Origin of the sequence: Sphingomonas sp. Leaf10, assembly GCF_001421245.1 — a bacterium.
In the GTDB taxonomy this organism is placed as follows: domain Bacteria; phylum Pseudomonadota; class Alphaproteobacteria; order Sphingomonadales; family Sphingomonadaceae; genus Sphingomonas.
The window spans coordinates 473,053-530,229 of sequence record NZ_LMKE01000001.1; the positions used below are offsets into that span (position 1 = coordinate 473,053).

General features: G+C 64.4%; 55 protein-coding genes, 1 tRNA gene and 1 pseudogene (1 of these 57 only partly in view). 30 read left to right on the top strand and 27 right to left on the bottom strand.

Features of this window, described 5'->3' with window-relative positions; translation table 11 throughout:
* Positions 1 to 36: 36 nt before the first annotated feature.
* From ASE59_RS02265 to ASE59_RS02290, 6 genes are all read right to left on the bottom strand, one after another.
* The gene (locus tag ASE59_RS02265) at positions 37 to 1,149 is read right to left on the bottom strand and encodes a glycoside hydrolase family 105 protein (RefSeq protein ID WP_056451534.1); all 1,113 of its coding nucleotides are present in this window, start codon (positions 1,147 to 1,149) and stop codon (positions 37 to 39) included.
* 156 nt (positions 1,150 to 1,305) lie between these two features.
* Entirely contained in the window at positions 1,306 to 4,296 is a 2,991-nt protein-coding gene (locus tag ASE59_RS02270) for a glycoside hydrolase family 35 protein (RefSeq protein ID WP_235515610.1), read from the bottom strand.
* On the bottom strand, positions 4,293 to 4,607 hold the full coding sequence (locus ASE59_RS02275; protein ID WP_056451536.1) for an L-rhamnose mutarotase: 315 nt from the start codon (positions 4,605 to 4,607) through the stop codon (positions 4,293 to 4,295). Before ASE59_RS02275 ends, ASE59_RS02270 begins: the two co-directional genes overlap by 4 nt.
* Before the next feature lie 66 nt (positions 4,608 to 4,673).
* Positions 4,674 to 6,161, bottom strand: a complete 1,488-nt coding sequence (locus ASE59_RS02280) for a glycoside hydrolase family 28 protein (RefSeq protein WP_414899156.1) — start codon at positions 6,159 to 6,161, stop codon at positions 4,674 to 4,676.
* A complete protein-coding gene (locus ASE59_RS02285; protein WP_235515611.1) occupies positions 6,161 to 7,360 on the bottom strand; it encodes a rhamnogalacturonan acetylesterase in 1,200 nt (399 codons plus the stop codon). The genes ASE59_RS02280 and ASE59_RS02285 overlap by 1 nt, the downstream gene beginning before the upstream one ends.
* A complete protein-coding gene (locus ASE59_RS02290) occupies positions 7,357 to 9,237 on the bottom strand; it encodes a rhamnogalacturonan lyase (protein ID WP_235515612.1) in 1,881 nt (626 codons plus the stop codon). The genes ASE59_RS02285 and ASE59_RS02290 overlap by 4 nt, the downstream gene beginning before the upstream one ends.
* 171 nt (positions 9,238 to 9,408) lie before the next feature.
* On the opposite strand from ASE59_RS02290, the gene ASE59_RS02295 reads away from it, so the two are divergent.
* From ASE59_RS02295 to ASE59_RS20520, 7 genes are all read left to right on the top strand, one after another.
* Positions 9,409 to 12,606: a TonB-dependent receptor gene (locus tag ASE59_RS02295; protein WP_056451538.1), complete on the top strand. Its 3,198-nt coding sequence runs from the start codon at positions 9,409 to 9,411 to the stop codon at positions 12,604 to 12,606.
* Positions 12,603 to 13,292, top strand: coding sequence for a DUF6250 domain-containing protein (locus ASE59_RS02300; RefSeq protein WP_235515613.1), 690 nt, complete (start codon positions 12,603 to 12,605; stop codon positions 13,290 to 13,292). The genes ASE59_RS02295 and ASE59_RS02300 overlap by 4 nt, the downstream gene beginning before the upstream one ends.
* A 17-nt stretch (positions 13,293 to 13,309) precedes the next feature.
* The gene (locus ASE59_RS02305; RefSeq protein ID WP_056451541.1) at positions 13,310 to 15,991 is read left to right on the top strand and encodes a hypothetical protein; all 2,682 of its coding nucleotides are present in this window, start codon (positions 13,310 to 13,312) and stop codon (positions 15,989 to 15,991) included.
* Between the two features lie 166 nt (positions 15,992 to 16,157).
* The gene (locus tag ASE59_RS02310) at positions 16,158 to 18,080 is read left to right on the top strand and encodes a potassium transporter Kup (RefSeq protein ID WP_056452752.1); all 1,923 of its coding nucleotides are present in this window, start codon (positions 16,158 to 16,160) and stop codon (positions 18,078 to 18,080) included.
* A complete protein-coding gene (locus tag ASE59_RS02315) occupies positions 18,077 to 18,595 on the top strand; it encodes a 2'-5' RNA ligase family protein (protein ID WP_056451544.1) in 519 nt (172 codons plus the stop codon). Before ASE59_RS02310 ends, ASE59_RS02315 begins: the two co-directional genes overlap by 4 nt.
* A 50-nt stretch (positions 18,596 to 18,645) precedes the next feature.
* A tRNA-Met gene (locus tag ASE59_RS02320) sits at positions 18,646 to 18,722 on the top strand.
* A 277-nt stretch (positions 18,723 to 18,999) separates the two neighbouring features.
* Entirely contained in the window at positions 19,000 to 19,203 is a 204-nt protein-coding gene (locus tag ASE59_RS20520) for a hypothetical protein (protein WP_056451546.1), read from the top strand.
* Between the two features lie 45 nt (positions 19,204 to 19,248).
* On the opposite strand, the pseudogene ASE59_RS20525 reads toward ASE59_RS20520, so the two are convergent.
* From ASE59_RS20525 to ASE59_RS18935, 8 genes and pseudogenes are all read right to left on the bottom strand, one after another.
* A pseudogene (locus ASE59_RS20525) lies at positions 19,249 to 20,301 on the bottom strand (recombinase family protein); the annotation flags it as partial.
* Between the two features lie 94 nt (positions 20,302 to 20,395).
* Positions 20,396 to 20,674 (bottom strand): hypothetical protein, encoded by a 279-nt coding sequence (locus tag ASE59_RS02335; RefSeq protein WP_056451554.1) that lies wholly within the window; start codon positions 20,672 to 20,674, stop codon positions 20,396 to 20,398.
* Positions 20,671 to 21,288: a hypothetical protein gene (locus ASE59_RS02340; protein WP_156359824.1), complete on the bottom strand. Its 618-nt coding sequence runs from the start codon at positions 21,286 to 21,288 to the stop codon at positions 20,671 to 20,673. Before ASE59_RS02340 ends, ASE59_RS02335 begins: the two co-directional genes overlap by 4 nt.
* Complete coding sequence (locus ASE59_RS02345) at positions 21,285 to 21,518, bottom strand: hypothetical protein (protein ID WP_056451559.1); 234 nt, start codon at positions 21,516 to 21,518, stop codon at positions 21,285 to 21,287. Before ASE59_RS02345 ends, ASE59_RS02340 begins: the two co-directional genes overlap by 4 nt.
* On the bottom strand, positions 21,518 to 21,694 hold the full coding sequence (locus ASE59_RS19420) for a hypothetical protein (protein ID WP_156359825.1): 177 nt from the start codon (positions 21,692 to 21,694) through the stop codon (positions 21,518 to 21,520). The genes ASE59_RS02345 and ASE59_RS19420 overlap by 1 nt, the downstream gene beginning before the upstream one ends.
* On the bottom strand, positions 21,694 to 21,933 hold the full coding sequence (locus ASE59_RS02350) for a hypothetical protein (RefSeq protein ID WP_162235259.1): 240 nt from the start codon (positions 21,931 to 21,933) through the stop codon (positions 21,694 to 21,696). The genes ASE59_RS19420 and ASE59_RS02350 overlap by 1 nt, the downstream gene beginning before the upstream one ends.
* 223 nt (positions 21,934 to 22,156) lie before the next feature.
* On the bottom strand, positions 22,157 to 22,582 hold the full coding sequence (locus ASE59_RS02355) for a hypothetical protein (protein ID WP_162235260.1): 426 nt from the start codon (positions 22,580 to 22,582) through the stop codon (positions 22,157 to 22,159).
* 208 nt (positions 22,583 to 22,790) lie between these two features.
* Positions 22,791 to 23,066: a DNA-binding protein gene (locus tag ASE59_RS18935; protein ID WP_082458026.1), complete on the bottom strand. Its 276-nt coding sequence runs from the start codon at positions 23,064 to 23,066 to the stop codon at positions 22,791 to 22,793.
* 52 nt (positions 23,067 to 23,118) lie between these two features.
* On the opposite strand from ASE59_RS18935, the gene ASE59_RS21010 reads away from it, so the two are divergent.
* Positions 23,119 to 23,496, top strand: a complete 378-nt coding sequence (locus ASE59_RS21010; protein ID WP_162235261.1) for a helix-turn-helix domain-containing protein — start codon at positions 23,119 to 23,121, stop codon at positions 23,494 to 23,496.
* A 141-nt stretch (positions 23,497 to 23,637) separates the two neighbouring features.
* Here the strand turns inward: ASE59_RS21010 and ASE59_RS02365 are convergent, their stop codons facing one another.
* Both ASE59_RS02365 and ASE59_RS02370 read right to left on the bottom strand, forming a co-directional pair.
* The gene (locus tag ASE59_RS02365) at positions 23,638 to 23,946 is read right to left on the bottom strand and encodes a Rap1a/Tai family immunity protein (protein WP_056451565.1); all 309 of its coding nucleotides are present in this window, start codon (positions 23,944 to 23,946) and stop codon (positions 23,638 to 23,640) included.
* Between the two features lie 196 nt (positions 23,947 to 24,142).
* Positions 24,143 to 24,556, bottom strand: a complete 414-nt coding sequence (locus ASE59_RS02370; protein ID WP_056451566.1) for a hypothetical protein — start codon at positions 24,554 to 24,556, stop codon at positions 24,143 to 24,145.
* Positions 24,557 to 25,322: 766 nt separating this feature from the next.
* Between ASE59_RS02370 and ASE59_RS19425 the strand changes: the two genes are divergently transcribed.
* From ASE59_RS19425 to ASE59_RS02390, 4 genes are all read left to right on the top strand, one after another.
* Entirely contained in the window at positions 25,323 to 26,069 is a 747-nt protein-coding gene (locus ASE59_RS19425) for a hypothetical protein (protein WP_156359828.1), read from the top strand.
* A 118-nt stretch (positions 26,070 to 26,187) separates the two neighbouring features.
* On the top strand, positions 26,188 to 26,841 hold the full coding sequence (locus tag ASE59_RS02380) for a hypothetical protein (RefSeq protein WP_156359829.1): 654 nt from the start codon (positions 26,188 to 26,190) through the stop codon (positions 26,839 to 26,841).
* Positions 26,842 to 27,269: 428 nt separating this feature from the next.
* On the top strand, positions 27,270 to 28,217 hold the full coding sequence (locus ASE59_RS02385; RefSeq protein ID WP_156359830.1) for a retropepsin-like aspartic protease: 948 nt from the start codon (positions 27,270 to 27,272) through the stop codon (positions 28,215 to 28,217).
* 237 nt (positions 28,218 to 28,454) lie between these two features.
* Positions 28,455 to 28,853 (top strand): hypothetical protein, encoded by a 399-nt coding sequence (locus ASE59_RS02390; protein WP_156359831.1) that lies wholly within the window; start codon positions 28,455 to 28,457, stop codon positions 28,851 to 28,853.
* Positions 28,854 to 29,094: 241 nt separating this feature from the next.
* Here the strand turns inward: ASE59_RS02390 and ASE59_RS19430 are convergent, their stop codons facing one another.
* The 4 genes from ASE59_RS19430 to ASE59_RS20955 form a co-directional block, all read right to left on the bottom strand.
* A complete protein-coding gene (locus ASE59_RS19430) occupies positions 29,095 to 29,664 on the bottom strand; it encodes a hypothetical protein (RefSeq protein WP_156359832.1) in 570 nt (189 codons plus the stop codon).
* A gap of 171 nt (positions 29,665 to 29,835) precedes the next feature.
* The gene (locus ASE59_RS02395; protein WP_056451579.1) at positions 29,836 to 30,468 is read right to left on the bottom strand and encodes an SOS response-associated peptidase family protein; all 633 of its coding nucleotides are present in this window, start codon (positions 30,466 to 30,468) and stop codon (positions 29,836 to 29,838) included.
* 180 nt (positions 30,469 to 30,648) lie between these two features.
* Entirely contained in the window at positions 30,649 to 30,957 is a 309-nt protein-coding gene (locus tag ASE59_RS02400; protein WP_056451581.1) for an addiction module antidote protein, read from the bottom strand.
* 31 nt (positions 30,958 to 30,988) lie between these two features.
* Positions 30,989 to 31,474 (bottom strand): type II toxin-antitoxin system RelE/ParE family toxin, encoded by a 486-nt coding sequence (locus ASE59_RS20955; protein WP_321163211.1) that lies wholly within the window; start codon positions 31,472 to 31,474, stop codon positions 30,989 to 30,991.
* A gap of 98 nt (positions 31,475 to 31,572) precedes the next feature.
* Here ASE59_RS20955 and ASE59_RS02410 point away from each other — a divergent pair, with 98 nt between their 5' ends.
* From ASE59_RS02410 to ASE59_RS02440, 7 genes are all read left to right on the top strand, one after another.
* A complete protein-coding gene (locus ASE59_RS02410; RefSeq protein ID WP_156359833.1) occupies positions 31,573 to 32,175 on the top strand; it encodes a LexA family protein in 603 nt (200 codons plus the stop codon).
* Positions 32,120 to 32,914 (top strand): hypothetical protein, encoded by a 795-nt coding sequence (locus ASE59_RS02415; protein WP_235515614.1) that lies wholly within the window; start codon positions 32,120 to 32,122, stop codon positions 32,912 to 32,914. The genes ASE59_RS02410 and ASE59_RS02415 overlap by 56 nt, the downstream gene beginning before the upstream one ends.
* Before the next feature lie 124 nt (positions 32,915 to 33,038).
* On the top strand, positions 33,039 to 33,269 hold the full coding sequence (locus ASE59_RS02420; protein WP_056451592.1) for a hypothetical protein: 231 nt from the start codon (positions 33,039 to 33,041) through the stop codon (positions 33,267 to 33,269).
* 57 nt (positions 33,270 to 33,326) lie between these two features.
* Positions 33,327 to 35,453: an SGNH/GDSL hydrolase family protein gene (locus ASE59_RS02425; RefSeq protein ID WP_056451594.1), complete on the top strand. Its 2,127-nt coding sequence runs from the start codon at positions 33,327 to 33,329 to the stop codon at positions 35,451 to 35,453.
* Positions 35,454 to 35,771: 318 nt separating this feature from the next.
* A complete protein-coding gene (locus ASE59_RS02430) occupies positions 35,772 to 36,800 on the top strand; it encodes a hypothetical protein (protein ID WP_156359834.1) in 1,029 nt (342 codons plus the stop codon).
* 362 nt (positions 36,801 to 37,162) lie between these two features.
* Positions 37,163 to 37,960 carry a DNA adenine methylase gene (locus ASE59_RS02435; RefSeq protein WP_082458028.1) on the top strand — a complete coding sequence of 266 codons (798 nt, stop codon included), beginning with the start codon at positions 37,163 to 37,165 and terminating at the stop codon, positions 37,958 to 37,960.
* Positions 37,961 to 38,417: 457 nt separating this feature from the next.
* Complete coding sequence (locus ASE59_RS02440; protein ID WP_056451604.1) at positions 38,418 to 39,632, top strand: tyrosine-type recombinase/integrase; 1,215 nt, start codon at positions 38,418 to 38,420, stop codon at positions 39,630 to 39,632.
* A gap of 220 nt (positions 39,633 to 39,852) precedes the next feature.
* Here ASE59_RS02440 and ASE59_RS02445 read toward each other — a convergent pair whose 3' ends face one another.
* Positions 39,853 to 40,626 carry a hypothetical protein gene (locus ASE59_RS02445; protein WP_056451605.1) on the bottom strand — a complete coding sequence of 258 codons (774 nt, stop codon included), beginning with the start codon at positions 40,624 to 40,626 and terminating at the stop codon, positions 39,853 to 39,855.
* Positions 40,627 to 41,248: 622 nt separating this feature from the next.
* Between ASE59_RS02445 and trxB the strand changes: the two genes are divergently transcribed.
* Complete coding sequence (gene trxB, locus ASE59_RS02450) at positions 41,249 to 42,196, top strand: thioredoxin-disulfide reductase (RefSeq protein WP_056451607.1); 948 nt, start codon at positions 41,249 to 41,251, stop codon at positions 42,194 to 42,196.
* A 39-nt stretch (positions 42,197 to 42,235) separates the two neighbouring features.
* On the opposite strand, the gene ASE59_RS02455 is transcribed toward trxB, so the two are convergent.
* From ASE59_RS02455 to ASE59_RS02465, 3 genes are all read right to left on the bottom strand, one after another.
* Positions 42,236 to 43,192, bottom strand: coding sequence for an aldo/keto reductase (locus ASE59_RS02455; RefSeq protein WP_056451609.1), 957 nt, complete (start codon positions 43,190 to 43,192; stop codon positions 42,236 to 42,238).
* Entirely contained in the window at positions 43,192 to 43,371 is a 180-nt protein-coding gene (locus ASE59_RS02460; protein WP_156359835.1) for a hypothetical protein, read from the bottom strand. The genes ASE59_RS02455 and ASE59_RS02460 overlap by 1 nt, the downstream gene beginning before the upstream one ends.
* A 73-nt stretch (positions 43,372 to 43,444) precedes the next feature.
* A complete protein-coding gene (locus ASE59_RS02465; protein WP_082458029.1) occupies positions 43,445 to 43,786 on the bottom strand; it encodes a hypothetical protein in 342 nt (113 codons plus the stop codon).
* Positions 43,787 to 43,916: 130 nt separating this feature from the next.
* Between ASE59_RS02465 and ASE59_RS02470 the strand changes: the two genes are divergently transcribed.
* The 5 genes from ASE59_RS02470 to metH are packed head-to-tail and all read left to right on the top strand — an operon-like array spanning position 43,917 to position 49,972.
* A complete protein-coding gene (locus tag ASE59_RS02470; protein ID WP_056451611.1) occupies positions 43,917 to 44,870 on the top strand; it encodes an ArsR/SmtB family transcription factor in 954 nt (317 codons plus the stop codon).
* Entirely contained in the window at positions 44,867 to 45,808 is a 942-nt protein-coding gene (metF, locus tag ASE59_RS02475) for a methylenetetrahydrofolate reductase [NAD(P)H] (RefSeq protein ID WP_056451612.1), read from the top strand. The genes ASE59_RS02470 and metF overlap by 4 nt, the downstream gene beginning before the upstream one ends.
* A 23-nt stretch (positions 45,809 to 45,831) precedes the next feature.
* On the top strand, positions 45,832 to 46,881 hold the full coding sequence (locus ASE59_RS02480) for a homocysteine S-methyltransferase family protein (protein WP_056451614.1): 1,050 nt from the start codon (positions 45,832 to 45,834) through the stop codon (positions 46,879 to 46,881).
* An 11-nt stretch (positions 46,882 to 46,892) separates the two neighbouring features.
* Positions 46,893 to 47,276, top strand: a complete 384-nt coding sequence (locus ASE59_RS02485; protein ID WP_235515615.1) for a hypothetical protein — start codon at positions 46,893 to 46,895, stop codon at positions 47,274 to 47,276.
* Complete coding sequence (gene metH, locus ASE59_RS02490; RefSeq protein WP_056451620.1) at positions 47,273 to 49,972, top strand: methionine synthase; 2,700 nt, start codon at positions 47,273 to 47,275, stop codon at positions 49,970 to 49,972. Before ASE59_RS02485 ends, metH begins: the two co-directional genes overlap by 4 nt.
* Here metH and ASE59_RS02495 read toward each other — a convergent pair.
* The 3 genes from ASE59_RS02495 to ASE59_RS02505 are packed head-to-tail and all read right to left on the bottom strand — an operon-like array spanning position 49,959 to position 51,660.
* Positions 49,959 to 50,750: a hydrolase 1, exosortase A system-associated gene (locus ASE59_RS02495; protein WP_056451625.1), complete on the bottom strand. Its 792-nt coding sequence runs from the start codon at positions 50,748 to 50,750 to the stop codon at positions 49,959 to 49,961. The genes metH and ASE59_RS02495 overlap by 14 nt on opposite strands.
* On the bottom strand, positions 50,735 to 51,391 hold the full coding sequence (locus ASE59_RS02500) for a hypothetical protein (RefSeq protein WP_056451627.1): 657 nt from the start codon (positions 51,389 to 51,391) through the stop codon (positions 50,735 to 50,737). Before ASE59_RS02500 ends, ASE59_RS02495 begins: the two co-directional genes overlap by 16 nt.
* Positions 51,388 to 51,660 (bottom strand): acyl carrier protein, encoded by a 273-nt coding sequence (locus tag ASE59_RS02505; protein WP_056451629.1) that lies wholly within the window; start codon positions 51,658 to 51,660, stop codon positions 51,388 to 51,390. The genes ASE59_RS02500 and ASE59_RS02505 overlap by 4 nt, the downstream gene beginning before the upstream one ends.
* A gap of 282 nt (positions 51,661 to 51,942) precedes the next feature.
* Here ASE59_RS02505 and ASE59_RS02510 point away from each other — a divergent pair, with 282 nt between their 5' ends.
* From ASE59_RS02510 to ASE59_RS02530, 5 genes are all read left to right on the top strand, one after another.
* Positions 51,943 to 53,436: an acyl-CoA ligase (AMP-forming), exosortase A system-associated gene (locus ASE59_RS02510; RefSeq protein ID WP_056451630.1), complete on the top strand. Its 1,494-nt coding sequence runs from the start codon at positions 51,943 to 51,945 to the stop codon at positions 53,434 to 53,436.
* Positions 53,433 to 54,665: a pyridoxal-dependent decarboxylase, exosortase A system-associated gene (locus tag ASE59_RS02515; protein ID WP_056451632.1), complete on the top strand. Its 1,233-nt coding sequence runs from the start codon at positions 53,433 to 53,435 to the stop codon at positions 54,663 to 54,665. The genes ASE59_RS02510 and ASE59_RS02515 overlap by 4 nt, the downstream gene beginning before the upstream one ends.
* 132 nt (positions 54,666 to 54,797) lie before the next feature.
* Complete coding sequence (locus ASE59_RS02520; RefSeq protein WP_056451633.1) at positions 54,798 to 55,430, top strand: XrtA/PEP-CTERM system exopolysaccharide export protein; 633 nt, start codon at positions 54,798 to 54,800, stop codon at positions 55,428 to 55,430.
* Position 55,431: 1 nt separating this feature from the next.
* The gene (locus ASE59_RS02525; RefSeq protein ID WP_056451635.1) at positions 55,432 to 56,955 is read left to right on the top strand and encodes an XrtA system polysaccharide chain length determinant; all 1,524 of its coding nucleotides are present in this window, start codon (positions 55,432 to 55,434) and stop codon (positions 56,953 to 56,955) included.
* A gap of 15 nt (positions 56,956 to 56,970) precedes the next feature.
* Positions 56,971 to 57,177, top strand: the 5' end (the start) of a protein-coding gene (locus ASE59_RS02530; protein ID WP_056451637.1) for an AAA family ATPase. The gene runs 684 nt beyond the window's last position; 207 of the gene's 891 nt are visible here — the first part of the coding sequence; the start codon lies at positions 56,971 to 56,973; the stop codon falls past the right edge of the window.

Sequence of the window (57,177 nt, forward strand, 5' to 3'; positions counted from 1 at the left end):
GGGAGGGGAGCAATCAGCCCCCCGCTGCCGCACGCCTCAAATATACGTCCGCAAAAACTCCGCCAGCGCACATACCGCCAGGCTCTGCCCATACGGCATCGACGTCAGCGCGATATCCTTATAGAATTGCTGCGTATCGCCCATCGCGGTCCCAAAGCTCACCTGCTTCAGCTCGCCGGTATCATCGATATTGGAGAGCACGCCGCGCACCGCCTTGATCCCGACCGCCTCATACCCCCGCGGCAGATACCCCTTCCGCACCGCTTTCAAAATCCCATAGGCGAACCCGGCCGCCGCCGACGCTTCCAGATAGCTGGTCGGGTCGACGATCAGCGTATGCCACAATCCGCTTTCGTCCTGCGTCTCGGCCAGCGTCTTCACCTGCGCCGCCAGCGTATCGATCAGGAAGGTGCGGAACGCATCACCGACCGGCAAATCCAGGATCTCGATGATCTCAGGAATTGCGATCGTGACCCAGCAATTGCCGCGCGCCCACAGCGCCTCGGCAAAGTTGTGCCGACCGTTGAAATCCCAGCCGTGGAACCACAGCCCGGTCTTCTTGTCGAACAGATACTTGATATGCACGAGGAACTGGCGCTTTGCCTCCTCGACATAGTGCGGGCGGTTCAGCAACAGCCCGATCTTGGCCAGCGGCAACACGCTCATCATCAGCGTGTCGTCCCACATCTCGCCGGGGTTCTCGTCGTTATAGACGATATGCTGGAACCCGCCCTCTTCGGTCTTGGGCAGGCCGTCGGGCGCCATCAGCCATTCGGCCCACGTATCCAGATACGGGATGTACCGCGGGTCCGGCTCGTGCTCGTACAGATAGGCGAGGGTGATGAACGGCGCGACGGTGTTGATGTTCTTGGTCGGCGTGCCTTCGGCAAAGCGATCCTCGAACCACTGCTTGATGATCGCCAGCGCCGCCTTGTCGCCGGTCTGTTCGTAATAGCGCCACATCCCGAACAGGCCGACGCCATGCGTCCATTCCCACCCGGCCCAGCCCTTGGTGTCGATGATCCGCCCGTCGTCGAGATGGAGCAGGAACTCGCCCGTCTCGTCCTTGATATTGACCAGATTGTCCATCAGCAACGCGATGGCGTCGGTCACCTGTTGGCGGGGAATGTCGTGGGTCAGCGCAGCCATATTTGCTCCGAAGGCTTGGAAAAAATCCTCCCCGGCACGGGGAGGGGGACCATCCGCAGGATGGTGGAGGGGGGTATCCGCAGGCGGAACGTCAGGGATCGGCAGGCCCCCGGCGTATCGCTAAAGGCAACAGGGAAAGGGTGCGATCCATTTCCATTACTTCGCCAACAACGCCGGCGCATCGACCATCCGCACCGGCACGCCGCCGCGAACGTTGCGCATCGTCACCAGCTTGACGGCTTCCAGCGCGTTGCCCGGCGCACCGTCGCTGGTCACGGCCAGCGACAGCACGTTACGCCCACGATGGTTCAGGATGCCCTCGGGTACCACGAAGGTCCGCTGCGGCCCGACATGGGCGATGAACTGCCCCATGTGCCAGCCATTGACGAACACCAGCACCCGGTAATCGACCGGTGAGCGTGGAACGGCGGCATCGCCGAACAACACCCCGATCGTCGCATCCTGCCCCTTTGGCACGTTCAGGTCGAAGCTGGTCCGATACCAGCTCGTGCCCGCCGGCGCGGCGGTCGCCGGCAACGACACCTTCGCCCAGCGCGCATCGTCGAACCCGGGCAGATGCCAGCCCATCCGCTCGCCAAACTGGCCACCGTTGTTGGGAACGCCCCGCACCGGATCGACGATATCCTCGCCGCCCTGCCGTCCCTGAATCTTCCACGCGACGGGAATGGCGAACGAGTCGCCCGCTTGGCGTTCGACCGAAGCCGACACGATCCCGCGCGCTTCCTTATGGAAATCGTCGGCGTCCAGATCCCAGTTATGGCCGTTGTTGCGCAGCATCACCGACAGCACATGCTCGCCCGGCGTCCGCGCCGCATCGGGCAGGGCGATCGTCGCCGTCCCCGTCGTGATCGGTCGCGGCAGTCCGCCGGGCAGTTCGTCCTGCCCGATCAGCTTCCCGTCGAGGAATATCTGCACCATCCCCGACCCGCCGGCCCCGTAATAGAGCCGCAGCCGCTCGGCATCCGCCGTGCCGGTGAAGCGCCCGCGATACCACACATCGCCATCGTGAAAGCCGTACGCGTCCATCAGCATGTTCGGCTGCCCATCGGGTCGTGCGGTGATGCTGGCATAGGCGCGATTGTCGATTGCGGCCCACGCGCTGTCGTCGAAGCCCGGCTCCGCCTCGGGTGATCCCGGCGCCATCCGCCACTCGGCCAGCACCGGCAACGTCACCGCCGCCGGGCCGGGCAGGGGGCTACGCGCCACCAGACTGCCGGCGCTGCCCACCCCGGTCGCGACCCGCGCGCCGTTCCACGTCACCGACCGCACCCGCTTCGGCGCCCAGACCTCCAGCGGCGTTGCCTCCCTGGTATCGCCGGTCAGCGCCAGCGTCGCAGCCCCCTTGGCGGATCGCACCAGCGCCGGCCCGCGCACCAGCACATCGCCCGATTGCCAGAACTTCGCGACCTCGGCCTCATCGCCGATCAGCAACGTCATCGGCGGCCGTCCACCGCCCGAAATCTGCACCCGCGCCAATTGCCCATGCGTGTAATCGAGCCGCAAATCGCCCTTCGCCGCATCGAACGACGACCGCACCTCACCCGCAATAACGCGAACGGTCGGCGCGCTGGCATAGCGCAGCACCGTCGTCCCCGCCTCCTGCGCCCGCCCGTACAGCAGCACCATATCGCCGCCATCGATCCGCAGATGCGACTGCAATTCCGACGTCGCATAGACCAGCCGCTGTCCGCCTAGATTGACGCCCGCGACCAGCCATTTCGCATCGAACCCGTTCAACCGCATCTTCGGCAACGTATAGCGCCCGTCGGGCAGGTCGGCGGTGATTGTGAAGCGGTCGTCGGTCGCCTTGTTCGATGGATTGTGCGTGACTAGCAGGAAGCGGGCGTCGGTCTCGGGCGACTTGTTGTGATAGACCTGAATGTTCGGCGAGGAGATCGTGACCGGCCCTGCCGGAACCATTCCCGCCAGATCGGGCACCGCCGCGATCATGCCGGCCAGCGCCTTCAGCTCCTCGGCCTTTTCGCGCACCTCGCGGGTCTCGCTGAACGCCGCGCCATAGTCATAGCTGGTGAAGACCACCGGTGCCGGCAGCCATCCCCAACTCGTGCCGCCGAACCCCATATAGAAGCTCTGGATGGCGATGCCGTTGGCCAGGTTGGTGCCATAGAATACCCGCTGGAACCGCTTGCCACGCTGGCGGGCGTTGCATTCATACCCGCCGTTCGATCCCCAATAATCGAACCATCCGCCGCCGAATTCCGCCGCAAACCCCGGCGTATTCGGACTGGCCGACGCGCCGCCCTTCGCCCCGCCCGGACCATAGAAGCCCCAATCGGGCGCGGCGGACCCGCGCGTTACCTTGCCGCCGACGGTGCAGGTGCCGCCGGGATAGCCGTCGAACGCATACAGGTCGGGCGATCCCTCCACCGTCTTCGCCACGTTCGATCCGCGCGGTACCCAATATCCGTTGCGCCCCTGATCGTTGTGGAACAGCGGCACGGTGATCCCGTCCGCCCGCGCCTTGGCATAGAGGTGGTCCATATACCGCCCCTGTGCCGGGGTGGTCAGCGCCAGTTCGTTCTCGATCTGGTGCAGGATCACCGTGCCCTTGCCATTGTTGATTTGGTGGCGGGCAATAATGGGGTTGATCTGCGACAGCCATTCGTCGGCGGCGGCGAGGTAGTCGGGATCGTCGGTCCGCGCCCGCGCCCGCTGGTTCTGCAACCATCCCGGAAAGCCGCCGCGCGTCAGCTCCGCATTCACATACGGCCCGGCGCGGGTGATGACGTACAGCCCTTCCTCGGCGGCCATGGCGAGCAGCCGGTCGATGTCGCGGATGCCCTTGAAATCATACACGCCGCGCTTCGGACTGTGGAACCCCCAGTCGAAATAGAAGGCGACGGTATTGAACCCGCTCGCCTTCATCTTCTGCAACACGTCGCGCCACAGATCGGGGCTGGGCAGGCGGAACGCATGGACCTCGGCCGACCAGATGGTGAGCCGCTTGCCATCGATCATCAGCGATCGCGCATCATACGAAACACGCCCGAATTTCTTGACCGGCGCGGCCGGATTGGCGGTCGGCTTCGCGGTCTGCGCGAGGGCTGGCGTCAACATCGACGCGGCAACGCCACACAGGAACAGGCTGCGCAACATACCGGTCATGCCATGTGGAACATGGGCGAGAGCGGCCATTCGAGCGGCCGATTGTCGGCCTGCGTCTCCATCAGCGGCGCCATCGACTCCCACCACCGCTGCATGACCGGGTGCTCGGGCAGGGTATCGCGCCGATTGTCCTCGGCAAGCTCCAGCGTCGCAAACAGCACCCCGGTCTCTTCGTCGAGGAAGATCCAGTAATCGGAGATCCCGGCGTCGCGTAGCAGCGCCGACAATTCGGGCCAGATCGCGTCGTGACGTGCGCGATACTCGGCGGCCATGCCCGGCTTCAACTGCATCCGAAACGCCTGACGCGCCATCGACCCCTCCTATGTGTTCACTATGTGAACGTTATATCCAAATAATAGAATGCGCTATCGTGCAGGTCAATCACTACGTGTAACCTTCGTCACCTTCGCGTCCTCGACATCATCCAGCCGGATCGCCGCCCTACCGTCGCCTGCGGTGACCAGTTCCAGCCTCTCGACGCTCAGCCCCCGCACATGCCGGCACCACAGTCCCCATGCCGGCGTCGGCCCGAACATGCTCGGTTCGGGATAGGCATCGGCCAGCTCCGGCGGCATCGCCACCGGCTGCCCCCCGCCCAGATAGGAAAGGCTGATATCGCGCAGGGTTACGTCCTCGATGGCATGTCCCGGCAACCCCGCCAGCATCGCCGCAAAGCGGTGATCGATCCCCGTCGCCCGCAACCCCTCGACCGTTACGCCCCGGATCACACCGACCCCGGTCCCCGCCGGCCCCCGCCGCCGGTCGCCGATCCGCAGGAACAGCGGCGCGGTGGTCACCTCGGCCATGGTCAGGTCGCGGACGACCACGTCCTCAATCACGCCCCCGTCGACCGTCTCCAGTGCCAGCCCCCGCGACCGCTCGAACCGGCACCGCTCGATCCGGATCCGCCGAAACCCGCCATTGCTCTCGGTCCCCAGCTTGATCCGCCCGGTCACCCGGTCGCGGTCGGGCGCCAGCTGCTGTGTCCGCCGCCGCGTCCCGTCGATCAGCGTCGCCGGATCGAACCCCGACACGACACAGTCTCGCACCGTGACGTCGCTGCATGGGATCGCCCGGCCCAGCGCAAAACTACTCTTCAAAACAATGGCATCGTCATTGGGCGTATTGACACGGCACCGCTCGACCAGCACGTCGCCGACCCCGTCCAGGTCGATCCCGTCGCGGTTGGTATCGATGGTCAGGTCGCGCAGCACCATGCTGCTGCACCCGGTGGCGAGGATCGCAAAATGCCCACCCCGTGCGATCGTGATCCCCTCGATCCGCACGTCGCGCGCATCGACCAAGGCGATCGCCTTGTTCCCCAACCCGTTCATCCGCGCCGCATCCGGCTCCAGCGCCGCGATCTCCGCCGCCGTCATCTGCCGCATCGACAGCGGCCGTTCGCCGGCCTGCTTGCGCCAGCGTGCGCCCGGCCCGTCGCGGGTCAGCCCCTCGCCATCGATCATCCCCGACCCGACGATCGCGACCCGCGTTACCCCGTCCCCGACGATCAGGCTGTTATGCCAATGGCTATGCCCGAAATCCTGATACAGCTGCTCGCCGCGATCCTCGGGCAGCGCATAGCGTCCGCCGTCCCGCGCCGGATCGGCGGCGACGATCACCGCGCCCCGCTCCAGCACCAGCGTCACATCGCTCGCCAATCGCAGTGTGAAGCACCGGTAGCGCCCCTTCGGCAACACCACCGTCCCGCCGCCCCGCGCCGCATCGATCGCCCGCTGCACCGCCGCCGTATCCAGCGTCCGCCCGTCGCCCGCCGCCCCCGACGCACGCACGTCGAACCGCCGCGCGGCATGGGCGGGAAAGGGCAGGGCGAGCATTCCCAGCAGCATGGCGCGCCGGTCGATCAATTGCCGTCAGGTCGCACGTCGCTGCGCGCGGCACTCGGCACGATCGCCACTGCAACAGGCAAGGGCGGCCGCGCCGGATCGAACCGCTCCGCCGTCACATGCCCCGCCATCCCGGGCAGCGTCCGGATACCCTCCGCCACCGCTCGCGCCAGCAGCCATGCCCCATAATTATTGTGGTGCGTCCGGTCCGCCCCGCCGTCGTTGAACGCCTGCGGACTGATCGCCGGACCCAGCGCCTCATACATCGCGATACTGGCGGCGTTCAGATCGATGACCGCCACCCCTTCCTCCGCCGCGACCGCACGGACCGCTGCCGGATAATCGCCCAGTGACGGCTTGATCCGCCCCGCAGCATCGAAATTGCGGCGCTCGGGACTGGTTACAAGAACCGGCGTCGCGCCCCGCCGCCGCGCCTCGGCGATATACGCCTTCAGATAAGCGCGATAGGTTGTCGCCGCCTCGGCATAGGTCTGCGGCCACTGCGCCTTCTGGTCGTTATGGCCGAACTGGATTAACAGCCAGTCTCCCTTGCCGATCGTCGACAGCACCTTGTCCAACCGCAATTCGGTCAGGAAGGATTTGAGCGTCTCGCCCGACTCCGCATGGTTCGCGACCGCGACCTGTCCGTCGAGAAACGCGGGCAGCATCTGCCCCCAACTCGCCGCCGGTTCCGACGGTTGGTCGGTAACGGTCGAATCCCCCACCAGATACAGTGTCGGCACGTCCGCCGGTTCGATCCGCACCGTGCCGACCGCTGCATCACCCAGCAGTTCCAGCGTCAACCGATCGTCCCACGTCGTGCTTCCGGCTTCACGCGGTTTCAGGCGGACCATCGTGCCGCCCGGCGCATTGGCCGGGGGCGGTGCGAGCGCGGCGGTGCGCGTATTGACGACGAAGCTGCGTTTCAGACGCTGGCCGGCGCGCGTCGTCACCCGGTCGAGCATCAGCCGCCGCGCTTCGGCCTTTACCGTCGTCGTCGCTGCACGCCTTTCGCCCAGCGCCATCGTGACGCGCCAATTCCCCTCGGGCAGCGCCACTGAAAAGCGCCGCCCGTCGCCCGGCTCATAGCCATAGCCGTCGCGATAGGGCCGATCCTGTTCGACCGGCAGCTCACCCTCGCGCGGCCGGGCATCGTCCAGCCGATAGGTCACCGGCGTCACCGGCCCGGCGAGCAGCATGGCCAGCGCCGCGATCACTTCGGCGCGACCAGCGGATGCGGCGGCTGATTATACGCGGTGTTCTGCCACGCTACGCCCAGTCGGTAGACCGGATCGTGCATCAGCGTCGCCCGGCGGATCGCGGTCGGATAGGGCGTGGTATAGATGCGCAACTCGCGACTGTCCTCGCTGCGCAGGATTACTTCCTCGCGCCAGTCGCCGAGGATATCGGCCGAGAGCGCCGGCGTCGCTTTGGTTCCGTTGTTCGACGTCGCACCGTCGGCGACCAGCAGCGGGATTTCGGTCCCCGCCTGCCAGTCCCATTTGGTGATCCGGTTGCGGTCCAAGAGCTCGCGCTGTGCGTCCCCGTCCCACCAGATCGCGAAATTGGCGACCTTGGGCTTGGGACCGGGAATCACCTGTCCCCTCGCGGTATAGAGATGGGGCGTGCTGGAATTCCAATTCTCCTCGCCCGGATAGCGCGGGTCGATATCGGCCGACAGGCCCCGCCCGGTGTCTTTGGTAGCCGGCGTCGTCCAGAGGATCTCACCGGTCCGCGCGTCCAGCATCGCCGAACCGATCCCGTCGTTGCGCGACACCTCCTCATGCACGCCGAATTTCTCCAGCCCCGGCCGGTCGGGATCGAGGTCGCCGACATGCATCGTGTCGCCATGGCCGAGGCCCGCGCTCCACAGCCCCTTGCCGTCGTCGTCGATCGCCATCGAACCATAGATGATTTCGTCGCGGCCATCGCCATCGACATCGGCGACCGACAGGTTGTGGTTGCCTTGCCCTCCGGATTTCGCATTGCCCGGCGCGGCGCTGTCGAACAGCCAGCGCTGCGTCAGCTTGCCGTCGCGCCAGTCCCATGCCGCGACCGTCGATCGCGCATAATAGCCGCGCCCGAAGACGCCGCTCGGCCGCTTACCGTCGAGATAGGCAACCCCGGCCAGAAACCGGTCGGAGCGATTGCCATAGCCATCACCCCACAGCGCCTGCAGCCCCTCAGGCGTGTCGCTGCCCCGCGGCGGCGCATAGGGCTGCGTCGCCAGCGCGCGACCGGTCGCCCCTTCGAACACGGTCAGATATTCCGGTCCCGACAGGATGCGTCCCTGCACCCGGGCGACCTTGCGCCCGTCGGGCAGGGTGGTCGCACCGGTCCGATCGGCCTGCGGTATCTCACCGTCCTTCGCTCGCCAGTCCGCTTGTCGGTCGCCCAGCACGCGTCCGGTCCCGTCGACCGTGCCATCGGCGGTCTTGACCATGATCTCGGCCCGCCCGTCGCCATCGAAATCATAGACCATGAACTGGGTATAGTGCGCGCCCGACCGGATGTTGCGCCCCAGATCGATCCGCCACAGCCGCTTGCCTTCCAGCGTATAGGCGTCGAGCAGTGTCTCGCCGCTATAGCCGCCGAACGCGTTGTCCTTCGAGGTGGTCGGGTCCCATTTCACGACGATCTCGTACCGCCCATCGCCATCGAGATCGCCGACGCTGGCATCGTTGGCAGTATAGCCATAGCGCTCGCCAGCCGGCGTCACCCGCTCGGCCGGTGGATCGAGCGGGATCGACCGGTAGCCTTTTGCCCAGACTGCCGCCGTTCCCGCCGGTTCGCGTGCCCCGACCGGTTCGAGCCGATAGCGCGCGGCCGGCGTGCCCGACCAGTCGTGAACGCTCGATGCCCCGGTCACGCGCGCCGCAATCACCTTGCCATCGCGCAGCAGACGGAATGCGGTTCCCGGCCGGTCGGTCGCGAGCAGCCGCCACGAGACATGATTGCCGCCGTCCTTCGCCGGGACCGCGACCAGTCCCCGATCAAGCCGTTCAATTTGGCGGCGATCGGTCGCGGCACCCGGCGCGGCAAAGGCGCTTGCCGACACGCTCGCAGCCAGCATCCCGAGAATCAATCCGCGCATCATCCGCTCTCCTGTTGCCCATATTGTTTCACCATATGGACACAAATATCATATTGCGAAGAATCTACTTTGCAACCCGCTCGTTCCACGATAGGTCCATGGTCGAGCTAAGTGATTTTGACCGGCGACGGGGAACACCCACGCGCCGTCCGGACATGAGGAGGGGTTTGCATGACGTCGTTCGCCAACATCCGTGGAGCGAGGCTGCGCGCCGCCGCATCGGGCTTGGCCCTGATCGTTGCACTGGGCAGCGCACCGGCCTTCGCACAGGTCGCACCGGAAGAAGGCAACGCAGCGACCACCGATCAGGTCCGCACGTCGCCGACCGATCCGTTGGCCGAAGAGGGCGAGATCATCGTCACCGGTACCCGCGCGTCGCTGCAATCGGCCATCGCTCGCAAGAAGAATGCCGACACCGTCGTCGACAGTATCGTCGCCGACGACATCGCCAGCTTCCCGGACAAGAATGTCGGCGAAGCACTGGCGCGCGTCACCGGCGTCCAGTTGCAGCGCGATTTCGGCGAAGGTTCGAAAGTCTCGATCCGTGGCGTCGAGCCCGACCTTAACCGCATCGAAATCAACGGCGTCAGTCAGCAGAGCGCCGGCGGTGACCGCAGCGGTGACTTCCGCGAACTCGCCGTCGAACTGGTCAAATCGATCGACGTGTACAAGGGCTATACCGTCGACTTGACCGAAGGCGGCATCGGCGGAACGGTCAAGGTGGAAACCCGCCGGCCGCTGGAGCTCGTCAAGCCGATCTTCAGCGTCACGGCCGCTGCGCAGCGGCTGAACCTGGTCGAGAAATGGCGCCCCCGTCTGAACCTGATCGCGGGCCGATCGGACTTGCTCGACGGCAAGCTGGGCGTCCTGTTCAACGTCACCCACAGTGTCGTCGATACCCGTGGCGATTCGGTCGCCAACACCAATTGGCAGCGCATCTTCGATTTCGATCGGTCGAACGAAAAGACCGTTGCCGATCCGAATTACGCGTCGTTCAACACCTATGAAAGTTGCGCCAACACCACCGGCACTTCCGCGGCGAACGCGACCGCCAATCGCCTGGCCTGCGAAACGCAATTCTTCGACTGGTCGCCCGGCTCGGTACGGTATCGCAATCAGGAGCGGACCGACGCGCGCACCTCGCTCGACTTCCAGCTTCAGTATCAGTTTTTCGACAATTTTTCGGCTTGGGGTCAGGCACAGCTCAACCTGCGTAATCAGGAACTGCGCGATACCAACTATGCGGTCAATTTGGGCGGCGGATCGGGCAGTTCGATCGATCTGACGCGCTTCAATCTCGATGCTCCGCTGGCCGCCAATGCGCGCGGCGGTACGTCGCGCGCGCGCCCGACGCTCAGCACCGTTACGACCGAGGGGCATGTCCTGACCAGCTGGACGACGGCGCTGAACGGAGCGACGACCGGCGCCAGCGGCGCAATCGTCAACTCGGCTGGCGCGAGCAACATCGTCGGCGTCCAGCGCCGTGACTTTTCCTATGACGAAGAGTCGCGCTATTATCAGACGGGGTTCAAATGGGACCTCGACCGGATGAACATGGTATTCCTCGCGTCGCGGTCCGAGGCGAAGCGGCAGAACGAGACGAACCTAGTCGCGATCACTACCGGCGTGTCGGGTATCACCGTCGACCGCCGCAACGCGGACGGGCTGCCGATCATCACCTTCCCCAGCAGCTTCGATCCTGCCAACATCGCAAACTATGGCGACTTCACCCGGCGCGGCGCAAACGGGCAGTTGCTCGTGCAGCTTGGCCCATCGGTGCAATATCGCCCCAGTCAGAGCGACGTTAGCGAAGACCAGCTGAAGATGGACGTCGACTATGATCTCGACTTCGGGCTGCTGAAGAGCCTCGAATTCGGTGGTCAGTATCGCGATCAGAACCTGACCTTCTACAATAACGGTGGTGCTCGCCTGTTGCGTCCAGAGGTGCGTGCGCCAAATGGCACGATCACGCAAAGCGCACTCTATCAGTATAACAACAACGTCTCGCTGAATACGGTGATCGGCTCACCGCCCGCGACCGGTCCGGCAGCGAACACCTATTACTTCACGCAAGCACAGTATCAGCAATTCCTGCAACTGAACGGTGGCGTCACCGGCGGTGCTCCGCTGTTCGGCGGTATTAAGGGCCTTGACGGAGCGCCCGAGCGACTGGCGCAGCCGCTATTCGATTACGGCAACCTGTCGCGCTATTACGATCTGTCGGGGTTCAATCAATCGCGCGTGCGCTTTGCCGATGGACTGCCGCAGATCCCGGGCTACATTATCAATGAAAAGATCGTCGCTGGTTATCTGAAGTTCAACATGGCGACGGAAGTGTTCGGCATGCCGCTGACCGGTAATGCCGGGATCCGCTACACCTATACCCGTGATGCATCGCAGAGCGCGAACACCCGCCGCGAAAACCGGGTTCGTCCGGGAACCGGGGTGAACGGCATCGCGCCGGTCATCGAAACGGTAGTGACCGCCGTCCAGGAAGTCACACTGACGAACGATTATCACGACTGGTTACCGGCGGTGAACCTTTCGCTTGAAGCGCGGCCGAACCTGTTCGTTCGGGCAACCTATGCCAAGAACCTCGCCCGGCCGAAGCCAAGCGATCTTTCGCCAGCGATCAACTGCGTCATCGATACGGCCGATACGATCCCCGGTGCCGATGCTTGCGGTGCGGGGAATCCATTCCTGCAACCATATCGTGCCGATCAATATGACCTGAACGCCGCATGGTATCCGAATTCCGATACGATCGTCAGCATCGGCTACTATTACAAGGATATCAAAAGCTTCGTCCTGTCGCCGACCACGCGTGAGAATGTCGACCTGTTCGGCGACGGCTTGCTATACACGGTTCGCCAACCGATCAACGGCTTCGGTGCGAAGCTCGACGGGTTCGAACTGAGCGCGCAGACGGCGTTCACGTTCCTGCCGGCACCGTTCGACGGCTTTGGTGCGACTGGTAACTTCACCTTTAGCCGTTCGCTCAACAACGTGCTGACCAACCAGGCGACGGGCGAGCCGCTGAACGCCTTTCCCGGCCTGTCGAAGTTCACCTACAATGCCAGCTTCTATTACGACAAGAACTGGCTGAACGCGCGTGTGAACTATAACCGGCGGACGGGTTGGCTACTGACGCCGGCGGATACGGCAGTCGGCAACAATCCGGTGTTCCGCGAAGGCGAATCCTATGTCGATGCGAAGGTGACGTTCCGCATCACGCCGCAATACAGCATCTGGTTCGAGGCGCTGAACCTGACGAACGAACTGTCGCGCTTCTATGTCGATCGTGCCCGCCCGATCGAATATAGCGATTTCGGTCGCCGGATATTCATCGGCGCACAGTTCAAGCTGTGACGAAATTGGTCGGCCGCGTCGTTGAACCTCGCGGCCGGCCGGCATGGGTGGCACTCGCGCTGTTGGCCATGGGTTGCGTCGATCCCGGCGTCCGGTCCCCGGCCTGGCGCACCGAAGCGGAATCGCCACAGGCACAAGTCCGTTACCTTCCGGGCGGCGTGATCGATATCGACACGCCGCGCGGGCTGACGCTCTGGTATCCCGACCGGCTCGACGGTCCGGTGCGGATCGCGTTCGATGCCATGGCGGTCTCGGTGGGTGGACCGAACGATCAGGTGAGCGATCTCAACGCCTTCTGGATGGCGACCGATCCGGCGGTGTCCGATGGGTCGGTCTTTGCCAAAGCACGCGACGGTCGGTTCGAGGCGTATGACACGCTGACCACCTATTATGTCGGCATCGGCGGCAACCGGAACACGACCACGCGCATGCGGCGCTATACCGGCCATGCGGGGGACCGACCGCTGCTGCCCGAACATGACCGGCGCGACCCTCCCGCGCTGTTGCGAGCCAATCGCTGGACCCGCATCGTACTGATCGCCGATGGCGGGCGTATCGCGGTGGAGCGCGATGGGCGCGTGCTGTTCACGATGACCGACACCGCGCCCTATCGCAGCGGCTGGTTCGCGCTGCGCACGACGCAGAGCCATCTGCGCATTCGTCGGGTGACGATTTCCCGACCCTGACCATCGGAGATACGACCATGCCGATCACTCGACGCGGCCTGATGGGCGCGACCATGTTAGCGGCGGGTTTACGTAGCCTGCCGACATTTGCCGCCCCCGCCGGGCAGCGGCGACCGGTCAACGCGCGGGCCAATTGGGTCGAAGGGCACCCGCCCGCCGCGCACGCCGGGCAGACTTTTGGCATGGCGTGGCCGCGCGGTCGGGTGTCGGCGCGGCGGGGCTGGACGGTCAGCGACGCTGCCGGCCGGCCCTTGCCCGCGCAAAGCTGGGTCACGGCGACCTGGCCCGATGGCAGTGTCAAATGGACCGCCCATGCCCTGCCCGCCGATACGACACTTGGCGCGTTGATCGTGGTCGGACCGGGCCGGGCGACGCCGCCCGAAGCGCCGGTGCGGGTCGAGGAACGCGCTGACACCATCCTCATCGTGACCGGCGACCATCGCTGGGAAATTGGTCGCAGTGGCGACGCTTTCGTTCGTCGCGCGACCTGTGGCGACCGCATGGTCCTGCGCGACGCGGCGCTGGTCGCCGAGTTGCGGCAGGGCTCACCCGAAGGCCCGCGCCTGCCGCTCAGGGGCCGTATCGACCGAGTGACCGTCGAGCAACGCGGGCCGGTGCGCGCGGTGGTGAAGGTGGAGGGCTATCATGTCGGCCCCGGACAGCGGGTGCTGCCGTTCGTCGTCCGCCTCTATGCCTATGCGGGATCGCCGGGGCTGCGGATCGTCCACAGCTTCGTCCATGACGTCGATCCGGCGGCATGGTTCGTGTCGGGGATCGGGCTGTCCACCGCCGTACCGATGGCCGCGCCGCTCCACGATCGTCATGTCCGCATCGCGCTGGACGACAAGGTGATGTTCGTCGAGGCGATACGCCCCTTGACCGGACTGCGGCGCGATCCGGGGGAAGCGACGCGTGCAGCGCAGATTGCCGGTCGGGCGACGCCGCCCCCGTCGGCGATGGCGAAACCCGTCGGCGATCTGCTGGAACGGATACCGGCTTGGGGGGAGTTGTCGCTGGGGCAATTCTCTGCCCAAGGCTTTACGCTCCGCAAGCGGACGGGGCCGGACCATGGCTGGATCGACGCGGCGGAGGGTGGTCGGGCGCCCGGCTTCGCCTATGTCGGGTCGCCGCAGGGGGGCGCCGCGATTGGCGCCCGCTGGTTCTGGCAACGGCATCCGAGCGAGATCGCGGTGACGAACGCGACGGGCGACAGCGCCTACCTGACGCTGTGGCTCTGGTCGCCGCGCGCGGGCGCGATGGACCTGCGATCCTATCGCGGCGTGATGGGGATGGAGGGGTATGATGCGCAGAATGAAGGGCTGGCGGTAACCTACGAGGATTACGAGCAGGGTTGGGACAGCGCCACCGCCATCGCTCGCACCAGCGAGTTGATGTTGTGGGCATTCGATGCGACGCCGCCGACCGACCGGTTGCAGGCGCTGGCCGCGATCACCGCCGATGCGCCGCAACTGGTTGCCGATCCGGCCGGGCTGCATGCCGCGGGGGTGTTCGGCCATTGGAGCCTGCCCGACCGCTCGACGCCCAACCGGACCGCGATCGAGGACCAACTGGTCCATCTGGTCGATTTCTATGCGGGAGAGGTCGATCGACGTCACTGGTACGGCTTTTGGAACCATGGCGACGTCATGCACAGCTATGATTCCGATCGCCATCAATGGCGATACGACATCGGCGGCTTTGCTTGGGCCAACAGCGAATTGTCGCCCGATCTGTGGCTGTGGATGCAGGCGCTGCGTACCGGTGGTGGGCAGGCATATCGCCTGGCGGAGGCGATGACCCGCCATACCGGCGAGGTCGACGTGTATCATCTCGGCCGTTTCCGAGGGCTGGGCACGCGCCACGGCGTGCAGCACTTCAGTGACAGTTCCAAACAACCCCGGGTCAGCAACGCCGCCTACCGCCGAATCTACTATTACCTGACTGCCGACGAACGGGTCGGTGACCTTATGCGCGACCTGCTGACATCGGACCGCACGTTGGAGACGGTAGAGATCGGCCGCAAGGTTCCGGGCGGCGAGCGTCCCGACCTGCCGGACGGTGTGATCGAAATGTCGTTCGGGACGGTATGGTGTTCGCTGGCCGCCGCATGGCTGACCGAATGGGAACGTACCGGCGATCGGCGTTGGCGCGACCGGTTGATTGCCGGCATGGATAGTATCGGTCGGCTGAAGAATGGCTGGATCGCCGGCAGCGCTCCCTATGATCTGGCCAGTGGGCGGTTCGTCGGGCCGGGCGACAAGGTGTCGATTTCGCATTTGAACGCGGTCTTCGGCGCGGTCGAGATCAACGCGGAACTTCTGCAACTGCTCGACGTGCCGCGCTATCGGCGGGCATGGCTCGATTATTGCCGCTATTACAACGCGCCGCGTGCGGCGTTCGAAACGCGCTTCGGACCGCGCAAGGGATCGGAAAACTTGGCCGAAGCGCATTCGCGGCTAACCGCCTTCGCGGCATGGGCTGAATCCGACCCGAGCCTTGCGACCCGCGCATCGAACGAATTCTTTGCCGGCAGGGCGGGCCTTGGCACACGCATGGGCGATCCACGGCATGCACCTCCCGGTGGCATCGTCGAATGGCCGGGGATCAGTACCAACGCCGCGTCGCAATGGGGACTGGCTGCCATTGAAAATCTGGCACTGATCCCTGCCGCGATCGATGTCGGCAAGCTGCGGTCCTGACGCCAAGCCAATGCGAAATTCCGTTCATCGAAGGTGCAGGTCACCGCGCGCATCAGCGAACGTTGCGCGGCTATGGTGCGCGTGCTAACGGCGCGCGATCAAACCATTGGGACGCGGTCGACATGACCAATATCGTTGCCACTTCGGCGCGGTCCACGCGCCCGTGATCTTTTCCCAAGAGGCTTCCGGCGAAGCCACCGACCTTCCCGTCGAGGGACCGGGCCATCACGGCCCTGCGCAGTCGCTTGCCAAGCTGTCGCTCGGCGCGCTCGGTATCGTCTATGGCGATATCGGCACCTCGCCGCTCTATGCGATGAAGGAGACGTTCGTCGGGCACCACCGGTTGCCGGTCGATCAGGTCAACATCTTCGGTGTGGTCAGCCTTGTCTTTTGGTCGTTGATGCTGATCGTGACGTTGAAATACGTCTTTATCATCATGCGCGCCGACAATAACGGCGAGGGCGGCAGCCTTGCGCTGCTGGCGCTGATCCAGCGCAAGACCGGCGGTGGACGCTGGACGTCGAGCCTCGTCATTTTGGGCGTGCTCGCCACCGCCCTGTTCTTCGGCGACTGTATGATCACGCCGGCCGTGTCGGTGTTGTCGGCGGTCGAGGGGCTGGCGACGGTCAATGCCGGCTTCGATCCGTTCGTGATTCCGATCGCGGTCGTCATCATGATCGCGCTGTTCTGGCTGCAAGCCGTCGGGACAGCGGGGGTGGGGCGGCTGTTCGGTCCGATCATGATCGCCTATTTCGTCACGCTGACCGGGCTGGGCATCCTCAACATCCTCGAACGGCCGGAGATCGTGCAGGCGCTGAACCCTATCTGGGCAGTGCGATTCTTTGCGCAGGACGGCCTTCTCGCGTTTCTGGCGCTCGGGTCGGTCGTGCTGTCGGTGACGGGGGCCGAGGCGCTCTATGCCGATATGGGGCATTTCGGACGTCGGCCGATTTCGATCGCGTGGCTCTACTGCGTGTTTCCGGCGCTGATGCTGAACTATCTGGGGCAGGGGGCGCTGCTTCTCGCAAACCCCGATGCGGCGTCCAACCCGTTCTTCTTCATGGCATCGGAAGATTTCCGGTTGCCGCTGGTGATCTTGGCGACGCTCGCGACGATCATCGCCAGCCAAGCGGTCATCACCGGCGCCTTCTCTGTGGTGCAGCAGGCGGTCCAGCTTGGGCTGATGCCGCGCCTTCGTATCGAGCATACCAGCGCCGATGCGGCCGGGCAGATCTACATCCCGGCGGTCAACTGGGCGTTGCTCGTCATGGTGCTACTGCTGATTTTCGGGTTCCAGGAGTCATCCAATCTCGCGGCGGCGTACGGCATCGCGGTGACCGGTACGATGTTCATCAGCACTTGCATGATCGCGGTGCTGATCAAACGCGTCTGGAACTGGCCGATCGCGGCGGTCGCCGGGTTCATGGCGATCTTCCTGTGCATCGATGGCGCCTATTTCGCGTCGAACCTGACCAAGGTTCCCGATGGTGGGTGGTTCCCGCTGCTGGTCGGTATCGTCGTCTTCGTCCTGCTCACGACCTGGGCAAAGGGGCGCAAGCTGATGATCGAGCGGATGCGCGAGGCGGCGATGCCGATCAAGGTGTTCATCCAGTCGGCAGCGAGTTCGGCGACCCGCGTGCCCGGCACCGCGGTGTTCATGACCTCTACACCCGAAGGCGTGCCGCACGCGCTGTTGCACAACCTGAAGCATAACAAGGTGTTGCACGACCGCGTCATCCTGTTGACCGTCAAGATTGCCGATACGCCCTATGTCGACCCCGAAGTACGGACCAAGACCGAGGATCTGGGGCAGGGCTTCCACCGCATGATCCTGAAATTCGGGTTCATGCAGGATCCGGACGTTCCGGGCGCGCTGAAGGCGGTCGGGTGCTGCGGCGGTGACTTCCGGATGATGGATACCAGCTTCTTCCTCGCACGGCAGACGCTGTTGCCGTCGTCGCGGCCGGGCATGATGATCTGGCGCGAAAAACTGTTCGCGTGGATGCTCCAAAATTCGGAAAGCGCGATGGAGTTCTTCCGCCTGCCGACCAACCGCGTCGTCGAGCTGGGCAGTCAGGTCGAGATTTGACCGACGGTCCCGGCCCCGCCCCGATCATCGTGACCGCCCTGTTTGGCCATGAGGATCAGGCGTGGTTCGATCGGCAACGTCGCGCCTATTTTCCGCCGGAGCGCAACGTGCTGGCGGCGCACTGCACGATGTTCCACCATCTCGCGCCGGAACTGGGCGCGGAACTGAAGCAACGGCTGAACGCAGCGACGCGCGGACAGCAGGCGCCAGTCGCGCGGGTCGGCGGTCTCATGAATTTGGGGCGCGGTGTCGCTTATCGAGTCGAGTCGCCCGAGCTAGAGGCGGTCCGTGCCGATTTGGCGGAGGCATTTGCCTCCATGCTGGTACCGCAAGATCGTGCGGGGTGGCGACCACACGTGACGATCCAGAACAAGGTTGAATCCGCCGAAGCGAAGGCGTTGCTGGCGACTTTATCTGCCGGATTCACACCACGACCGGTCAAAATCGCGGGCTTGGCGAGCTGGTGGTATCGCGGCGGACCGTGGGAAGCATTTTCTCGACACATGTTCGCTTGACCAGCGTGATTCCCGTTCGTATAGGGCCGCCTCCCGACGGGAAGTGGCGGGGCGAAGTAGCTCAGTTGGTTAGAGCACGGGAATCATAATCCTGGGGTCGGGGGTTCAAATCCCTCCTTCGCTACCATCATAACCGAGCGGGACGAACGTCCCCTCGGTTTGTCAGTCGCCAGAGCGACCACTGCGCCGAACGACGACAAGACCTCGATATCGAAGCCGTCGTGGTTGTTCGGCATCACCCGAACGCCGTCGATCATGTCTCGAAGGCGCGCCTTTATCTCGTCGTTGGTCGCGCTGCTGCCGTCGAGCGTCGTCGCTAGGACGCGGACGCGTTTGCGATAGTCCTCGACGATCGCAGGGTTCATGGCGATCACCGGCACCGCGTCGATTTCCTGCCGCTCGCGTTGCAGATCGAGCAGCTCGGCCTTCCGGGCCGCGAGCGCTTCGCGCACATCGGCGAAATCGGCGGCACCATCGGCGATCGCGCTAACGAGGCGTTCGATCTGGCCCTGGGTCTTCTTGATTCGGCGGTCGACGTCGCCAGCGTCGAGGACGCGCTCCGCCCGCCGGCTCTCCACCTCCGTATGGTATTCGCGGACCAGCAATGACACGGCATCCGATTCGAGCAGCTTTTCGGTCACGCCGCGCAGGACGCGCGCCTCGATCGCGGACCGGGCGATGGTTCGTTGCACGTCGCAGGTTCCGGCTTCCGGTGCGCGGGTGCAGCCCATTCGACCACCGCCGATCATCGCATAGGCACCGCCACAACGTCCGCACTGCACCAGCCCGGATAGAAGGTGCTTCGGGCGCCGGCGCTGGTTCAGTGGCCCGCTGGACCGATCTGCTGCCATGTCCTGGACCTGCTGCCACAATTCCTGCGGCACGATGCGCAGTTCGGGCATTTCAACCGAGACTCGCTCCTCAGCGGGGTTGACCCGGGAGATGCGGCGACGGGTCTCGGGATCGCGCCGCATGTGCAGGCGGTTGTAGAGGTACCGCCCGGCGTAAATCGGGTTGTGCAGCACCCCCAAACCCCGAGCCCGCGATCCGGCGATGGCGGATGCCCGCCAGTCGCCGCCGCGCGGTGCCGGGATACCATCGGCGTTCAACCCCTTGGCAATCGCCTTCGGACCGCGACCGGTGGCATATTCGCGATAGATGCGCAGGATGACGTCGGCCTGCTCCGGGACGATCCGCCGGATACCGCGATCGAGCTCGCCATCCGGTCGGATCGCGGGCACGACCTCATAGCCGTAGGCGAGGCCGCCTGGCACTCGACCGCGCGAGACCGTCCCGCGCTGACCGCGCCTGATCTTTTCCGCCAGCTCCTTCAGGAACAGAGCCGACATCGTGCCCTTCAGCCCGATATGAAGCTCCGACACGTCACCTTCGGTCAGCGTGTGAATGCGGACGTTCGCGAACTCGAGACGCTGATAGATCGTCGCGATATCGGCTTGGTTGCGGGCGATCCGATCGATCGCCTCCGCACAGACGATATCGAACGATCCGGCGGCCGCATCCGCCAGCATCGCGGTCATCCCGGGCCGCCGGTTGGATGCGCCGGAGATGGCGATGTCGGTATAGACGCCGGCGATTTCCCAGCCTTCGCGTTCTGCACGTGCCGAGCAGCTGGCAATCTGGTCTTCGGCCGAATGGGCGGACTGAAGCTCGGTCGAGAAGCGGGCGTAAATGGCGCAGCGGGGCATGGGCGACTCCGGGATGGGTAGGCGCGCGCAACATCCTCGGCGGCCATGTCAGCGGCAATGGCGCGGATCAGCGCGGCCAGCGGGGGCGCGACGTTCATGCGTCAACGCCTGCTCGCTGCACAGGCGCAGCGGGGGTGTCCGGAAGGGGAGCGGTTGTCGCGCTGGTGGCGATGATCGTCACGCGCCGTTTGGCGCGGAGCGTTACGACCGCAATGACGCCGAGGCGTCGCAGATCGGCGAATGCCTTCGCCGCATCGGATGTGTCCGCGCCGATGCTTTCCGCCAACACCGCGTTGGTCGGGCAGGCAGCGCCCTCGTTGGCAAGTCGATCCAGCACGTTGAGCACCCTGCGCTGGTTGATGGTCAGCTTCATCCGCACACCTCGTCAGCCAGTTCGCGCAATTGCCATTCATCGATGGGTGCCAGCCGCTGGTCGGGTACATGCCATCGCTCCTGTTCGGGTCCATCGTGCTTGTCCACCGGGCGAACAAGGACGCGCCGAGCCTTCAGCGCGTTGATGGCTGCATCGATCGATGGCCAGCGTTCGAGCAGGTCGGTACGTCGGAGGGCGTCGAGATCCGTTGGATCGGCTGGCCGCCGCCCAGCGATACGGTCACGGTCGGCGGCCGTGCGCGTCGCTTCGTCGAAGGCACGCCGTTTCGCCGCATAGATCGTCTCGCCCTGTTTCAAATCGAGACGATCGGCCCAGCGCTGTTGGGTCGCCTCCGCATCGCGCAGTGCATCGCGCAACTGGTATTCCGACTGGTCGCGGCCGGGAATGCTGAACAGTTCAAGCCGCAGCCCGGCCTTCGTGGCGATGGCGGTTCCGCGGGAGATCGCCGCGTCGCGTTCAGCGACGAATGGCGTCGACCAAGCCATCTGGAAGCATTTTGCGGCGAGGCGGACAGCACGAAGGCGATCGGATGGTATCGCGCCGGGCGGCGGGGTGTCGTCACCAAAGCCAATCCGGGTCTGTGCCGTCGTCACAGGCCGACCATGATTTGCAGGCCGGGGCCGTCGAGCGCCCAGTCGGTCAACCATGCTGCGACGTAGCCGACGGCGAAGATCGCGACCGTCTCAATCGCGGCGCGGAGGTGATAGTCGCGATCGGATGGGGCTGGGCGATCGCATTCCCGGCAATCGCAATCGATCAGGTGAATGATCCGGGGTCGAGGTGCGGGATCGGCGCTAGTGGCAAAAGGACGAACGCGGGACATCAGCGATCTCCATTTCGGGTGAGGATGCGAAAAGCGGTAAGTGCCAAGAGGCAGGCGAGCGCGGCAGCGACGATCGTCAGCGGCGCGCGGCCGTGGGTGGCGAACCCGACGGTCACGCCGGTAAGGAGTGTCGACACGCGGAACAGGTTGCGGGGCAGACGGGAGAGGGGGCGCATCATCGCGTGCTGGCGCAGCCGATGCAGAGATCAGTCTGATCCCATGCCCAGGGCTGGACCGTCGCGCCGGCCGGTCCGGTCTCCCCGGCAAGGCAGATTCGGCACAGGCGCGGCGCAGGAAGGTCCGCGCCGTCATGAATGAGCGACAGCCGTTCCAGCACGGCGAGATCGAACGGAAAGATTTGTCGCAACGCGATGATAGTCGACCAGCGCACGGCGACGAGGTCGGCCTCGATCATCCGGACCCATTCGATCCGTTCGGTCAGCGGCATCGACGGATCGGTTCCGATTACGCGAACGACGTCCTCGACCGTCAGGCCAGACGCGGTCCGGCGGCATTTCAGATATGCTCCGGGGGACGGGGGCACGATACTCTCCGGGCAGCAGACAGCCGCTCCGCGAACCGGGATGGTCGCGGACCGGGCAGGCAAATGGGGAACGGGCAGCGATGGTCGGCTGGCGTCAGGGCGCTTGCGGCTGTCGCCGGATCATCTGACGCAGGATCGGGGCGATCCGGTTCTTCGCCTGGACGGATTGCATCAGGCCGCGGAGGGCGGCCCGTAGGGTCGAAGGCGACGGGTTCGCGGTTGCGGCGATCAGGGCGGCATGGGCACCACCGGCCTCGCGTACCGAGTCCATCGTGGCCTCCAGCAGCGCCTGTTGATCGAAGGTGATGTGCATGCGCTGCGCATCGAGCTTGACCTTCATGGTCTCGTGAATCGGGCGTCCGCCGATCGTCGCGTCATATTCGGCGTCGAGCAGCAGCGCGTCGTGGCAACTCAGCGCGTCGCGCCGGGCCGGATCGGTCACGCGACGCAGGTATGCCTGGCGGCGGCCGGTCACCTCGGCGGCGCGCGCCATGCCGATCGCACCGATCACGTCGCACAACGCCTGTTCGATCGACAGCGGCGGGCGGGCCTTCGTCATGTGTGTGTCCCCGAAAGCGGAACCGATTGGGACATACAACCGGCTCCGCCCGCGCCTAGGGAGATGCTGCGCAACACCTGCGCCCGGCCGGTACGACACGGATTGGCCGGGCGCAGTTTCCGGCCGTTGCTTGCGCGGCCGAAAGGGGGAAGGGCGTGGGAGCGGCGCTTCATGAACGATGCCCAACAACGCCGTCACTGGCGTTCTGCAGCTCTGCTCCCGGAGCGACCGCGTCAGTCTTAATACCCAACGCAACGGCAATCCGATGCGAATCGCCGCGGATGCACCGCCGCCGGCCGCTCAGAACCTGATGGACGAGCGTCAGCGAAAACCCGCGTTGGCGAGCCCATTCGGAGACGTTTGTCCCGGACGCAAGGAACTGCTCACGCGCGGTCAGGGCGCGCGCGGGCAGGTCACCGTCAATATTGGCGACTCCGTTCGGCATGTGTCATGTATCAATTTGTAGAAACTGGTCCACAAATGCATCGAAATGGATAATGCCGCAAGATGAAATTTCCATTTTGACGGATTTTGTCCCTCGGCTACGCGCATGCCGGAAGCAAATGGGCCTGACTCAAGGGCAATTTGCCGAGCTCGCGGGCGTAGGGTTAGGGGCACAAAACCGTTACGAGGCAGGCGCCACGGAGCCGAGTGCATCTTATTTTGCGCACTTGGCAAACGCAGGCGTTGACGTGGTGCACTTGCTGACCGGACGTCGCGCCGCCGACTCGTTGGATCCGGAAACAAGCGCAATCGTGAGTTTGGTCATAGCGATGGCGGATGATCAGCGCCGCGGACTTCTCTCCTTTCTCTCAACGATCGTACCGAGTGCCACCGACACGGACAGAACCCGGGAGCCGGGTCCAACGGACTGAAGTGGTTCCGTGGGTATCGGTTGGGTATCGTCGCGAAAAGCGTGCTCATTCATGCTCTGCGGACGTGCCGTAGCGTCGGAGCGTGTGTCCGCCGCTAGGATGTCGGAGATTGGTCGAGAGCCGACTTCTAAGCCTGGAGCCTCAAGCGCAATTGGGCCAGTTCGCCGCGATCATACGGTTCACCACGGTCGCAGCCGGCAGCTCCCACTGCTCCGAGTGCTGGTTGAGATGCTCGAGCATCAGCGTGCGGCGCTGCCGCCTGCCGAGTTCGGGAACTACGCATGAACGTTCACTCGCCTTGCTTTCCTTCACAAAGGCTGCGTCCATCAACCCCTTGATGAAGCCATCGCACCATGTATCGAAGCCCGGCTCCTTGCAGGCGGCAAGTAGGTCCCGCCCGCTCGTGACGTTGTGAGCAGAAGCAATCAGCAAGAGTCCAACAATCAGCATCCTGTCGAATCCCCTACAACCACCTTACCGCCAATGTGCAGTGTCCGCTATTCGGCGTCGGCGGACCCATGAGCGGGACTCGAACCCGCCAAACACCTCAATCTTCTGGGGTGCCCGCTCCGACAGCGTCAGGGCCGGTCGAAGCTTACTAGTTTAAGTTGGTGTCGGCTATTGGTGGAAAGCGGACCTTCGCTTACTATTCTGGCACCTTGTCGGCGCGAACTTTCCGGCGGTTCAAGGCGGCCAAGAGACGCGGCTCATGCGCCCTATCCGCCAAGAATGCGTAGCGTTGCGAACCATGAGCCGCGTCTTCGTTACGCACTCCGTCAAACACAATAGCCATTTGTCCAACATGGCCCGAGGTCGCCGGGCCGTCACCTACCACCCCGCAAGATGTCAGCACGCGGTCCTCGATCTTAATTTGACGGCCCGGAAGAATACCTTTGATCGCCTGAACGGGTCGCAATGTAACCTGCCGCCCCAATTTTAAGCCGCTTATGCTGATCTTTTTGCTGTGGACGATCCTCGCCAAGTAGACGTTGCTCGCTTCCTCGAAGTATGAAGCTTCTACCTTAAGGGCATCTGCCGTTGCTCTAGCATCGAGCATCATGCGGGCACGGGCGCTATACTGAGCGTCGGCTTCGCCAGCTTCCCGGAGTGGACGTGGGAGAAGAGTGCAAGCGGAGCCGATGGCAGGGGCGCAAGTTACGCTCGCAGCGAGCAAGATCGAGGGCCAACGCTTCATACCGGCAGCTTCGCCTCTGCTGCGAGCAATGTCCACCCCGATCAGCGGCCCGCTAACGTCCGCTTCTGGGCGTGAGCGGCCATGCCGGAAAGCCACTCTGTCTCAACCTAGCGATTGGATTTGAACCTCAAAGCCCCGAAGGAGTGAAACTATAGACGCTGGCGAGTAGTATCGCGCCGAACAGCATCGCTAGAACGCTAGACAAATCCAAGGCGGCCCAAGCCCACCGCTTCGCTCGCAGATCATTCAACGTGGCGCGACAGCCCGACATGAGACCCGCCAACATGAGCAGCATGATGAGATAAACGAGGATCATCTGGTGATGCTCGCATCGTGACCGGTCGTCCGCAAGTGGGGCGGCAGCGGCCGTGCGGGTATCATCAGGCCTATTGCGGGTATAGACGATGACAGGACCGGCAGATCAAACTGCCGCGGGCGGACGGAGTGTCCGCCGCCGTTCTCTATCACTGCGACTGACGGCGCGCCGCTCAAGATTGTTTCATAAGGATATCTGCCGCAGCCGTAGCGGCTTTGCGATCATAGTAAATACAAGTATGCTCGATCCATGCAGTCCGATAGGCAAGAACCCAAGAAGCCGCGGGTGGAAAATGGGCCCGTCATTTTGTCCGTTGTGGCAGTAGCTGTCGCTATTGCTGCGGCATTTATTTCCTATTTGCAGTATGACGCACAGATAACGCTTGGACGAAAAGCACAGGAAGCAACTGATAAACAAATGGCATTAGCGGAGCAATCGGCTCGCGATAGTGCAAGGGAAACTCAAGAGGCTTTAGCTCTTACGCGAAGGTCTGTCGAGGCGCAGCGAATCTTGGCTGACGAGTACGCCAAGACTGCCATTTTTACCGGAAAGTTAGCCTCCAGTGCGGTTGACTCTGTTGCTCAAGCAAGGAGCGCCGCTCAATTATCTCAACGTGCATATCTCGAATTCGAAATCGAAAGCCTGCCTGCCACAATGAAACCAATTGGCGAGGGTGTAAATCAAGAGACTATTGAACAGACTGAAAATTTCTCGAAGATTGTTCTCGTAATACGGAATAGCGGAAATACGCCCGCTTTCAATGTATCGGGGAGTTACCGTACCACACAGTCTATATATAAAGATTTCACAAGGGAAGATGAGTATGATACCGGTGATTTGGCGCCAATAGGTGCCTTAACAAAAATCAGCAGGCAGCAAGTAGCGTTAGTGCAACTCGCTGACGATGAACACCTATTAGTTGAGGGGTCGGAAAAATTCTATGATATATTTGGGAATGCGCACAACGAAAAGTTTTGTATTCGGGTATTAATGACCGACGTTGAAGCCTGTCCGGGGCAACGTAATTTTAGACCTGCGAATGTAACGCGATCTTTGAAGTGAACCTGTTGGTGTGCCATTCCTATACGAAGCCGTAGAAATAATTACGTGGGCAAACCACGCAATGGCGCGAATAGATAGAGCGTTCGTCGCAATCTGCGAGGGTAGGGAGAAAGTGGCCTTGAGCGAACGAAGGCGATCGTCGCTGCCGCGCCATGGGGCGAAAACGGCTAGCGAGATTTACCAGCTGGTTGGTTCCGCACTCAGTTGGTGGGAGGCTTCTGAAGACGAAATCATGGGCTTGTTCCGCCTCCTATGTATGCCCGGCGAACCAGTTGCGATGCAAACGTTCGTGGCCTCGTCCCGGTCGGTCCGCTATCGGATGCTTCAGGAGGCGATGATCAAGTATAGCGGCCGGATCGACGCCGAACGTATTGCCAAAGTGAAGGCCGCTCTCGTCGCGCTCAATCGCCTCGCTCAGACGCGGAACCAGATCGCGCATGGATATGTAGGGGAGCACAACCACAAAGTTGGTGACGAGGTTGTCGCCTCGGGTAATTATCTTTTGCCGTCGTATAATGAAGCCGAACGAATTGAACGTCAGTTCCGATATTCGCACGTACCCAAGACCATTGCCTCCTTTATTGCCGACGTGCGGCATCAAAGGGGAGAAATAATGGATGTCGCGGATGAGGTCGCGAAGGGCGAACAAGATCGACAGCAAATCCGTATATTAATTTCAAACCTTTCCGATTGCGTCGCGCGTTCTAAGCTCCCTTATTATGACATTGAGGAAGCGTTAAACGATCTGTTGGGACGAATGGCGGGGTCGTAATGTCTGCGCGTCATCGCCGGATATGGGCGTAGCCCAGTCGGTACCAGAGATGTGGGTATTGAACGGGTATTCTACTCATCCGCTGCCTAACTCTTGGCCGTTTTCTACGGTCCGTCGGATTCACCGACGGACGGTGCGTCCGCCGCTGACGGCGTGTAGCAACGGCGGACGGTGTGTCCGCCGCTGGATTTGTCGGTATCAGTAAGAAGCGTACAGTTCGCCTTTAGAAATTAACGCATTGAACGCGAACGTTTCGCTGTGCTGAGGTTGACCAGAATGGTTGCTAACCAGTTCGCTCAGGGGTTTGCCTGCATGCTGCTCCAACCCAAAGCGCGAGGGTTGTGCTACGTTCATCCTATGGTTGACGACTGAGCTACAATAGTTCAACCGCGCAAACTTTAGCATCTATCCTGATGATGGAGTAGTAAATGAGGTTCGGGTCTAGCGTACTGGCGGCTTTTATTGCTTCGAGCCTTTCTGCCGGGTCGGTGGAAGCGAAAACTCACTACGTCCCGATCACCTACCGAGTCACATCGGGCGTGCGCCCTTATGTTCCGGTCAAACTTAACGGGAAACCGTTCTTGCTCATGGTGCATGCAAACGCCGGCTTTACTGTCATGACCACTCACGCAAACGCGAAGACCGCTGGTATCGTCAAGCTGGAACACAAAGGCGATTACGGCATCACCGGGACTGGGGTCAGGAGCACTCTCGGGCGTGATACGGCGATTCTGGACAGGTTCGACGTCGGCAGTTTCGTCATGCGAGAATTGCCGATCAGCATATTCGAAATTCCACAGAATCCACCAATCAACGGTATGGCCGGCATCGGCTGGCTCAAGCGCGCGAAGGTCATTGTCGACTATGATCGCGCTCGACTTGCTATTCCGTCGAACGAGGCAGACGCCGTGCGCGAGCGCAAGCGATTGCAAGCAGCCGGCTTTATCGCACTGCCGATGCGATGGGATCCCCAGACCAAACGCTACAGCGTCTTTCCGAAGGTCAACGGTGTCGCTGCCCGGTTCACTGTCTCAACCGTCGGAGAGGTTGTGATCGACGCTCGTTTCGCGGAAGCAGCTGAAATTACCGTGGGGGAATCGACGGGTACCTTCGGCGGTCCCACGGGAACGACCGGAGATCTTCGAAAGACCAACAGTCCCTACACGATCGAACTTGCCGGAAAGCGTTTCGCTGCTCCGGTCGCCATATCCTACGATATATATGCTTACGACGCTGAGGAGCGCCCTACGACCGTCGCCGCACAAACGAACGGCGAGCTGGGTTGCGATTTCATGCGCGCCAACCATGCGGTCATCGATTTCGGTTCCGGGACGCTTTACCTTAAGCCGCCGGCATCGGATCAGACGGCCAGGTAGAGCGTCAGGAGTCGGCCAGTCCCGAATTTGCTATACCGATTCGATATCCTGCTGAGGTTATCGTGCGGGTATTTCACGCACATCGTCGGCCAAAAAGCACGTGTTTCCGCGGCTTTCCTGCGCCGACGACGGACGGTACGTCCGCCGCAAAGCTGCATAAAAATATGATCGCAGGTTACCGTTGACATCGGGGTAACGGACGCGAGAATCTATTTTATGCAGGATGCCCCACCCGTCGTGATTGTCGCACAGCAACAACCGGCGGTGCCGGTGATTGGCGTTGAGTTCCCAAATTGGAAGGGCCGCGCCGGGCAATTCGAGTCCGAGCTCATAGCTCTGAATAATCAACTTTGGCGGCGCGTGAACTTAACCGGCACCGCATACTATTATGTCGATGGCACAGGTAGCTTTCTACGGCTGCTGATCGATATTCGACCCGCTAGCGCTACGCGTTACGCCGAATCTTTTGACGTTACGGTCGATTACATGTGGGATAACGAGAAGCTCAAGACCGTCACGTACGCTTGCGATCGGAAGACCGTAGGTTCAGACTGCGTTCAGAAGATTTTTCTCTCACTTAAGCGGGTTGCACCTTTCTCCGCCGGTAAGAAACCGTCGCAGCATCTTATTTTCTAAATGGTGTGAGAAACCACGAGGCGCCCGTAAGTAAGGAAAGGCGCCCATGGGCGCGGGTGCCTGCCCGTAGAGGGCTGCGGGTATTGTGCGGGTATGCTCCGCGCTGGTCGCGGTCTTGGCCGCGTTCCTTCGCCACGCTAACCAAGGTCCGGCGGACGGGTCGTCCGAGGGCCGGATGTCTGCAACTGGCAGGAAGGCGGAATGGCTGCTGTCGGGCAGGTTGAGCGATAACCGGACGCTCTCAGATCGCGTGCCCGGCTTGATCGACGACACCCCACAGGTAGTAAGATGGTATGTTCCCGACGATGCCGGATCGATAAAGACCTACCCCGCTCACTTCGGCGCAAACCGCCTGCTGCACCCGGCGTGCTTCCTTTACTAGGCGTCTCAGCGTCAATCCGCCGTCATCGGCGATGCGATGGGCTTTCAGCGTGCCTCCCTTCGTTCCGAAAGGAATGAGCGAAAGTTGTCGTGCCGGAAAGTCGGTATCTGGTTCCAAGCCTGCGAGGCTTTCTGCGCTCTCGGACCAATCAGCGTCCCCGTGTCGGAAAAAGCGCATTGGCAGATCAGGACGAAGCCTACTGAGTTCCTTCAAAGAGAGCGGCTCCGACCTAACCAGCCGCGACGTTTCCTTCAGGTAGTCGGTTCGCATCCGGTAAAAGGTCGCGGTGCGTGCGCGTGCCAATCCCCATCCCAGTTGCTCCCATTCTACGTCGTAGAATGTTTCGCTCGCGTCAGCTTGGATCACTCGGATAGCGCGAGTGTCCCAATCTACTGCCAACACGTCACCGGATGAATAATCTGATGCCAATGGTTGCTCCCGCTGCCTCCGCGAATGTCGGCTATCGGCCAAGGCGAAAGCAAGCGGAAATGGGGATAGGTGGGCGAAAGCGGACGGGGGTATCGTGCGGGTATTTGTCTATCACGTAATCTGAAGAACCACGCTTTTCGGCGGGCCCCAGATGCAGCGGCGGAGCGCATGTCAGCCAGTGGTTTGCCGCGTCGGGAAGATCGGGCCGCGGACGGACATATGTTCGGCGGGGTAGGGGCGCTGAAGCTCAACGACCTCGTCGTATGACCCCCGCAGCCAGGTGTCGATCGCGTCTGGTTGCAGGACGGTGATCATCGCCTTCGGGTGGATCGGCGCGACCAGTTCGTTCGGGTCGCAGGTGACCATCGTGAACCCGTTGCCCTCCTTCGTCGCCTGCCAGAAGCCGGCAACGGCGAAGGTCGGTTGATCGGTGACGTTGAACCACATCTCCCCCTTCAACGGTGGCTTACCATCGCCAAGGTCGTGCTTTTCCGGCGTCCATTCGCAGAACTCGGTCAGCGGCACGAGACAGCGGTTGGCTGGGTCAGCCGCGAGCTTGCGCCACTGGGGCAGGCCGAGCTTTCGAACGTTCGTCATCGGCCACGCGGCTTGGCCGCCAAGGACGTCCCATTCCATGATGTCCCAAGCGCGCTCGCCATCCTGTTCGCGGATGACGTAGGCGCGACCCTTAGGCCGCAGCTCCTGCGGATTGAAGCGGTTGTCGCGTGGCCGCTCACCGAACAGCTTGGCGGCCGAATTGAACAGCGTCGTCGGTTCGCCGGCGAATCTTGCACGGTTGCACATGGAGGCACCCTGCCATCCCGCGGCGTGGGTATCGAGAGGGTATCGTCCCTCCATTGTGGCAAGAAACTGCTTAGTTTCCGGCGCCATAGACTGATGACGGCGGACAGATCGTCCGCCGCTGGATCGGTCTGCCAGCGGCGGCAGACCGATCCCAGGCGGAGCGCCGGCGGCCGCGCATGGTTACGCAGCGTCGGCCGAGGCATCCTCCATCCGAGGCCGTACCTTGAGCGCGGCGAACACCTTCATGAGTGTAGCGAGGCGCGGGTTGCCGTTGGGGCCAAGCGCCTTGTGCAGTGCCTGACGCTGCAAGCCGGTGTCGGCCGCGAGCTTCGCGATGCCGCCACGCGCGCGCGCGACCGTGCCGATCGCGTGCGCAAGATAGGCGGGGTCGCCGGACGCCCATGCGTCGTCCAGCAGCTCCTTCTGCGTTTCGAAGTCGCCCGCGAGATAGCGGGCGGGATCGAGCGGTTCGCCCAGTTCAATGCCCATATTTCGTTCCTTCGTTCAGAAATCCGCGCCGTCAGGGTTCGGCGTGGATCTCGGCGGCCATTTCCTTGGCCAGTTTAATGTCCCGGTCCTGCGACCCCTTGTCCCCGCCGACCAACAGGATGACGAGGTCGCCGTCCTTGATCGTGAAGTAGACCCGGTAACCCGGGCCGTAGGCGATGCGCAGTTCGCTGACCTTATCGCCCACCGACTTCGCATCGCCGAAGTTTCCGGCTTCGACCCGGACGATCCGCGCGAAAACCTTGGCGGCGGCGCGCTTGTCCTTGAGACCATCGAGCCAAGCAGTGAAGCGGAGGGTAGGGAGCGTCCGGAACATGTGTCCTTTATAGGAGACAAATCGGATATCGTCAACTATAAAGGACATATCGCAAGCAACGTCCGAGCTTGAAATGTTGGATTGCGTTCGCTTTTCGTTTTCGGATGGGGCGATGAATTGAACGTGGTTTGGGACCTGGTCCGGCGCGGTGCGAACCTGCAGGTCTGGTGCGCGTGCGGCCATGTCGCGGTGATCGACCGCCACGAGCTCGATTACATGCGGACGAAGCGCAACTGGCCGCATCCGCTCGGTTATCGCCCCGGTAGGCTGCGCTGTGCCAAATGTGGACGGCGGCCGACGAAATCGCGCCGTCGGCGAACGACGCAACGGTGCGGATCGGGCCATCCCTCGCGGAAGTGTTCGCGGCGCGAGGCGGGACGAGCCGTGACGCATGCGAGGCTAGTCGTGCAAATGCCTTTGTTTCTGGTTATGTTCGCTCTGGGGATACCGGGGTGATGATGGATGCTGGCGACCGACTGACGGCCGAAATGGCAAGCCGTGCGCAACTCGCGCTGCGATTTATCGAGCGGTATTGGGCGGCGCACAACTATTCGCCGAGCTATGGCGAGATTGCCGCCGGCATCGGTGTGAACCGAGATCGGGCGCGCGGTGCCGTACGGGCGTTGGAACGCGACGGCCGCGTGTATCGCCAGCGCGGCCGAGCGCGTTGCATCGTCCTTCCGACGCGGCGCGAGGCGGCGCTTGCCGAGTTGCGGCGCGAAGGCTGGCACATCAACAACGAAACCTTGCAGCTTTCCCCGCCCACATATTCGCCACTGTCCGTCCCGGCCGCGCTCGATCACATCAGCGCCGTAGAGGGTTGGGGGAATGACGGTGCGGATCGAGACAGCGGCGGAAGCCAAGGTGATGCGGGCGATCGTTGATCGCGAGCATCGCACAGCCATGGCGGAACGCCGCGCCGCGCGCGATGCCCACGAAGCCGCAACCGCAGCGCCCGACCGGCCGCGCGTAGGCTGGTCGACCAAGGCCCCGCCGCGCCGCAAACCGAGCGACATCGATCGCGCGATCGCCAAGCGTGCCGAGGAGCATCGTCTCGATTGGGCGCGCCGTCATCCTGATGCTGCCAAGGCCGAACGGGCGTTCCGCAAGGGCCGGGCCGAGATGACCGACCGGTGGGACCACAAGCGGGAAGGCACGGTCGAGACCCACGAACGCGCGAGCCGCACCCATCAAGGCGCGCTGGCGCGTCTGTGGCAGAGCGGCGCCATCACCGCCGACCAACTTGCGGCGGCGGTCGAGATCGCGATGGTCGCCGAGCGGATTGGCGCCGACGTCGCCGTCCGCACCGCCAGCCTCGAAACGCGGATCAGTTCCGGGCGGCATGGTAATGGCGCGTTCTATGAGGCGTTGAGCCGCGTGCGGCACGAAGTGGCCTATACCCGGTGGCGCGCGGCTATCGACGGGCCGATCGGCGCGGTCCTCGACATGGTGGTCGGGGAAACGGTCGGCTTCACCGTCGTCGCGAAGCGATACCGCATCCACAACCGCCGGGCGAAGAAGCTGCTGATCGACGCGCTTGACCTTTGGCCGCGCCTCCTTGGGCAGGTGTGCAAGGAGATCGATCGGGCTGCGGTCGATCAGATGCATGCAACCATTGCGTAGCTTCGCACATTTTCGCCACTCCCCGAACGGCCATAATTCGGCCAAATCCGACGCAGCGACACCTGCGTCCTTCGCCCGTCAGCCTCCCCGGGCTGGCGGGCGTCGTCGTTTTCGGGAGATAGCGATGCCGCACAGCAGCCCGCTTCTCGATGAGCTCGAGCGTCTCACCGACGAAATGGACCTTCTCCTCGCGCAAGGCCGCGCCGGCGTTCCCAGCCATCGGTTGGTGGAAGAGCTGGCCGATAAGGCGCGCGGGATAGCCCGCCGGCTCGATGCAGCCGCGCGGGGCGGGTGTCGCCCCCTTTCCAATCCGCCGGTCTACGTCAGCCCGGACGGTCGCAAGGCAGGCTGGTGAGCATGATGCAACGGGTCGATATCGTGAAGCTTCAGGCAGCGGCGGTCGGCAAGGCCGATGAGGTGGTGCCGGTCAATCGAATATCCGGTCGGCACGTTCACCGCGCTCACCTTCGGCGGTGCTGCGACGGGCACGATCCTGCCGGGCGAGGACATCATCGCCGATGCCCCAGCGAACCTGACGATCCCCGAGGGCGCACTGTACTTCGTGCGATCCTTCATCACCTCGTCGAACGGTTTCATCCCCTACGCTGGCCGTGACGTAGCGACCGCGCTTGGCTGCGCCGCGATCTTCAGTACCAGCGCCACCGACCTGACGATGGGCGGCAACGTCGCTCACGACGGGGCAACACGCTGCGTCTATCCGCTCGGCCTTGTCGCCATAACCACCAAGCCGAGCTGGGCGATCTTTGGCGACAGCCGCAGTGTCTTTCCGCAGACCAGCACGCGCGGCGATGCCGGCGAGTTCGCCCCGTCGATCAGTGCGGCCGGCTATGCCTATACCAATTGCGGCGTCCCCGGTGACGAAGCGCAGAACATCCTTGCGACGTTCGTCGGTGGCGGCAAAAAGCGGCTGCGACAGGCTCAGTACGCTTCGCACGTCCATATCCTCGCCGGTGGCAACGACATCAATTCGGTCGCCGATCAGACTGGCCAGAACACGTTGAACCGTCTGGGCCGCCTGTACGATTATTTCGGCGGGAAGGTACGATCGGCGGCGACGATTTCGCCGCATGCCAACGCGACCAACACGGCCGTTTCGTCATCCACCCGCAATAGCCGTCGCCAGACGATCAATTCCGGCCTTCGCAACCGGACGGTCAGCAACTTCGAAGTGTTGGTCGACACGGCGTCGGTTACCGAGAGCGGGACGTCGGGCCTATGGGCAGATTCGACGTGGGTCTCCGACGACGGCACCCACGAAACTGACGCCGGCCTGCTTGGCATCGTCGCGAGCGGTGTCGTGCCCGTAGCTACGTTGGCCGCCGCCGCGCCGTCCGCGGTCGATAACACCCCTTCCGCCTTCTCCTTCACCGACCAGACCGGGCTTGCCCCTTCGACCCTGATCGAAAGCGGTGCGGTCGTTATCAGCGGCATCAACGCCGCGACCGCAATCAGCGTTGAGGGTGGCGAGTACCAGATCGCAACCGGCGGTTGGACCAGCGCGGCCGGCACGATCGTCAACGGCCAGTCGGTGAAGCTGCGCGGCACCACGTCCGCCACCGGCAACACGACCACGAACATCGTGCTGACGATCGGCGGCGTGACAGATACTTTCAGCCTGACCACCGCAGCGTCGCCGACCGCTGACACCACGCCGGATGCCTTCAGCTTCGTCGATCAGACGAATGTCGCAGCGTCGACGCTGACCGAGAGCGCGGCGATCACCGTCGCCGGCATCGACGCGGCGTCGCCGATCACCATCACCGGTGGCGAGTATCAGATCGCTGGCGGCGCATGGACTAGCGCCGAGGGCACCGTGACCAACGGCCAGTCGGTCAAGGTGCGCGGCACCAGTTCGGCGACCGCCGGCGGCGTGACCAACATCGCGCTGACGATCGGCGGTGTATCCGATACCTTCACCCTGACTACCGCCGCTCCGGCAGGCCCAGCATATCTCGACACCTTCACCACCGACACTGCGGTGACGTGGGATCAGCACACGTCCGATTCCGGCCACAAAGCCACCAAGTCGTCCTTTGCGTCGAGCGGCAGCATCTCGGTCGGGCCGACGTCGGGCGCGACCTACACGAACAGCAACACTAGCGACTATGATTCGGGCTTCGCGCCGACCTCACCCGATTACTACGTCGAGGCCGAGCATATCCGCCGCAGTACGGTTGGCACCTCGAACAGCTTTGTCGCGCGCGGCGATTCCGGTACCGACAGCGGCATTCAGGTCATCTACAACGATAACACCCAAGTCGCGACGCTTGCTCGCCGTGGGACCAATGCCGGCACGATCGCAACGTCTAACGTGGCGCTGGCGATAGGTGGCAAGCTGACGAACCGTATCGAGATGCGAGGCGACCAGCTCATCTGGATCATCAACGGTACCGTCGTCGGCACTTATACCGAAACCACGTACAAGTCCGCTGGCCGCTTGCGGCTGCGAATGTCGGGCGGGGCTACGACCGACACGACGGGTCAGGGCATCACAAAGTTAACCGCCGGATACCTGTGACGCAGTAGCCCCTACATCGGTTGGCAGATCTGGCAGGTACCGCGCCCGTCGAACAGGTCGGTACTGCCACATTCCGGGCAGCAATGCCGCCTGACCGGAGCGTGGAAGAAGAACGCCACGAGACGGCGCTTCAGCCGCGCCAAACCGCCGATCACGGCCCGTGCCCGCTTGCCGCGCCCAGCCGCTCCCTGACGTCGAACCCCAAAGCTACCCGCCATTCCGCCCTCCGATACTCGGGCTGCCCTTGGCCGCCTGATGATCCGAGAATCCCACAAAAACCTGACCCGGATCAACGATCCGTTGAGATTGGATACGATCATGAGCACCATCATCGCAAAGCACGGCCAAATGCTGACCATGCAGCCCGGCGACCAGATCAAGTTCCCCGCTGCGCTCAACACGACTGAGGGCGCTTGGCGAGCGGACAAGCGCCGATATGCCTATAAATGGGGGAGCCGCGTGTGCTTCCTCGCCGGCATCGAACGGCTGTATCTGGTCGAGGGGACGACCTACAGCGCGACCGCCCCGGTCGTCGTGCAGCCGCCGGTGCCGGAACCGTCGCCGGCGACGAAGGTCCGCACCGCCACCTTCACCACCGACGCCGGCGGGCTCGAGGCTTTCCTTCTGACCGACTTCTACGCTCTCGGCGTCGGTAGCCGCGGCAGCCTCGGCACTGCCGGTCGTCTGCCCGCCGGCATCCCGACCGATGCCGATCGCGGGTTCCTTCGCGCCGGTATCTTCTGCCACGCTACGGTGCCGCTGATGGGGGACGCGGTCCTGTACGGCCGATCAGTCGAGGGCTTCGTCATCGCGCATCGCGCCGCCGAGAAGCAGGTCCAGTCAGCTTCGGCGCTGCTGACCGGTTATTACCAGATCCCCGGCACCGTGTCGGCTGAGCCGGACGCGGTCCGCTTCATCGGTACCACGTCGGACGAGATCGGCGTCGACCAGCGGATCTCCGTCGACGGCAAGCTGATCCTGATCGATGTCGAGCTGACCAACCGGACCGGCGCCGATCTGGTCGACCTGCGCTACATGCGTCTGATCGACTTCGATCAGCCTGGCGCATTCGAAACCGTCAACGAGGTGATCGAGCGCGGCTGGGCGCGCGCCACGATGGCGGGCAATCGCGTGCTGATGGTCGGCAGCGACGATCCGCGCGCCACGATCGGGCTGGCGGTGGCCGTCCCACCGACGCTCGATCCCTATGCCATCAAGGCACTGTCGGTCGGCACGAAGCGGAAAGGTGACGATTCGATCCATGTCTGCTTCGATATCGGCACGCTGGCGATCGGCGCGTCGACCCGCTTCCGTATCGTGATCGACGGGTCCGCGATCGCCTCTTGAGGCACCATGCCCGGCAGGGCATAGCGAGCGGGCTGGTTCGAACCTAACCGTTAGGATCAGCCCGCGCGCGCGGTTCAAAGGCTACCGGCTTCGCCGGGTGGCCTGCGAAATAGAAAACCTTCGGGGAATACGCAGGGCGCAGCCGCCTTTGACTGCGCGGTTAGCCACCCGGTTTCGGGTGGTGGACTAGGCGGCCCGCCAACGTATCCCCGAAGGCCACCCCGACAGCTTCCTTCCTCATCGCCATCCTTCGAACCTTCGGACCAGCATTTCCGGAGATCCGAAGGGTTGCGACCCTCGCCGCCTGTCGCGGCGACACCAGCGCGGCCTGACCGACGTGCTTCTCCAGGAAGAAGCTGACCTTGACCCAACTGCCTATCGCCTGCCCGCCGGCACCCTATCTCGGCGGCAAGCGCAACCTCGCCAAGCGCCTTTGCGCGATCATCGAGACCATTCCCCACAAAGCATACATCGAGCCGTTCGTCGGCATGGGCGGCATCTTCTTGCGGCGTGCCCGGCCGGCAGCGGTCGAGGTTATCAATGACCTGTCGGGTGACGTCGCCAACCTCTTCCGGATCGTGCGTCGGCACTACGAACCTTTCGTCGACGAGATGGCATTTCTGTTCGCCGGCCGGGCTGACTTCGACCGGATGCGGGCGGTCGATCCGTCGACGCTGACCGACATCGAGCGGGCGGTCCGCTTCCTGTATCTTCAGCGGCTCGGCTTCGGCGGAAAGGTCGTCGGTCGGACCTTCGGCCTGCGGCGAGACCAGTCTTCGCGCTTCGACCACGCTCGGCTCCGCGCGGACCTGCGGCGGCTGAGCACGCGCCTCGCGCCGGTGACGATCGAGCAGCTCGATGCCGTCGAACTGATCGGCCGGTACGACGGCAAGGAGGCGCTCTTCTACCTCGACCCGCCGTACAACGAGACGACGGGGTACGGGCTGGACTTCGGACCAGACCAGTACCGCGCGCTGGCCGACCGATTGGACACGATCGCCGGCAGCTTCGTGCTGTCGATCAATGACACGCCGCTGATCCGGGATACTTTCGCCCGGTTCGCGATCGAGGAAGTCGCGACGACGTGGACGGTGTCGGGGCATGCCGCCCGCGCCGGCACGAAGGTGACAGAGCTGATCATCCGAAACCACCCCCGGTAGGTGCGGGTATCGGCGCGGGTATCGCGGGTTTGCGCAATTTCGCAAACTGGCGGCTTTCTGCGCCGTTCGATGTGACCACGGCGGACGGGTTGTCCGCCATTGGTACCGCCGACAGGGGGTGCCGGGAGGGCGTCTGTCGGCGGGCAGTCCGACGGGGAGGATCCTTCTATAAGAAGCACCCGCCGAACCACGACTTGCCGGTGCCAACGTCAGCATCAGCACTCAAGCAAAATACAAATGTATTGAGGTTCCAAATTGGAACAACCCGTTGGAACTCCGCCAGCGAAATAAGCAAGGGATGCAGTTTCGCTGGCGGGCGACTTCTTGCGGAAGACAACTGTGCGGAAGGCAAGCTGCAAGAGCCGCAGCCCCACCGTGCACTTCTTTTCAGCGCCGAACAATGAGTTTGACTGTGTCGAACTGATACAACTTTTCGTGCTTTCGGATAGGAAATCAAATGCTGACCAACGCTGCGGTGCGATCCGCGCGGCCGAAGCCGTGCGCCTACAAACTGTCTGACGGGCAAGGCCTACACCTGTACGTCGCGCCGACCGGCCTCAAATCGTGGCGCGTCCGGTTCCGCGTCGCCGGCCGCGAACAGCTGCTGACGATCGGCCAGTTTCCTGACGTCGACTTGACGGCCGCGCGTGAGGCTGCAGCTGCTGCGCGCGACGCGTTGCGCGCCGGGCGAGATCCGCGCGAAGAGCGCGCAGCGCGTGTCGAGGTCGACCGGACTTTCGCCACCGTCGCCCGCGCGTGGCACGCACATTGGCGTTCGAGCTGGACCGATGTTCATGCGAACGACGTCATCACTAGTCTGGAGCGCGACGTGTTCCCGGCGATCGGCGCGATCGATGTCGACGATATCGGCGCTGGCGACCTTCGCGACCTGCTGCGCGCCGTCGAGGCGCGCGGCGCGATCGAGACCGCGAAGCGGCTGCGCCAGCGCATTAGCAAGGTGTTCGGCTACGCGATCGCCAACGAGCTGGCCGAGGTCGATCCGTCGACCGCGGTCCGCCACGCACTGTCGGCGGCGCCGATCGCAGGCGAGCAGCTGGCGCTGATCACGCTCGACGACGCGCGCGAGCTGCTGGCCGCGTCGACCGCCGCCGGCGGACCGGCGATTGTCGATCTGGCGTCTCGATTCCTGGCGCTGACCGCGGTTCGTCAAGGCGCTCTGCGCGGCATGCGCTGGGACGAGGTCGAGGGCATTGACTGGACCGGCGATGCGATCGGTCCGGCCGCGCCGGTGTGGCGCGTGCCAGCGGCGCGCATGAAGCTGGCGAAGGCGAAGAAGGGTGACGCCCGGTTCGATCACCTCGTGCCGCTGTCGCGGCAGGCGGTTGAAATCCTGCGCACCATCCGCGCTTTCGGCATCGATACGGATCTCGTCTTCGGCCGCCTCTCGGAGAGCGCGATCGGCGCGCTCTATCGGAAGGCCGGCTTCGCCGGCCGGCATGTGCCGCACGGTTGGCGCGCCACCTTTTCCACGATCCTGAACGAGAAGCTGCCCGCCGAGCGGGTGACGATCGATCGCGCGCTGGCGCATGCGGGGAAGAAGGAAGCCGACGTCAACGTGAAGGTCGAGGGTGCTTATAACCGATCGAAGCAGATCCGCGCACGCCGCCGGCTGATGCAGATCTGGGCCGATCTACTATTCCGCGCCGCCTGACCTGTCCGCGCGGGTGCCGGGGCGGCTCTTTCGGCACGATCCGTGCTCGTCCCCGTCGCTAAGCCTTGGGGCGGCGCAGCCGCCCTGTCCCGTGGCGTCCGCTGGACGCAAGGGATCGTCTGCCGGGCGGTGGCAGGCGGGGACAAAACGCAAGGCGGGTCGGTTGGGCTGGGTGATGCTGCCTATTGATGCGTGTCGCGGTAGCGACACCTTCTAATCTTCATTCTGAGGGGGGAGACAGTCCATTATCCAGACTCGGGCCTGATCCTCGATCGACGGCGGCTCCCAAGGCGGCGAGGGCGGCAGCGAGGCCGGTGGTCGCGGCAGGGCGAGGAGCAGGGCTGGGCGTGGGCAGGGGTGACGCTGTGGGGCGCTGCTTCGCCCGCAGGGCCATACGGGCCTTGGCGCGGGCAAGCAGCTGGCGGAAGCGGTCGCGGACGTTCCGGCCGGCGCGGGAGGCAATGCGCGCCTCGTCGACGAAATAGCTGTTGTTGGTCTGCTGGCGGATCGGACCGCCGGGTATCGGGTCGCTGATCCGGATCGTGCGGCGGACCCACCCGATGAAGCCGTGTCGCTCTAGGCGCGCGAGCGCGTCGACGATCGTCTGCCGAACATAGCCGGTCGCCTTCATGAGCTGGCTGATGGCCGGATCGATCCGGCCGGTTTTAAACTCGTGCCAGTGCTGCCGCAGCAGCGCTTCCAGCACGACGATGCCGGTGTCCTTCAGGGGCCGCGCTTTACCCTTGCCCCGCTCGAACAGGTCGAACTCGCGCGCGGTCTTCACCAGCGCGTCGACGAAGGCGTGCGTTGCAGCCTCCGTGCCGTCCGCCAACTGGCGCGAGACCTGTGCGCGGCTGTCGTGGACGTCATAGCTTTCGCGATGGACGGCGCGATCGCGTCCGCGCTCGCGGCCCGCGAAGTGCGCGCCAGTGCTGCGAATGAGCGCGCGGGTTGCGCGGGTTTGCTGAGCAGAATTGTATTGGGCACGCGACATCGCGCCGGCTCCCGGATCGGAAGTCGATGGGGCGCACGAATGCGGCGCCGGAAGCGGCTTCCGACGTCGCTAGACGTGTTCGGATTGTTGGGCGAAGGCGCGTCGCTACGGCGGCGCGCGGGTCCGCACCTTTGCTTCGGGGGGAAGGGGGCCGCCTACGGCGACCCGGCGGTTCAAACTTTCAGCGTTCGAATCGCTCGGTTATGCTGGGAGCGTTCCTTCGCTACCACCGAAATGTCGAAGATCGGAAAACGCAAGCCGCTACGATGCCGAGGCCGGGCAGGTTGCGGCTTTTTCTGTCCCAAAATCGAACTGTTACCAACTTCGTTCGTTGAGATTGAACAACGATAACGGAGAGGTTCGGATCATGGTCACCATTAGCCAACGCCGTCCGATGCTGGACGGATCGCGCGATCGCCCGCCCAACATGACCGGTTTTCTCTTGTGTACGTTGTTGGCGGTGCCTTTCTGGGGTGCGGTTCTTGCGGTTGTCCTTTGAGTTGAGGCACGGGTTGCAGTAGCTTCGGCATGCCCCATGTTGCGTTCGAACGGCGCGTCTGATTTAGACGGCGCAAACGCTTCGAACGGAAAAATCGCAATGTCTGTGACCCACCATACCCGCATGCTCGTCCTTGGTTCGGGGCCGGCGGGATTGTCCGCAGCGATTTATGGCGCGCGGGCTGGTATGGAGCCGATCGTCGTGCAGGGCATCCAGCCCGGCGGGCAGTTGATGACCACGACCGATGTCGAAAATTATCCGGGCTTTCGGGAGGTGGTGCAGGGTCCGTGGCTGATGGGCGAGATGCAGGCACAGGCCGAACATGTCGGTACCCGGATGATGTGGGACACGATCGTCGACGTCGATTTGACGCGCCGCCCGTTCCGCCTGACCGGCGACAGTGGCGATGTGTACGAAGGCGAGGTGCTCGTTATCGCGACCGGCGCGCAGGCGCGCTGGTTGGGGCTGGAGAGCGAGGAACTGCTGAAGGGCAAGGGCGTGTCGGCCTGCGCAACCTGCGACGGGTTTTTCTATCGCGGCAAGAAGGTGGCGGTGATCGGCGGCGGCAACACTGCGGTCGAAGAAGCGCTGTACCTGACCAACCATAGCGACGATGTGACCATCATCCACCGCCGCGACAGCTTCCGCGCCGAACGCATCCTGCAACAGCGGCTGTTCGCCAGCGACAAGATCAGCGTGCTGTGGAACAAACAGGTCGAGCGCTTCGTCGGCGGTGGCGATCCACATGGGCTGATCGGTATCGAACTGAAGGATACCGTCACCGGCGAGATTTCGATGCTAAATGTCGATGGCGGCTTTGTCGCGATTGGGCACCATCCCGCGACCGAACTGTTCCGTGGCCATTTGGCGCTCGACGACGACGGTTATATTGCCGTCGAGACCGGTTCGACGCGGACGAGCGTTCCCGGCGTGTTCGCGTGCGGCGACGTGATGGACAAGGTGTATCGTCAGGCGGTCACCGCGGCAGGAACCGGCTGCATGGCCGCGCTTGACGCCGAACGCTTTCTGCAAGCTGCCGAATTCGACGATTTGGCCGAAGCTGCCGAGTAACGACCCAGGAGGGGGTGGGTGGACACCCCCGCAACGTCGTCACACGCCCGCGTCGGTCAACCGGGCGAGTTGGTCGTCCGACAGCTCGACCCGCCACGACCCGACCAGTTCCTCCAATTGCTCGACGCTGGTCGCGCTGGCGATCGGGGCAGTCACCCCTTCCTGCGCGGCGAGCCAGGTCAGCGCCAGTTGCGCCAACGTCGCGCCGGTTTCCGCTGCGACCGCGTCCATCGCCGCCAACATCGCTGCGCCCTTGCCATCGAGCAGCTTTTCCATCCCGGCGCCGCGCACGCTTCGCGACAGATCGCCGGACGAACGATATTTGCCGGTCAGGAACCCGGAGGCGAGCCCGTAATAGGGCGCCACGCCGATATTGTGCTCGACGCAGAGGTTTTGCAGCTCGCCCTCATATTTGCGTCGGCTGACCAGATTATATTCGGGTTGCAGCACGTGAAAGCGCGGCAATCCTTCGGCGATGGCGAGGTCGAGCGCCGATTTCAGCCGCATCGCGCGGAAATTGGAAGCGCCGAGCACCCGCACCTTGCCGGCATCGATCAACCGTCCAAAGGCGGCCAGATACTCGGCCTGCGGGACGTCCTCGTCATCCTGATGCGCGTAATAGAGGTCGATCCGATCGGTACCGAGACGTGCCAGAGAGGCTTCCGCCGCCGCCGCAATCCGGGCGGGTGCCAGCTTCTCACCGCCTTCGCCGGGCAGCATGCCGACCTTGGTCGCGATCAGCACGCGGTCGCGCTTGCCGGACTGCCGCAACCACTCGCCGATGATCGTTTCGGACTCGCCGCCACTATGGCCATCGACCCATGCCGAATAGACATCGGCGGTGTCGATCATCGTGCCGCCCATGTCCACGAACGCGTCGAGGATGCGAAAGCTTTGGGCTTTGTCGATCGTCCAGCCGAAGACGTTACCGCCGAGGATGAGGGGCGGGGTAGCCAGTTCGGTCGCGCCCAGCGTACGCGTGGGAAGATCGGTCATCAGGGTTCTTTCTGTTGGGACGGCAGCGCGTTGCCATCGACGCTATCCGCGTCAAGCATCGTCGCGGCATCGTTCAGCGCGGCCACTTCGCTCTGCGTGACGTCGCCCGGGGCGGATGCTTCGTCGGTCGCGCTACAGGCCGCGAGGAGCAGGGGGGCGAGGGTAAGGAATTGGCGCATCTGTCGTCTCCCAACGAAAAAGGCCGCCCCCCGTTGCATCGGAGAGCGGCCCGTCGCGTATAACCGGTTCGGGTCAGCGCTGCATGTCGCGACCAGCCTTTTCCAGTTCCTCGCCTGCTTCGCGCTGGGCGTTGTCGGCGGCGGCATCGGCCTTGGCCGCTCCGCGATCGATGGCCGCGCCGGCGCGATCGGTGGCGTTCTCGATCTTGTCACCGGCACGATCGGTGGCATTCTCGGCGGCGCCCAGTGCGCGTTCGCCGGCGGCCTGTACGTCGTCGACCGCCTCGCCCATGGTGGCGTTCACGTCGGCGGCGACGGCATCGGCGGCCTCACCGGTTTCGTTCTGCGCCTTCTGGCTGCAGGCACCGATCGAGAAGGCTGCAGCGGCGAGCGGCAGCAGGAGAAGCTTCTTCATGGCGGTTTCCCTTCCGTTATGATCCGCCGCCCAACGCGCCAACCTCGCGACAGTTTCCTTTGCACAATGATGGTGCGGCACAGCACGTGATCGATTGACCTCATATAAAGATATCTTTATATGACGACCCATGGTTCCGGCTCTCGATATTTTGCGCGCGGCAAGCGACGCTACCCGGTTGCGGGTGCTGATGCTGTTGCGGGCGATGGAATTGTCGGTCGGCGAACTTGCGCAGGTATTGGATCAGAGCCAGCCACGCGTCAGTCGACACGTCAAGATCCTGTGCGATGCCGGACTTGCCGTCCGGCGGAAGGAAGGTAGCTGGGTCTTCGTCGCGCTTGGGGTGCCCACGCTGGTCGATCCGCTACTGGCGGCGCTCGATGCGTGGCTCCCGGCGGACGATACGGCGACCGTTGCCGACCGCGAGCAGCTGGCGGCGGTACGCGCGGATCGGACGGCGGCGGCGGCGGCGTGGTTCGAAGCGCATGCCGGCGAATGGGATGCGATCCGATCGCTGCATGTCGCCGAGGAACAGGTCGAGGCGGCGATGGTCGCGGCGCTGGGTACCGAGCCGATCGGGCTGCTGGTCGATATCGGTACCGGTACCGGGCGGATGCTGGAACTGTTCGGGCCGCACGCGACACAGGCGATCGGCATCGACCGGTCGTCGGAAATGCTGCGTCTGGCGCGAGCGAAGCTGACCGAACGGGGACTGGACCACGCCGAATTGCGGCAGGCGGATATTTACGCGCTGCCGCTGAATGCAGCGGTCGCCGATGCGGCGGTGCTGCATCACGTGCTGCATTTCGTCCAGCATCCCGGCGCCGCGATCGAGGAGGCGGCGCGCGTGCTCCAGCCCGGCGGGCGGTTGCTGATCTGCGACTTCGCGCCGCACGCGCGGGAGGAATTGCGGCAGCGCGACGCCCATGCCCGGCTCGGTTTTTCGGACGAACAGATGCTCGGATGGTTCGCCGATGCGGGATTGGCGCCGGTATCGACCCAGACGCTGGGCGGCGGCGAACTGACGGTTAAACTCTGGATGGCACGGCGGACGTTCGACGTGCGAGAGGTGAAGGCGGCATGATTCCTACCATTTCCGACCTCGAAGAAGCACGGCGCGCGCTTGATGCGCCGTTGTTCGCCGATCTGGCGGGCGACTGCGCGGTCAGTTTCGAATTCTTTCCACCCAAGACCGACAAGATGGAAGCGGCGCTCTGGGAAACGGTGCGCGCGCTCGAACCGCTGGCGCCGAAGTTCGTGTCGGTGACCTATGGCGCGGGCGGATCGACACGCGAGCGGACCCATGCCACGGTCGCGCGGATAGCCCGTGAAACGTCGATGCCGGCCGCCGCGCATCTGACCTGCGTCGAGGCGAGCAAAGCTGAGATCGATCAGGTCGCGGAGGAATATTGGCAGGCGGGGGTTCGTCACATCGTCGCGCTGCGCGGCGATCCGCCGACCATGGGGCAGAAGTTCGTCGCGCATCCGGACGGGTATGAGAATGCCGCCGCCTTGGTTGCCGGGTTGCAGAAGCTGCACCCGTTCGAGATTTCGGTCGCCGCCTATCCCGAATGCCATCCGGACTCGGAACATCAAACAGCCGATCTCGACAATCTGAAGCGCAAGATCGACGCCGGGGCAACGCGGGCGATCACGCAGTTCTTCTTCACGCCTGAAGCATTTTTCCGGTTCCGCGATGCCGCCGCCGGGGCGGGGATCAACGCCGACATCGTACCGGGCATCCTGCCGGTGTCGAACGTTGGGCAAGTGCGCAAGTTCGCTGGGCTTTGCGGCGCGTCGATCCCGCCGTGGATGGACCGGCTGTTCGAAGGGCTGGACGACCATCCCGGCGCACGTCAATTGGTCGCGGCGACGGTCGCCGCCGAAATGTGTCGCAAGCTCTACGCCGGCGGCGTGCGCGATTTCCATTTCTATACGCTTAACCGCGCCGAACTGTCCTACGCCATCTGTCATCTGCTGGGGATGCGGCCGAAGGCGACGCTGGTCGCGGCAGCGGCCTGATCCGAACGTTCGAAGGAATGCCCATGACCTCCGCTCGCGAACGTCTGAACGCCGAGGCCGCCAAGCGCGTCCTGATCACCGATGGCGCGTTCGGCACCGAAATCCAGAACTGGAAACTGTCCGAGGCCGATTATGCCGGTACGCTGACGCTTGGCCACGATCAGAAGGGCAATAACGACATCCTGGCGATCACCAAGCCGGAGGTGCCGGAGACGATCACCCGCGCCTATCTCGACGCGGGGTCGGATATCGTCTCGACGAACACATTCAGCGCGAACCTCATCAGCCAGGCGGATTATGGTGCGGAATCGCTGGTTGCCGATATCAACATCCAGAGCGCGCAGATCGCACGGGCGCTGGCGGACGATTATACGGCGCGCGACGGGCGGCCGCGTTTCGTGGCGGGGGCGATCGGACCGACCAACAAGACGCTGTCGCTGTCGCCGGACGTGAACGATCCGGGCTATCGCGAAATCGATTTCGACTATCTGAAGAATGTCTATCGCGAACAGATCGACGCATTGGTCCAGGGCGGGATCGATTTCGTCCTGATCGAGACGGTGTTCGACACGCTGAACGCCAAGGCGGGGGTAATGGCGGCGATCGAGGCGGGACAGGCGCTCGGCCGCGATTTGCCAATCATGCTGTCGATGACGCTCACCGACCTGTCGGGGCGCAACCTGTCGGGCCATACCGTCGAGGCGTTCTGGCACGCGATCCGCCATGCCAGGCCGGTGACGATCGGGCTGAACTGTTCGTTCGGCGCGGAACAGCTCCGCCCGCATGTGAAGACGCTGTCGGAAATCTGCGACACGCTGATCATGGTCTATCCCAATGCAGGGCTGCCCAACGAACTGGGCGCCTATGACGAGGCGCCGGCGACGACCGCCGCGCTGGTCGGCGACTGGGCCGATCATGGGCAGGTCAACGTTCTCGGCGGCTGCTGCGGATCGACCCCCGCGCATATCAAGGCGATGGCCGAGCGGGTGGAGGGCGTCGCGCCGCGCAAGGTGCCGAACGTGCTGGTGCAGACGCGCCTTGCCGGACTGGAACCGTTTACGATGGCGGCCTGACTATGGACCATATGCTATTGAAGATCATCGGCGCTATCGCGACCGCGCTGCTCGCATTAATGTTCAGCCGGGTCGCTACGATCGCCTCCACGCGGCGCACAAGCTATTCCATCGTCGCCGCGAAGCTTGTCGAACTGTGGAGAGCGGGAACGCCGAAGAAGCACGATATCTTCGTCGAACTCACCAAGCTAGTCATGGACGGTAACGTTGACCTGTATCCGGCGATCAATGGTTTCGTCGATTCGATCAATAATGCTCAAACAGACGCGGAAGATAGGTTCCTGATATTGCTGGAAAGGATGCGGTCCACGTCCTTTCTGGCCAGAGTGCGCGAATCCTTTGTTAGCAGCGGCCCGTCTCAGGCTGACCTCCTTCGAAAATTGTTGGTGAAATGAATCAGTCTCGAAACGCCTCGACCAATTTCGTCAATATCGGCGAACGCACCAACGTAACCGGCTCCGCGCGCTTCAAGAAGCTGGTGATGGCCGGCGACTATGCCGCCGCAGTCGAGGTCGCGCTGCAACAGGTCGAGAGCGGGGCGCAGGTGCTCGACGTCAATATGGACGAGGGGCTGCTCGACGCGCATCACGCGATGACGACGTTCCTCAAGCTGATCCAGGCCGAACCGGACATCGCGCGCATCCCGGTGATGGTCGACAGTTCCAAATGGGACGTGATCGAGGCGGGGCTGAAGTGCGTCAGCGGCAAGCCGATCGTCAATTCGATCAGCATGAAGGAAGGCGAGGAACAGTTTCTGCGCCACGCCCGCATCTGCATGAACTATGGCGCGGCGGTCGTGGTCATGGCGTTCGACGAGGTCGGACAGGCAGATACGCAGGCGCGCAAGGTCGAAATCTGCTCCCGGGCTTACGACCTGCTGATGACCATCGGCTTTCCGCCCGAGGACATCATCTTCGATCCGAACATCTTCGCGGTGGCGACGGGGATCGAGGAGCATAACAATTACGGCGTCGACTTCATCGAGGCGTGCCGCGAGATCAAGGCGCGCTGCCCGCATTGCCATATCTCCGGCGGGCTATCGAACCTGTCGTTCAGCTTTCGCGGTAACGAGCCGGTGCGGCGTGCGATGCACTCGATCTTCCTCTACCACGCCATTCCGGCGGGGATGGACATGGGGATCGTCAATGCCGGGCAGCTCGACGTGTACGATACGATCGATGCCGAACTGCGCGCCGCTTGCGAGGATGTGATCCTCAACCGTGATCCGGGCGCGACCGACCGCCTGATCGCGCTGGCGGAGAAATACAAGGGCACCGATGCGGTCGCCGAGAAGGCGGCGGCGGAATGGCGCTCGCTGCCGGTCGTCAAGCGGCTGGAATATGCGCTGGTCAAGGGCATCGACGCGCATGTCGTCGACGATACCGAGGAATGCCGCCAGCAATTCGCGAGGCCCATCGAGGTGATCGAAGGGCCGCTGATGGACGGGATGAACGTCGTCGGCGACCTGTTCGGATCGGGCAAGATGTTCCTGCCGCAGGTCGTGAAGTCCGCGCGGGTGATGAAGAAGGCGGTCGCCCATCTGCTGCCGTTCATCGAAGCCGCCAAGGAACCGGGGGCCAAGGGCAAGGGCAAGATCATCATGGCGACCGTCAAGGGCGACGTGCATGACATCGGGAAGAATATCGTCGGCGTCGTGCTTCAGTGCAACGGCTTCGAAGTGGTCGATCTGGGCGTGATGGTGCCGTGGACCAAGATCCTCGACGCCGCGAACGAGAATGATGCCGACATGATCGGCCTGTCGGGGCTGATCACGCCGTCGCTGGACGAGATGGTGACCGTTGCCGAGGAAATGAAGCGGGCAGGCATGACCATGCCGCTGCTGATCGGCGGGGCGACGACGTCGAAGGTCCATACTGCGCTTAGGATTTCGCCGGCGTATGACGGACCGATCGTCCATGTGCTCGATGCAAGCCGGGCGGTCGGGGTCGCGACGACGTTGGTCAGCGAGACCGGGCGGAATGCCTATGTCGAGCAGGTCGCGGCGGATTACGAAGCGGTGCGGATCGCGCGGGCGGGCAAGGGACAGAGCGAACTGACCCCGATCGCGGACGCACGCGTCAACGGCTTCAAGAGCGATTTCGCGCAGAAGCCTGCTCCGCCTGCACAGCCGGGGCGGCACGTGTTCGAGGACTGGGATCTGTCGGACTTGCGCGACTATATCGACTGGACGCCGTTCTTCCGCGCGTGGGAGCTTGCCGGCAATTTCCCGGCGATCCTGACCGACGAGGTCGTGGGCGAGAGTGCATCGTCGCTGTACGAGGATGCGCAGGCGATGCTCGACCGGATCGTGGCCGAAAAATGGCTGACGGCGAAGGGGGTTGCGGCGCTGTGGCGCGCCCATGCGCAGGGCGATGACGTGATCGTCGACGTACCCGCCGAACAGATCGAGCCGGCGCTGGAGGCCGGACGGGTGTCGCCGCTGTCGGGCGTGCCGCACGAGTTCGCGACGCCGCTGCAGAACAGCCATGCGACCCATGCCATCCGCATGCCGTTCCTGCGGCAACAGGTGCAGAAGCGCGAAGGGCGGGCGAATATGTGTCTGGCGGATTTCGTCGATCCGGCAGGTGACTGGATGGGCGGGTTCGCGGTCGGCATCCACGGGATCGACCCGCATATCGCGCGGTTCAAGGTCGAGAATGACGATTATCAGGACATCTTGCTGAAGGCGCTGGCCGACCGGTTGGCGGAGGCGTTTGCCGAGCGGCTGCATCATCATGTGCGGACGGTGCTGTGGGGCTATGCCCCCGACGAGCAACTGACCAACGAAGCGATGATCCGCGAGCAGTATCGCGGCATCCGTCCGGCGCCGGGCTATCCGGCATGTCCCGACCATAGCCAGAAACCGATCCTGTTCGAGATGCTGGGTGCGAGCCAAGCCACTGGAATCACGCTGACCGATAGCTTCGCCATGCTGCCGACGGCGGCGGTGTCGGGCTTCTATTTCGGGCACCCGGATAGCGCCTATTTCGGGGTGGCGCGGATCGGGCGGGACCAGTTGCAGGATTATGCGGCGCGGCGGGGGGTGAGCGTCGAGCAGGCGGAGCGGTGGCTGCGGCCTAATCTCGACTGAGCGCGGCCAGTATCTGCGTCCGCAGCCAGTCGCGATCGGCGGGGCGGGCGAAGCTGTGGCTGGCGGAATCGTGCTGGTGCAGGGGGATATGGGCGCGGAGCGGCGAAAGGTGACGAAGGTGCCACGCAGCGAGAAATGCGCGGGCGGTGTGGTCACCGGTTGCCAACAGGATTTCGGTCGGGACGTCGGAGCCTAATCCTTCGGCGACGCGATTGGTCAGGCCAGTCGAGGTTCGGCTGGCGGTGGCGATGGTGGCCAATCCGCGCGTCAGGCGGCGGAAGTTGACACGGCCGGTCAGCAGGCGCCGCCACGCGGAGGGTGAAACGAGCCGCTGGGCATAGGTTGCGCGGATGGCAGCGGGGGGCGGCAGGTCGTTGGTCGGCTCCACGACCCATGGGTTTGCGAGGAGCAGACGGTCGATGCCGGCCGGTCCGTGGAACAGCGCGAGCGTGGTCGCCGCGTCGCAATTGCCGAAGCCGACGATCCGCTTTGCACCGGTGGCCGCACGCAGCCATGCGGTGGCGCACATCAGGTCGGGTGCGGCCGACAGAAATCCGCCGTTGGTCCCGGTCGAATCGCCGATACCGCGCCGGTCGTAGCGCAGCACCGGATAACCCGCCGCCGCCACCGCCGCCGCCAGCAACGCCATGCCACGATGCGCCCCGATGCGCAGTTCGTTGCCGCCCGAGACGATCAGCAGCGCAGTGTCACCTTCGGCGGGATCGAGCGTCGCGGCGATGGTTTCGCCGGCGCAGGGGATCGTCACCGGCCGGCGCATGCGCGGCTCCAGGCGGCGAGGTCGTCGGCAAGGACATTGGCGAGATCGGGGTCGTCGCCGGGTTCGCTGCGCCGCCATAGCGGGGCGGAGTCGATGCGGAGGTCTGCCATGCCGGGATCTGTGCCGAGGCGGACGGTACGCAGCGGCTGGGCGGTTACGGGTGTCGCGGTCTCCAGTTCGGCGAGCAGCGAAGTGGACAGGCGGTTGCCGCCGACTTCGGCGATGTCCCCGTCGCGATCGAGGCCGATACGGGCGAGTTCGCGGAGCAGCCGCTCGCCCGATTGCGGGGCGAGGTGCCAGCGGCCGGCGACATCGGCGTCGTGATCGAACAGCGCGGCGGCACGGATGGCGGCGGTGATGACCGGACGGTCGGTCGCGGCGACGAGGGCGGAGACGGCGCTACGCCAGTCGGCGAGCGTGGCGGCTGCGGTCGGAAGCAGGCTGTCGCCTTGTCCGGGCAGGTCGGGCAGCATCGCGCCGACGTCGCGGGCGGCGAGTGCACGGAGCAGGCCGACCGCGAAGGTGCGGGTGCGGTTCGCCTCCTCGAACGGGGGGAGCAGCAGCAGGACGACCGGGCCGGTGGCAGGACCGAAGCGCCAGAGCGCCTCTTTGCCGCCGGGCCAGTCGTAGCGGTCGATCAAGCGGGCGCCTTGGCGCTCGCGAAGCGGACCAGCGAGCCGAAGGTTTCCATCGTCTCGCCATCGATATCGTCGTCTTCGATGAGGATGCCGAGCCGGTCCTCCATCTCGGTCAGGACGCCCGCGACCGCCATCGAATCAAGCTCGGGCAAGGCACCGAACAACGGCGTCGCATCGTCGAACGCGGCGGCACGTTCGGCGGACAGGCCCAGCACGTCGCGCAACACGGCGCGGACGGTTTCCTCGGTCGATGCTGAACCCTGTGCGATCACGTTATTTCCCCCGTCGGCGATAGGGTCGCCGGATCGCGGGTGTTTAGGGGCTGGGCGGCGGGATGCCAAGGTGGCGGGTTGGGGGGGGGCGATCGGTATCGATAGCGCGTCGTCCTCTCCCCTCCCGGACAAGGGAGGGGCCGGGGGTGGGGCGGTCTGCGAGGGAGCGTCACGCCAGCCTCAAACCTACCCACCCCCAACCCCTCCCTTGTCAGGGAGGGGAGCAATTTGGTGGAAAGCCGCGCGGTTCAATACGCATCGTATTTGCGTTAAGGCGCGGACATGCTTGATCCGGTTCCGCAGACGATCGACCGCTTGCCTTTGCGTGGCGACCCCGATGCGCCGGCGTTGATCGACCGCGAGGGCACGTTGACCTTTGCCGAACTCGAAGCGCTGGTTGCGCGAGTGGCGGGGGGATTGCGGGGATTGCCGGCGGGAGCGCGGGTGGCGACGTGGTTGCCCAAGACGCGGCTGGCGTGCGTCATGCCGCTGGCGGCGGCGCGGGCGGGATTGGTGCATGTGCCGGTCAATCCGGCGCTGAAACGGGCGCAGGTGGCGCATATCCTTGCCGATAGCGGGGCGTCGTTGCTGGTGACGCAGGCGGCGCGGGTGGCTTCGCTGGAGCCGGGGGATGTGCCCGAGGGATGCACGGTCGTGACCGATGCACCCGACGGGCCGCGGGCCGAGGCGCTCGACGGCGACCCGGAGGCGCTGGCGGCGATCCTCTATACCTCGGGGTCGACCGGGCGGCCCAAGGGGGTCATGCTGAGCCATGCCAATTTGTGGCTGGGGGCGATTTCGGTCGCGCATTATCTGCGGATCACGCCCGACGACCGCGTGCTGGCGGTGCTGCCGCTGAGTTTCGATTATGGGCAGAACCAGTTGCTTTCGACCTGGGCGGCGGGGGGCGCGGTGGTGCCGCTCGACTATCTGACGGCGCGCGATGTGGTGAAGGCGGTCGAGCGGTTCGCGGCGACGACGCTGGCCGGTGTACCGCCGCTGTGGACGCAGTTGCTGGAGGCGGACTGGCCGGCGGCGACGGCGGCGCGGTTGCGACGGCTGACCAATTCGGGTGGGGCGCTGACGCCGCGCATGGTGCGGGGGTTGCGCGACCGTTTCGCCGGGGCGGAGCTGTTTGCGATGTATGGGCTGACCGAGGCGTTTCGATCGACCTTCCTCGACCCGGCGCTGATCGATGCGAAGCCCGAGGCGATGGGGACGGCGATCCCCTTTGCCGAAGTGGTGGTGGTGCGTGCCGATGGCAGCCGCGCGGGGCCGGATGAGCCGGGCGAGCTGGTCCATGCCGGGCCGCTGGTCGCGCAGGGATATTGGCAGGATGCCGAGCGGACCGTGCTGCGGTTTCGGCCGGCGCCGACGTGGATGGCGAGTGGCGGCATGGCGGTATGGTCGGGCGATACGGTGGCGGAAGGCGCGGACGGATTGCTGCGCTTCGTGGGACGCGATGACGAGATGATGAAGGTGGCCGGCAACCGGATCAGCCCGACCGAGGTCGAGGAAGCGGTCGAGGCCGGCGGTGAGGTCGCGGAGGCGGTGGCGGTCGGACTGCCCGATCCGCGTCAGGGGCAGGCGATCGTCGTCGTCGCGCGGGCGGCGATCGAGGATGCCGAGGAGGCGGTACGGGCGCGGCTGCGGCGCGACCTGCCGAGCTTCCAGCAGCCGGCGCACTATGTCTGGGTCGAGGCGATGCCGCGCAACGCCAATGGCAAGCTCGACCGGGTGGCGGTGCGGGCGCTGGCGGAAGGGGTGATGGCATGAAGCCGATCGGGCCGATTCCGGCGGGCTTTGCCGGGCAGTCGCGGTTGTTGGTCGGCGGGAGCGACTTTGCCGAATTGCTCGAGCGTGCAGGGGATACGCCGGCGTTCTTGTACGACGCTGCTGCGATCGCGGCGCGGGTCGCGCGGTTGCGCGCGGCTTTGCCGCCGGGCGTCGGTGTTCATTATGCGATCAAGGCCAATCCGCATCGCGACTTGCTGGCGATGATCGCGCCGCTGGTCGACGGGCTGGACGTCGCGTCGGGCGGCGAACTGGCGATGGCGCTGGGAGAGAAGCCGGCGGTGGCGATCAGCTTTGCCGGGCCGGGCAAGCGTGACGACGAACTGGCGGCGGCGATCAAGGCTGGGGCGACGCTGCATGTCGAGTCGGAGGGAGAGGCCGACCGGGCGCTGGCGATCGGCGATCGGCTGGGGCTGGCCCCACGGATTGCGGTGCGGGTGAACCCCGATTTCGAACTGCGCGGATCGGGGATGCGGATGGGCGGACGTGCTTCGCCGTTCGGGATCGATGCGGCGCGGGTGCCGGCTTTGGTGCGGCGGCTGGTGGCGGTCGGGGCGGACTGGCATGGGTTCCATATCTTTGCGGGGTCGCAGACGCTCGACACTGCCGCGATCGTCGAGGCGCAGGCGGCGACGGTGACGCTCGCCGAACGGTTGTCGGAGGAGGCGGGCGCGGTGCCGGCGTTCGTCAATCTGGGCGGCGGGTTCGGCATCCCCTATTTCGCGGGCGATGTGCCGGTGGATGTCGAAGGGGTCGGCGCGGCGCTTGGCGAGCGGCTGGCGGTGCGCGGCGATGCGTTGCGCACGACGGGGTTCGCGGTCGAACTGGGGCGTTGGCTGGTCGGCGAGGCGGGTGTCTATTGCACGCGCGTGGTCGACGTGAAGGAGAGCGGCGGCGAGACGTTCGTGGTGGTCGATGGCGGTCTGCATCATCAATTGGCGGCGAGCGGCAATTTCGGGACGGTGGTGCGGCGCAATTATCCGGTGGCGGTGGCCGAGCGGATGGATGCGGCGGCGACCATGACGGCGTCGGTGGTCGGGTGCCTGTGCACGCCGCTCGACCGGCTAGCGGACCGGGTGGCGCTGCCGCCGGTGGCGGTCGGCGATACGATCGTGCTGTTTCTGGCGGGGGCTTATGGCGCGACCGCCAGTCCTGCCGCATTTCTCGGGCATCCTCCGGCACGCGAATTGCTGGTCGGGGCAGATGGTTAGCAACCGACTGTCGCAAAATGGGACAGGGTCGGCGCTTGTTGCTGTACTCAACCGGATGTTTACCCCTTTGCCGGCATAGCGGGCTACAGTCCTGTGCGGTCTTGGCCGCGCGCGTTCGAATAAGGAAGTTTTATGCGTCGCAGGGATGGAGTTGCCGGATTGGCGCTGTGCGCGGTGCTGGGCGGATGCGCCGGCGGTGCGACGCGCCCCGAACTGCCGCCCGCGCCGTTCGTGCAGGCGAAGGAGGCACCGGGCGAGGCCTATGTGATCGGGCCGCTAGACCAGCTGAGCATCTTCGTTTGGCGCAACCCGGAGCTGTCGGCGAAGGTGCAGGTGCGCCCCGACGGGCGGATCACCACGCCGCTGATCAACGACATGCCCGCCACCGGCAAGACGCCGGCGATGCTGGCCGACGACCTGAAGCTGGCGCTGGGCGAATATGTGAAGGACCCGCTGGTATCGGTGATCGTCGAAAATTTCTCGGGCACGTTCAGCCAGCAGGTGCGCGTGGTCGGCGCGACCGAAAAGCCGGCGTCGCTGCCGTACCGGGCGAACATGACGCTGCTCGACGCGATGATCGCGGTCGGGGGGCTGAACCAATATGCCTCGGGCAATCGGGCGCGGCTGGTGCGCTATGACCGGGCGACGGGCAAGCAGGAGGAGTTCGGGCTTCGCATCTCCAGCCTGTTGAAGAATGGCGATTCGAGCGCGAACGTGAAGTTGCAGCCGGGCGACGTCATCATCATCCCCGAGAGCATGTTCTGACATGGACGGGCTGTATGGGGAGCTGAAGCTGATCCTCCACGCGATCTGGCAGCGCCGCTGGATCGCGCTGGCGATCGCGTGGGGCGTGTGTCTGGCGGGGTGGCTGGTCGTCAGCCAGATTCCCAACAGCTATCAGTCGACCGCGCGGGTGATGGTCGAGATGCGGCAGGTGCTGCCGGGGGCCGAGGCGGCGGTGGCGCAGAATGCGCAGGCAAAGGATATCGACCGGATCCGCCAGACGCTGACCTCGGCGGTGAACCTCGAGAAGGTCGTGCGCGGCACGTCGATGGCCGAGACGATCGCCAACGACCGCGACGTGGCGGACCGGGTGGCGTCGCTGCAGAACGCGATCAAGCTGACCGCGCAGCAGGACAATCTGTTCGAGATTTCGGCGACGGCGGGCAATCCGAAACTGGCGCGCGAGATCGTGCAGAAGATGATCGACATCTTCGTCGAGGATAATCTGGCCAGCGACCGCGATGGGACGGTGCAGTCGCTACGCTTCCTCGACCAACAGCTGGACCAGCGGCAGCGGCAGCTGGCCGATGCCGAGGCGCGGCGGCAGGCGTTTCAGGCGCAATATATGGCGATGTTGCCGGGGACGGGGTCGCTCGACGACCGCATGTCGAACGCACGCGCCGAACTGGCGCAGATCGACGGCGACCTCGCAGCGGCGCAGTCGAGCCTGTCGGCGGCCAATGCGCAGCTGGCGGGCACGGCGGCGACGCTGCCGGGAACGGTGGGGACGGCGACGGTCGGGCCGGCACGCGCGCGGCTGAACGCGATCGAGGGGCAGATCGCCGAAGGGCGCAGCCGCGGGTGGACCGATGCCCATCCCGACATGGTCGCGCTGAACCGGCAGCTGGCGGCGGCACGAACGGCGGCACGCGGCGAGGGCGGTGGCGTGAGCGGCGGCACGGCGGCATCGCCCAACCCGTTCTACCTGCAACTTCGCGCGACGCAGGCCGACCGGCAGGCGACGGTCGCGGAGCTGAGCCAGCGCAAGCAGCAGATCGAAGGGCAGCTGAACGGATTGCAGGCGAAGATCGCCGCCGATCCGCAGGCGGCGGCGCAGCAGTCGCAGCTCGACCGCGATATCGCCTCGCTCAAGCAACAATATGACTCGCTGTTCCAGGACCGCGAACAGGTACGGATCCAGAGCAGCGTGCAGACCGATACCGACGCGGTGAAGTTCAGCGTGATCGACCCGCCGACCCAGCCGCGCGCACCCACCGCGCCCAACCGGCCGTTGCTGCTGCTGGGCGTATTGGTCGTTGGGATCGGCGCGGGCTTGGGCGCGTCGTTCGCGCTCAGCAAGTTGAAGACCAGCTTTGCCACGGCGGCACGGTTGGAGAAGATCAGCGGGATGCCGGTGCTGGGTGCGATTGGCGAAGTCGTGACCGATGCGGTGCGCGCCGAGCGGCAGCGGCGGTTGAAGCTGTTCGCGGGGGGCGCGGGGGCGCTGCTGGCGGCGTTCGTGCTGTTGTTGGGCCTCGAGTTCGCGCAACGCGGGCTGGTTGCCTGAAGGGAGGACGGCCGAGTGAACGATCAGTCGCATCGTGGCTTGCGTAGCCAATCGCTGCTGGAGCGGGCGGCGGCGCATTGGCAGATGGCGCCGGCTCCCGAGGTCCCGACGGAACCGGTCGCGGAGGTTGCGCCGGCGCCGAAGAAGCCGATGCCGGCCGCGCGCATTCGACCGGTCGATCGGGCGAAGATCGATCGCGACGCGCTGGCCGAGGGTGGGATG

Bases quoted from the DNA above. Each gene is read 5' to 3' on its own strand.
- ASE59_RS02265 (WP_056451534.1), bottom strand. From the start codon at position 1,149: ATGGCTGCGCTGACCCACGACATTCCCCGCCAACAGGTGACCGACGCC.
- ASE59_RS02270 (WP_235515610.1), bottom strand. From the start codon at position 4,296: ATGACCGGTATGTTGCGCAGCCTGTTCCTGTGTGGCGTTGCCGCGTCG.
- ASE59_RS02275 (WP_056451536.1), bottom strand. From the start codon at position 4,607: ATGGCGCGTCAGGCGTTTCGGATGCAGTTGAAGCCGGGCATGGCCGCC.
- ASE59_RS02290 (WP_235515612.1), bottom strand. From the start codon at position 9,237: ATGCGCGGATTGATTCTCGGGATGCTGGCTGCGAGCGTGTCGGCAAGC.
- ASE59_RS02295 (WP_056451538.1), top strand. From the start codon at position 9,409: ATGACGTCGTTCGCCAACATCCGTGGAGCGAGGCTGCGCGCCGCCGCA.
- ASE59_RS02305 (WP_056451541.1), top strand. From the start codon at position 13,310: ATGCCGATCACTCGACGCGGCCTGATGGGCGCGACCATGTTAGCGGCG.
- ASE59_RS02335 (WP_056451554.1), bottom strand. From the start codon at position 20,674: ATGAAGCTGACCATCAACCAGCGCAGGGTGCTCAACGTGCTGGATCGA.
- ASE59_RS02345 (WP_056451559.1), bottom strand. From the start codon at position 21,518: ATGTCCCGCGTTCGTCCTTTTGCCACTAGCGCCGATCCCGCACCTCGA.
- ASE59_RS19420 (WP_156359825.1), bottom strand. From the start codon at position 21,694: ATGCGCCCCCTCTCCCGTCTGCCCCGCAACCTGTTCCGCGTGTCGACA.
- ASE59_RS02350 (WP_162235259.1), bottom strand. From the start codon at position 21,933: ATGATCGAGGCCGACCTCGTCGCCGTGCGCTGGTCGACTATCATCGCG.
- ASE59_RS18935 (WP_082458026.1), bottom strand. From the start codon at position 23,066: ATGCCGAACGGAGTCGCCAATATTGACGGTGACCTGCCCGCGCGCGCC.
- ASE59_RS21010 (WP_162235261.1), top strand. From the start codon at position 23,119: ATGCCGCAAGATGAAATTTCCATTTTGACGGATTTTGTCCCTCGGCTA.
- ASE59_RS02365 (WP_056451565.1), bottom strand. From the start codon at position 23,946: ATGCTGATTGTTGGACTCTTGCTGATTGCTTCTGCTCACAACGTCACG.
- ASE59_RS02370 (WP_056451566.1), bottom strand. From the start codon at position 24,556: ATGATGCTCGATGCTAGAGCAACGGCAGATGCCCTTAAGGTAGAAGCT.
- ASE59_RS02385 (WP_156359830.1), top strand. From the start codon at position 27,270: ATGAGGTTCGGGTCTAGCGTACTGGCGGCTTTTATTGCTTCGAGCCTT.
- ASE59_RS02395 (WP_056451579.1), bottom strand. From the start codon at position 30,468: ATGTGCAACCGTGCAAGATTCGCCGGCGAACCGACGACGCTGTTCAAT.
- ASE59_RS02400 (WP_056451581.1), bottom strand. From the start codon at position 30,957: ATGGGCATTGAACTGGGCGAACCGCTCGATCCCGCCCGCTATCTCGCG.
- ASE59_RS20955 (WP_321163211.1), bottom strand. From the start codon at position 31,474: ATGGCCGCACGCGCACCAGACCTGCAGGTTCGCACCGCGCCGGACCAG.
- ASE59_RS02410 (WP_156359833.1), top strand. From the start codon at position 31,573: ATGTGGACGGCGGCCGACGAAATCGCGCCGTCGGCGAACGACGCAACG.
- ASE59_RS02415 (WP_235515614.1), top strand. From the start codon at position 32,120: ATGACGGTGCGGATCGAGACAGCGGCGGAAGCCAAGGTGATGCGGGCG.
- ASE59_RS02420 (WP_056451592.1), top strand. From the start codon at position 33,039: ATGCCGCACAGCAGCCCGCTTCTCGATGAGCTCGAGCGTCTCACCGAC.
- ASE59_RS02425 (WP_056451594.1), top strand. From the start codon at position 33,327: ATGAGGTGGTGCCGGTCAATCGAATATCCGGTCGGCACGTTCACCGCG.
- ASE59_RS02430 (WP_156359834.1), top strand. From the start codon at position 35,772: ATGAGCACCATCATCGCAAAGCACGGCCAAATGCTGACCATGCAGCCC.
- ASE59_RS02440 (WP_056451604.1), top strand. From the start codon at position 38,418: ATGCTGACCAACGCTGCGGTGCGATCCGCGCGGCCGAAGCCGTGCGCC.
- ASE59_RS02445 (WP_056451605.1), bottom strand. From the start codon at position 40,626: ATGTCGCGTGCCCAATACAATTCTGCTCAGCAAACCCGCGCAACCCGC.
- trxB (WP_056451607.1), top strand. From the start codon at position 41,249: ATGCTCGTCCTTGGTTCGGGGCCGGCGGGATTGTCCGCAGCGATTTAT.
- ASE59_RS02455 (WP_056451609.1), bottom strand. From the start codon at position 43,192: ATGACCGATCTTCCCACGCGTACGCTGGGCGCGACCGAACTGGCTACC.
- ASE59_RS02460 (WP_156359835.1), bottom strand. From the start codon at position 43,371: ATGCGCCAATTCCTTACCCTCGCCCCCCTGCTCCTCGCGGCCTGTAGC.
- ASE59_RS02465 (WP_082458029.1), bottom strand. From the start codon at position 43,786: ATGAAGAAGCTTCTCCTGCTGCCGCTCGCCGCTGCAGCCTTCTCGATC.
- ASE59_RS02470 (WP_056451611.1), top strand. From the start codon at position 43,917: ATGGTTCCGGCTCTCGATATTTTGCGCGCGGCAAGCGACGCTACCCGG.
- metF (WP_056451612.1), top strand. From the start codon at position 44,867: ATGATTCCTACCATTTCCGACCTCGAAGAAGCACGGCGCGCGCTTGAT.
- ASE59_RS02480 (WP_056451614.1), top strand. From the start codon at position 45,832: ATGACCTCCGCTCGCGAACGTCTGAACGCCGAGGCCGCCAAGCGCGTC.
- ASE59_RS02485 (WP_235515615.1), top strand. From the start codon at position 46,893: ATGCTATTGAAGATCATCGGCGCTATCGCGACCGCGCTGCTCGCATTA.
- metH (WP_056451620.1), top strand. From the start codon at position 47,273: ATGAATCAGTCTCGAAACGCCTCGACCAATTTCGTCAATATCGGCGAA.
- ASE59_RS02495 (WP_056451625.1), bottom strand. From the start codon at position 50,750: ATGCGCCGGCCGGTGACGATCCCCTGCGCCGGCGAAACCATCGCCGCG.
- ASE59_RS02510 (WP_056451630.1), top strand. From the start codon at position 51,943: ATGCTTGATCCGGTTCCGCAGACGATCGACCGCTTGCCTTTGCGTGGC.
- ASE59_RS02515 (WP_056451632.1), top strand. From the start codon at position 53,433: ATGAAGCCGATCGGGCCGATTCCGGCGGGCTTTGCCGGGCAGTCGCGG.
- ASE59_RS02520 (WP_056451633.1), top strand. From the start codon at position 54,798: ATGCGTCGCAGGGATGGAGTTGCCGGATTGGCGCTGTGCGCGGTGCTG.
- ASE59_RS02525 (WP_056451635.1), top strand. From the start codon at position 55,432: ATGGACGGGCTGTATGGGGAGCTGAAGCTGATCCTCCACGCGATCTGG.